The organism is Apilactobacillus waqarii, from assembly GCF_019061205.1.
GTDB lineage: Bacteria > Bacillota > Bacilli > Lactobacillales > Lactobacillaceae > Apilactobacillus > Apilactobacillus waqarii.
Window position 1 is genome coordinate 1 of record NZ_JAHQYH010000007.1, and the last position, 57,671, is coordinate 57,671.

Genomic DNA, 57,671 nt, shown 5'->3' on the forward strand with positions numbered 1-57,671 from the left:
GTCTAGGTCTGGGTTAAAGTGCTTCTTAACTAATTGAACAGTGTTTAATAGTTGGCTTAGACCTTCTAGTGCGTAGTATTCGGTTTGCACTGGAATTAAGATTGAATCACTGGCAGTAAATGCGTTCACAGTGATTAATCCTAATGAAGGTGGACAGTCAACTAGCACGTAATCGTATTGATCTGAGACTGATTTTAGGGCATTTAATAAACGTGTTTCTCTCGCCATTTGAGGAGTTAATTCAATGTCTGCCCCTGATAGTTGAATTGTTGCTGGTACAATGTCTAAACCTTCATGTTTTGAAGGAATAATGGCTTCTGAGATTGGTTCTTCATTAACCAAGATATCGTAAATATCTTTTTGGATGTCGGATTTTTGAATACCTACTCCTGAAGTTGCATTTCCTTGGGCATCAGCATCAATTAGTAATACCTTTTTACCCATTGTTGCAAGGTCTGCACCTAGGTTAACGGAAGTGGTAGTCTTACCAACTCCACCCTTTTGATTAGCTAATGATATAACGTGTCCCATTAAAACCCCTCCTCTAGTCTACTTATTACTTGAACCAATTGGTTTCTTGTTCGGTGTACCCGCTTTTCTTGGGTATTGTTTTGGTGTGTTCTTCACTTTTTCTAACACTACCATGTTACGTGGATCATTTGAGACCGGAAGATTGAACTCATCATCGGAAATCATCTTACCACCTAGAGTAGTAATCGCGCTTTTTCCATCTGATAGTTCATCCTTTGCCTTAGATGCCTTTAGTGCAATCATTCGTCCGCCAACCTTAACTAGTGGCAAACAAAATTCTGCAAGCACACTCATCCGAGCAACTGCACGTGCGGTTGCAATATCAAATGATTCACGATATTGAGATTTTTTACCACCAAATTCTTCTGCTCGGGCATGGTGTAATTCAACGTTAGTTAGTCCTAATTTAGTAATTAATTCATCCAAGAAGTTGATCCGTTTGTTCAATGAATCAATGATGGTGACCTTTAAGTTAGGAAAAACAATTTTTAACGGAATGGATGGGAAACCGGCACCGGCTCCAACATCACATAGGGTTAATTCTTCGGTTCTCAAGTCTTCTGCAAAGAATGCAGGAGTAATTGAATCAAAGAAATGCTTTAAATATACTTCATCCCTATCAACAATGGTTGTCAGGTTAACGTGTTCGTTAGTGGAAACTAACAACTTGTAGTAATCGGCAAATTGTTGCATTTGGTGGTCAGTCAATTTGATATTGTGTTTTGCTAATTGACTCTTGAATTCTTCTGGATTCATGCAAATCCTCCTATTGTGAAACATGATTGTTTCACATCTATCTATACTTTAACTGATATTAATCTTTTTTACAATCATGAAACATATACTTCTCCATTATAACCAAAATTAGGCTAATTCGTCACTAGATTATCAAAAAAATACATATAAAAAGACGATCATTCGATCGTCTTTTTATAGCATTGCTGTCATTATCAAATTGATTAAAAACAACCCACTTAAAATATAGTTAATTGTACTAATTGATTTAATTTGGCCATTGAAGATTTTCACGATTGGATAAGCAACGAATCCGAATGCTAATCCAATTGAGATGCTCCCGGTCAACGGAATCAATACAACGATTAGGAAAGCTGGGAACCATTCGGCAAAATCATCCATATTAATCGTCTTTAAGTTTGATAACATCAAAGCTCCCGTAATGATGATTACCGGAGCAATCGCAGCTTGTGGTACTAAGTCCAAAAAGCTGATGAAAAATGTTGAAAGTAAAAACATGATTCCAGCAGTAATCGACATGATTCCGGTTCTTGCCCCTAGTTGAAAACCAGCCACACTTTCGGCAGCCGATACGGTTGGACTAGTTCCTAAGATGCTGGAAATGATTCCGGTAATTGAAACACTTCTAAATGTTTTTTTAAACTTCTTCATGTCCGGTAATATTCCGGCATTTAATCCCATCGATTCAAACACCAAGATCATTGTCATTGAAAATGATGCCATGATAAATGGTGTCGTCCAGACGTTTTTAAACCTAAAGTCAAACAATGATTTGTGGTATTGCAAGATATCAATCAAGTGGGTGGTTTTAACCCCACTGTCATGAATGTGGAAGATAATTCCAACAATTGTAGTAATCACAATTCCGATGAAGAAGTTTCCCTTCACATTCTTAATGTATAGAACAATTGTTAAAATCAAACCAAAAATGGCTAGTAACAACGATGGATTCTTAAATGATCCAATCGTTAATAATGAATTCTTCCCTTGTTGAATCAAATCGGCCTTTTGAAGGCCAATCTCAACTAAAAATAAACCAATTCCGGCGGTGATTGCTGACTTCAATGAATCAGGAATACCACCCTGTAATATGTCCGTGAAGCGGCTAAATGCGATTAATGCAAACGCAATCGTCGATACCAATGAAACGGTCAACGCTTCTTGATATGACAATCCCATGTTCAACACCATCGTGTAGGTGAAGAACGCATTGACACCCATCCCCGGAGTAATCACTACTGGTGAATTCGCATAGAATCCCATGATAAAACAACCGATGACGGAACTAATAATTGTCGCAAAGACGGTCTGGTGAACATCCATCCCCGCATCCGCTAGTATCATTGGGTTAACCACCAAGATATACGAAATCGCGAAGAATCCGGTAATTCCACCTAAGACCTCTGTCTTAAAAATTTCTTTGTCCCTTAAAACGTCTAAAAGAGACAGCGCGGCTGTCTCTTTTTTTGACGTTTTGTTCAAATTATTACTCATTAAACAAAATCCTTAATCTATATATATTATGTTTCTATTTTACCATACAAATAGACCAACGATTCCTGCAGATAGTAGTGAAACTAAAATTCCTGATAGAATCATGTAACCTACACTCTTTGAAATAGCGTTGTTTACTTCACGGTTAACGATACCCTTGAATGCACCGATAATCATTCCTACTGTAGAAAGGTTAGCAAATGAAGTTAGGAAGACAGTTAATTGTGCACGGTAGTGAGGAGCGTATGAACCGATGTGTGATGATACTCTACCCATAACAACGAATTCGTTAGTTACCAGCTTAGTACCCATGTTTTGTGCAAAGTCAAAAGCAGTATGCACGTCAGAACCCATTAACCAAGCGAATGGGAACATGATGATTCCTAAGATGTGTTCTAGGGATAAACTAGGATTGATTGCACCTAAAATCTTATCGATTAATGCGGCTAAAGCAACGAATGCGATAACGTTTGCAGTAATGATTAAGATTAATTTACCAGCACCTAGGATTGAGTCACCCAAGAATGAGAAGAATGGTTCTTTCTTAGCTTCTTCTGCGTTTTCAGGATGTTCACCAACGGCAACTTCAGCAGTTTCTGAAGAACTACCTAACTTAGCGATAGTGTCTTCTTCTGGGCTAACTGAAGTTGGCATTAAAATACTAGTTACAATAACAGCATTTAAGATGTTCAATGGAACGGCAGTCAATACGTATTGACCTGGAACCATTTGAGTGTATGCGCCAAGAATTGAGGCAGTCACACATGACATTGACATCATGGCAATGACAACATTTCTTACTGCTGAGATTTGTTTTAATTGTAGAGTTGAAACCGCAAGTGCTTCAGTGTTACCTAAAAACATCATTTCAACAGCGAAGAATGATTCAAACTTAGGTTGGCCAGTTATGTATGCCAAACCTTTACCTACCCATTTGATGATCCAAGGTAGGATTCCAATGTAAGTTAAGATATCAAACACTGGAACGATTAATAAAATTGGTAGAAGTGCTGAAGTTACAAAGTCCATTGACTTAACGTGAACCCAATTAGGTAGAGCAAAAGCAATACCTTGGTAGGCTACTTCAACTAATGCTGAGAAACCATTGGCAGCGGCTTCAACAGCAGCACGACCCCATGCAAATTGTGTTAAACAGTAAGCGATTACTAGGTTTAACACTAAAACAGTAATTACTGAACGCCATTTAATTTCTTTCTTGTTCTTTGAAAAAATAAATGCAATCCCTAGGAAAACAATAATTCCTAAAATATTAACTAACAAATACATAAAATTTCTAATCCTTTCTCTGCGACAAAAAATATAGTGACAAATAGCTTATTTTAGTTGCGCAACACCCCTTTCAATTTTGATTAATTACATAACTTCATTGATAAAGTTTGGTTTAGTAATTTCCCCATCATCTAAATCGAAGAACGCGACGATTGCGTTAGCAACCGCCCCTAATGAACGCTTAATTCCTAATGACTTACCTTCATCCTTATTTGGATTAAAGACGATTAGTGGTAAGTATTCACGCGTAATTCGATTATCTCTGGTTGGATCAATGGCATATGAGGATGTGATTAGTAGTAAATCATTATCCCTTAGTCGTTCTAAGACCTTACCGATTGTTTCATCTAACACATTTAGTTGCTTAGCATACCCGACACTGTCATCCATTCTGGCGAAGTGTCTTAACTCTGGTAACTGACAGTAAATTAACCCGCTCTTTTGAATCCTCATTTTAGATGACAATTCAATAAAAGCTTTGCCATCATCAGGGACTTGGACCATTGAAATATCGTCCTGTTTTTCCCAATAATAAGCAAAGCTTGAAATAATTGAAACACTATGTTGTTTTTCTGCTAACAAGTCCATTACAGAAGCTGTACGGACACCAGCAGTGTAGTCAAACATCTCACGAAATGAGGCACTACCCCTGTTGCTGTCAACAGTGGTAACCATTTTCCCAAAGAAGCCACGAGGAGCGTCAACTTGTGGAATTGATTTAATCTCGTTGTCCCAGCGAACATTGCCAAGACCTAGGTTAATTAAATTAGAAACATTTAGCCCCTTATCAGCGATATGGCCTAATGTGTCGGCACCAATAGAATCAAAGCGATTGGCATCGGGAGCTTCGCCTAAACCAAGTGAAGCAATATCCAAAACAATCATTCTTTTGTGTGTCATTGTGTGCCCTCCTAATTTTATTTATTAACAAATGAGTATATCATAAATGGCAATTGTGTCAATAAAAAAAGACGCGGATATCCGCGTCTTTTTCGGCTTATGTGCCCCTGCCAAGGACCTTCATTATACCAAAAAAATTTATGAGTATATAAAATTAAATTTTTACTAAGTTTTTGATATCATAATAGGTAATATATACATATTAATCGGAGTTGATTAAATTGGATCTTACAAACAAAACAGTCGTGGCCTTAGGTGACTCTGTTACCCGCGGATTCGACGGAACCGTCAACCTACGCTACAACTATCCACAATACTTAGCCAAATACTACAATTGCCGTGTCTGCAACAACGGAATCAACGGTGCTACTATTTATGAAACATTGGAAAAAGAAATTGAAAAAATCAAAGATAAGCAATACGACATTATCGTTTTAATGATTGGAACCAACGACTATGGTCATCTAGATGTTCCTTTGGTGCGTGTTATTTCCAAACTAACTAGATTGGTTCGCAAACTTATTAGTGAACATCATGAAGCAAAGATTTATGCCGTGCTGCCATTAACTCGTTTTGACGAGGACAAGAACGCTGATGACGTCATTAGATATTCTAACTACACCTTCAATCAATTACTTGATGGTTTGACCGAAGTATATTCAGCATTCCAAATTCCATTCATTGATTGGCGTGAATATCACTCAGAGTTCATCACCGACTTTAATTACAAGGACATGTACCAAGATCAACACGTCCACCCTAACGCCTATACTTATCGTAAACTGGCCTTTTACATAGGTGACTTCATCAAAAATAGTTAAGATTTCCTTAAATTGGCCGAAATAATTCGCCTAAAAAATCTTCTCGTGCTAGCTTGTTAAACGCAAACCACACGAGAGGATTTTTTTATGAATGAAACAAATTTAAAAAACGAAGCGATTGAAAGTAAAGACGGCACCACCTTCATCGATGTCAACAAGCTGCCGATTAGTCTGGTCAACCACCGTTTTAATTTCAAACAAATCAACTGGCATGACCTGTTGATGCTAGTGGATGTATATGATCGCAGTAAACGCTATGCAACCATGGTGATTGAAAATGATTTTAACTTCTACTTACTGAAATCGTCGACGACCGCCTTAATTAATAAAAAGCTACAGATGGAATGCATGCTGCACAAACACTTCAATCGAAGTATCTGTGAGGAACTGCATATCAAAAACAAATTTCCAATTCTAACCACCGAGGCATCCCTGATTCCACTGCCCTCCAGTCATAAGACTCGGTCCTACTCTTGGTTTAACGCCAACCTATTGAGCTATTGTATCCCTTACTCCACTGATAAGTTCTCCTACCTATACATGCACGGCAAAGAAACCCATCTTAAGGTCAATGCTAGTGGATACTATCTGCAAAACAAGTTCAAGGATCTCATGATGATTCATAACTTCATCATTTACTACACCCAAAAGAGCATTAACTGTATTAATTTCGTCAAACAGAGTCGCTTTAATAACCCAAATTTGTCCTGTGCCAACTCGATTCTCTTCGACGACCAAATATACCACGACATCTATTTGAAAACAGCTAAGTACATGTACGAGGACTATTTAGCAAATAAAAAAGAGTAACCTTTATTGGTTACTCTTTTTGTTTTTGAATCTTCTAACGATAACATAGCCGAAGACGCCGACCCAACTAAGTGTGGTAACTAGGAAGATGACATCCATTCCTAATCCAGTACGATAAGATACTGTTAACACATTCTTACCTGGCTTAGCCTTAACGGTAACAGCACCAACTTGACTAAGGCGAGCTGGCTTAATTTTCTTACCGTTTAGAACTAACTTAGTGGCTGAATACTTAACGACAGTTACTCTGAAACGTCTAGTCTTTGAGTGATGGTTATACCATGTGACGGTCAATGATCCATCCTTGTTCACCTTCTTGGTGTAACCACCCTTAATCTTGAAGTTGTGCTTAATCAACTGACGGTGGTTGTTCAAGTATGGATGCACACTAGCATAATTATCCTCATTAACCGCTTGAGTGGTTGGTAAGTAATCAGGTGTTGTCTTTAAGATATCGTTAACTAGATACGACTTGTTTGGACTTTCCAAGTCCTGTAAGTAGGTTCGATTATATTTTTTGTTGTAGCTAAACGCATGGTTAACCGGGATTACCGAATCATTGTTTTGTTTCATTGCAATGGTTTGAGATACCCCCAGGTTAATCGCTTGAAAGTTGGCTTCCATGTTTAACGCAAAAACGAAGAATAGCATTGCATAAGTGAATGCTCGACTTGGGTAATGCAATGGTTTTAACGTCAAGGCGTGCTTGTCGTTGGTCAAAATCATCCCTAGTAATAAGAAGAATAGGATGAATGGAACCACCGCAAAACGTTTAGGGAATTGAACCAACGTGGTTAGCTTTGGAAATTCAACCTGTAAACGAGTCCATGGCACGATGTTAGTAGATAGTACCAAGAAACCAAACGCAACAGAACCTAGTGTTTTCACCACGTAGTTTAGCTTCTTCCATCTAGTAATCACGTAGTAAATCACATACAAGAAGATCAAGAGTTCCATTGGCTTCACAACGCTTTGAATTGATTCGCCGTGAAGTGAAACCGTGAATAGTTGCATGCTGGTTTCTGGGAACGTTGGAATCAAGAAGTTATGTCTAAAGATTGAAATCATGACTCCCCAAACGTTAAAGGTCAACGCCAGTGTCAATACAATTGCGATTAACCCATCCTTAATCATCTTCCACTTTTCCTTGGTTAGTATCAAAGAAACGATGATGATAGGAAGTGATGCTCCAAAGGCAATTAAACTGGAAACCACGTGGGTTTGAATTAAGACTGCCATTCCAATGGATACCCCTAGCACCGGAATTCTTAGCTTTTGTAGCATCAAAGTAATTCCAATGAAGAACACTGGCATGACTGCCGCACCGACTCCAGTGAACTGTTGATTGATCACCCATACAAATACGGATGATCCAATCATGTAAAGTGAACCCATTAAGATGGAGTAATCACGGCTAACGCCGTTAACCTTACATAACCAATACATTGAAAATGCAGCAACTAGCATTACTAGCAATGAGATCACAATTTCAAAGACAATCCAGTTGTAACTTAGTAATAGGATAAATCCAGCAATGTAAGCAACTACCGGTCCATACAAAGCATTAACAATTCTTCCCGTTTGTAAGAAACCGTAGTTCATTTGGAAGTAATTATAACTTCCATTTCTGATTTGCTCAGCAGTGTCATAAAAGCGATTAAAGTGAAAAATCGTATCGTAGCTCAAAATCAATGTGTTATTTAAAATCAAGCTGCTAAGCGCAATCAGCCCCAATAATCCAAATACGAGCAGCGGGAAAAAGCGGCTTTCATGTACTTTTTTAGCCGCATTTCTCAGTTGTTCCAAAACTATCCCTCCAGTAATCGGAAATGATTCATTTCCATATAAAACACCAAAAGGCCGCATTCGGCCTACTTGTTGCGTCTAATTTTTGTTATTGCAAAAATACCAAACAAAATCCAACTAATCCATGTTAGTACCATCATCAAACGAGTAGTGAATGATGTTACGTATTTAATGTTTACTCTGTTGTTACCCTTCTTAGCAGAAACGATAACAGCACCTAGTTTAGTTGTCTTCACATTCTTAACGGTTCCATTAACCGTTACTTCTGTTTGAGCATACTTAACCAATGGAACTTGAATTTCTTGTGCCTTCTTTAGCTTGAACTTGATACTCAATGATCCATCTTTTCTTACAACGTGTTTGAAATGAATCTTCTTATCGTGATTCTTTTCGATGTATTCCTTGTAATACAATTCGTATGGATTCAATTTTTCGTATTCATCGTGTCCCTTGATTTGTTTGTAAGCAGGAACATAGTCAGGAGTCGCCTTGATAATATCTTCTAGCAAGTTAGATAGTTTGTGGCTTTGGGTGTCCTTTTGAATTGTTCTATGGTGTTTTCTCATGTAGTAGTAAATTGAGTTATCGTTCTTGTTGTTCTTATGACGCTTAGTGTTTAAGGCCACATAGTTTACACTACGTTGGTGAATGGCATAAAAGTCCAATCCGGCACTACCAACGATTAATAATAAGATAGTTACTACCACGGCATAGTTACTCTTATGAGTATTGTTTCTAATTTCATAAGTTAAAATTCGACCGAAAGTTACCAATAAACATACAAACGAAATTACCAAGAAACGTTTTGGAAATTGGAGTGTGTATGATAACTGAGGAATAAGATATTGAAGAACTCCCCATGGGAAGTGGCTCCATGAAATAACTAAGAAGAAAAATCCAGTAAATGCTGTTGTCTTAGTTAAGATATCAACTTGTTTGAATCTTCTAATAACAAAGTATAATACAAAAATAAATAAAATAAACTCAGTCGGCTTCATAATGTTGACTAATGATTGAACATTAAAGTTGTATCCGTAGGTACGAACATGTGGAACCGGGTATACCGGAAGCAAGTGGTTGGTAGCAGAAATGTAGATTAGGTTGTACCAAACGTTAATGGTTAATAACATTGTAAGCAAAGCAGCGTAAACAGTATGTAATAGCATGCGAACGCGTTGTTTCTTATCAAGTGCTTTAATCATTCCAACTACGAAGAATGGAATAATCCCGATGGCTGTAATCATAGCACTCATCAAGTGAGTTTGTACCAATAGACTCATTACGAAGGCAAATCCTACAAATGAAACGTCATTTTTTCTGACCATTTGAGTTGCGTAAATCATAACGAATGGTACAATCATTGCCCCTACCCCAGTAAATTGTTGGGCAGTCACCCATTGCATTACCAATGATGAGTACATGTAAATGAATCCCATGAAGATTGCTGGGTATTTGTCGACGTTGTTAACTCGGCATAGCTTGTACATTCCAAGCGCTGAAACAATTAGCACGATTAAATCGGTTAAGATTTCGAACTTAAACCAGGTTCCAGCTAATAGTAGTAGAAAACCTCCCACATATGCTGCCACTGGTCCATACAATGTACTTAGCATTCTACCAGTACCTAAGAAACCGTAATTAGTTTGGAAGTAACTAATCTTGTGGGTCTTTAGTTGCATCGCAGCATCGTAGAAACGGTTAAAGTGAAATAGTGAATCTGATCCCAAAAATGTTTGTTTCTTAATTAGTGGAATCGCAACGACTAATAAGGCTAAAACTAAAAAGATAATAAATGGTGTCAACCATTTTAAAAACTGCTTTAATTTTTCCATCATTAATTCTCCTCATTATTCAGCTACGCTAGTTCCATTGGCGTAGTTAAGTTTGAATCCTTCTTGAATATTTTTAATGTAAATATTAAACGAAATTGCGTTACTACCAACTGATTTGGCACGCATAATCACACCAGACGCTAAAAGATTGTTCTTCTTAAAAACCGGTTTGATTTGATATCTAACGTAGTGGTGGTGATTACTACGTAAGTAGTATGCAACCTTGTTTTCAAACGTACTCATTGCAGGATCATTTAATGAACGCGTTCCTGTCATCAGATTACGCAAGTTATTGTTTTGACCCGTAAACTGATAGCCGATTAGATGACTCCGGTTGTATAACCATGTACCGCCATCCTTCTTGTTATGCCAACCCGTTGGATCAACATATAAAGGTTCTCTTTTAACCTTTGGCATCAATGAATAGTTTAACATTGCATTCGCAGTGGTTGAACGATTGAGCTTATCCAAGCTACCGTATCTTGCCCATGCCCCATGTTTTAGTGACATTTCGGACTTGGTAAATGCTGGATTATTACCATTAATAATCACAATTTGATTCTTGGCAATCCTAGTCTTACCACTGTGACTAACTGCTTGTTTATGTATCTTTCTGGCCTTCTTGGCAGTTACTTTGGTAACGACGGTGCGGTGAGTACCACTTTCGTCTTTTGCCAAAGTTAGGCCACGTGATTGAGCCTGACTTAAGGTGACACGATAAACTTGGCGTGCCCTTTTTAGTCCCCAATCATTTCGATTGTAGTAGTATCTTTTACCAGTTCTTGTAACATATACGTAGGTTTGTGCATTGACCGTCTGTCCAGAAACTGAAAAACACATTAAAAGTACCGTTATCAATGACAAGAAAACTAAGAACTTTTTCAACTTTTATCACTCCGTTTTAATCTTATACATTAATAATAATACATATTAGTATAATATTCACTGAAAATTAAAGAAAAGTAAAAAAGCCTCCCCTTTTGGGAAGCTTTTTTATTTATTATTTGTAGTAAAGAGTAACTGTTGGGTTGCTTGCATCAATTGCAGTTGTGTCCACACCTACGAATTGAAGTGAACCGGCACCACTAGTTGATAGTTTTGATTGATCAATACTTAATAAGTTGCGGTTAGTCAAGATTGACTTAACGGCGTCGGCATTGATGCTTTGTCCATTTAGTACTAGTTTTTGGTTTAATAAGTCTTGACCAGCTTCGTTTAGCGTAGTTACTAAATCAGATGACGGAGTCAAAAGTGCACCAGTGTCTTTTTGTTTGATAGCAATTGTTAAACGAGTTGCTGGAACAGCGTTTAAGTTGATAATGGCAGTTCCACCGTTAACGATTGGACCGTCAGTATTGATTGCATTAGCATCAGTAGTGATTTGGTAGTTACTTGGGATAAACTTAGCGATTGAATCAGGAGTTACAACAGAAGTTCCGTTTACTGATAAATCTGATAAGTTCACAATCTTAGTACTTACGAAGTTACCATTGTATTTGAATACTAGGTTGTAGGTACTTGGAGTTGGTGTGGTTGTAGTTGGGTTAGATTGAGTTTGTTTGTTGTCAGTTGGTGTCTTAGCAGGAGTCTTCTTAGTAGAATTCTTCTTGGTATCCTTCTTAGCATTACGAGCAGTAGTGCTACCGCTGTAGATCCAACCGTTAACACTCTTCTTCTTGGCATCTTGAACGTAGTAGTATAACCAACCACGAGTGTTGTAGACAGCTGATTCAACAACGAAATCATCGTTGATGTATGAAGCCTTCTTGTGGCTAACAACACGAGCGTTGTAACGACTGAACTTAGGATAAGTCCATAGCTTATCTAGGATTTTAACGTTGACGTTGCTTGGATTAGCACCATATCTTAATGTTCTAGTAGCGGAAATTCCAGTGTTTTTAGTGATGTTATCTAGGTTGTATTGGAAATCATTCTTACCAACGTAGATCCAGCCACGGTACTTGCCACCTAAAGTGACAACGTGAGCGTAGTATAAACCGGTGTTAGTCTTAGCCATTCCATATACATGAAAGACGTTTTCAGGTAGTTTTGATTTAGCTAAACGACGCATTGTTGTCTTGTTGGCAACAACCTTAGCATTACCCAGCTTACCTGGCTTATTCATGATGCTAACTACCCCATTTGATTTAGCATATGCAGCGTTTTCTGCGAAGTGAACTTTATAGTATGTGACAGTAACTTTAGTTTGTTTTTTAGTGTGCTTCCCTGTTTTTACCTTTTTCGCAACACGCTTAGTAGTGACGTGTTTCTTGGCATTAGCGGTAGTTGTGTTAACTGCGGCTAATGAACCTAATGCAAAAAGAGTTAGTCCAGCATAGACTGTCTTCTTTAAAAATGATTGCATTTTGATTCCTCCAATAATTTTATAATCTAGATTATAACACATTTTAACTTTTTAACTATTTCATTAACAAATTGTCGCGTTTTATTAAATAACTTTAAAATTAACATTATATTTTAGACATTTTATTCAAAAAATATTAAAGTAAAGTAAAAGGATTTATAGGGGGAATCGCCAATGAAAGAAACGTTTAGTTCGAATAATCCGAGTACGCACCTTTTGGCTCAACTTAGATTAAGAAACTATTTTGCTAGTTATTTAAAGCAAATTATTGCTAAAAGATTTGGCGACAACGAAAAATACCCACAGTTTGAACAACTTTTAAACGAACAAAATAACTTTGAGGTTGTTAACTATCTATTGATCTTAACAGACAAGTATCGCAATAACGCTGATTTATTGAACATACTAATTGATATCATGCAAAGAGACTGATATCGTCTCCTTCGTACTTATGTTACGAACTCTTCTACTATCTTATATAGATATTTGAAGGGAGGGATTTATTTGCGTCAGTTATATAGAGGACTTAAATTAGATGCCAAGTTTGAGCAAGCCAATCTACATCTCCGTCGCAAGCTACGTCAAAAAATCCAGAATAAGCTTATCAAATATGTCGGAGATAAACATTATTACCCCTGCAACAAGGCACTGGATAAAATATACTGTGCCAATGATATGCACTACATGCTAGCAATCATTACTAGTTCCCGGCCGAAGCCGCTGGAATATATTATCAAATGTGTAAATAACATGGATGCTCGCAGATATCATCGTTGGTCGCAAGAAGCGTTTGGTTTTTGGTATCCATAAAAAAAGACGCTATCGTTTGGATAGCGTCTTTTATTCTATTCGAATTTATTTCGATAGTTCATATAATTTTTTTCAAATGGTTGTTACATATTTTTACAAAAACATATATAATCTAAAACAATAAGTTTTTTAATTGTAGACGAGAGGATTGATGTACATGATTTCTTTTTCATACCAAGCTTTTGTAACCGTAGTTAGTGAAGAGAGCTTCCACCACGCTGCTCAAAAGCTAGAAGTAACACCTTCTGCAATTTCTCATTCAATCGATAAACTAGAAAAACAACTTGGTTTCTCACTACTTATCCGTGATAGATCAGGAGTTAAGTTAACCGAAGATGGAAAAGATGTTCTTCCAATCATTCAAGATATCTTAAATAATGAAGAACGTCTTCAACAAGAAGCCAATAAAATCAAAGGACTAACCTCTGGTACAGTTAGATTAGGTGCTTTTAGTAGTGTCTGCATCAACTGGTTGCCAACCATTATACATAATTTTCATAGTCAATTTCCAAACGTCAAAGTAGAACTGATTCAAAGTGATTTCAACGACATCACCTTACAAGCGCGCCAAGGTAAAATCGATCTTGGTTTCACCTGTCAACCAATCAATGAAAGATTAGTAAAGGCCTTATTAGTAAAGGACAAGATTTACTGCATCACGCCTAAGGACTTCGTCCCAGCCAATGGTAAATCAATTACAAAGAAGGACGTTGAAAACCAACACTTCATCCTACAAAAATCAGATTACGATGGCGATACCAAGGCGGTGTTAGATCAATACAACGTTGCCCCTAACTCAATTCAATTCAGTATCGATGACCAATCAATCATTGCGATGGTTGAATCAGGTCTTGGTATGGGAATCCTACCTAAGCTAGCATTCCAAAGAATTAACGGTGACGTTTCACTATATCCATTTGACGATGATTTCTACCGTTCAATCTTTATGGTAATGAACTCAGTTCAAATGAAGACCCCTGCCGCTCAAAAGATGGTGTCATGCATTCGTGAATTTATCGAATCAAACTATCCAGATGGATACCTAAAATAAAAAGTCGTGTTGCATAATGCAACACGACTTTTTTATTACTTAGCGGGAGTGTTAGTCTTAATTCTCTTATCGAATAAAACTTGGTTAGTGGTATCAACAATCTTGGCTGCCACTGGTTCTTGGTATAAGCTACCATCTTTATCACGGAAAAGGTTCAATTCTGCTAGACGTTGCATAGCAGGCATTACCTTATCAGCACTTAGGTCACCTTCTACATAGTTAAAGCCTAGATTTTTGTTCTTACCGTTTTCGCTCTTAAATGTTAATTCTAGTTTTTTCATTAATTTGTCCTCCAATTAAAATTAGCCAACGTACTTGTTTTCTTGTACTACTCTTGCTTCATCAACTTTACCACCGGTTAATTCGGCAACGATTGCGATTAGTTGAGCCATTTGTTCAGGTGATACTTCTTGAATTGCATTGGCAATGTTGCGTTTTCTCAAAACATTGTCGCTTCCTAAAGTATTAACTGTAATCTTTGACTTGTCCCATTGCTTTTCCATTATTATTTACCTCTTTTTCCAATTTTCATAAGTGATTAGCGCCAACCCTTACACTATTAATAACGTGTTGAAACGTAAAAGTGTTACCCCAGTTTGTAAAATTCTTCTTGGACGCCTTTCTTCCATTGATAGACCGTCTTGCGACTTACATGATACTTTCTTGCAATATCTGTTACGGTCATCGACTCGTTGTAAGCACAGCATAAAAACTTCCTTTGGTTGTTGGTGCAGTGCAACCATAGTTGGTTCAACAAATCGATGCCATCAATCTCATCGTGTGGCGAAAAACCTTCACCATCAACTTCTGTTTCCACGCTAATAACGTGGTTGTTGGTGCGTTGTTGCTTTCTTAAAATGTCTAGCAGGTGCCAATAGACCGCCTGAAATAAATATCCACAGACCCTATCGTCATCTAATTCATCATTGTATTGACTGTACTTGGTGGCTAGGTGGATAAATCCCTCCTGCTTTAGGTCATCAAATTGTGGGTTATCAACTCTAATGTTTAATCGTTTCAATACTCCATAAACAATGCCTACGTGGTTTTGTTTCATTAGAAATTCAAAACCGGCATCTAAATTATTCATCTTAATCAATCCTTTTGCGTATTGATCAAGGGCCCTTGAACGATTAAAAAGATAACAACAATTGATAAAAAAGGCACCGCGTCTTTTTTTGGTTGAATACTGCAAAATTTTACACTTTCAATATAAAAAATAGTAGAATGAAAATAATCAATCTAGGAGGTTGTGTCATGGAATGGAAAGTAAAAACATTTGATGAAATCACACGTGATGAACTATGGGCCATCTACTACGCTCGTGTTCAAACCTTTGTGGTGGAACAAAAACGTCCTTACCAAGAAGTCGACGATGTCGACAAAAAAGCACTACATATCTGGGCTGAGGAAGATGGACAACTACTAGCCTATGCCAGGGTCTTTCATGGAGAAGACCACACTTCATTTGGCAGAGTTCTTACCACCCCTGCCGCACGTGGCAAAGGATTGGGAAAGCAATTAATTGAACGCGTATTAAAGGAAATCGACGAACACTTCGATCATCCAAGAGTTGAAATCGATTCACAAGATGACAAAGAAGGCTTTTACGCCAAGTTCGGTTTCAAATCAGTTGGTGATGTCTACGAGTTCCACCAAACTCCACACATTAAAATGATTTTGAACAAATAAAAAAATGCATGCAGATAATTTTTATCTACATGCATTTTTTAGTGCATAAATTCCTTAATTTTATTCATATCAATTACGCTGGATTCTTCTAGATTCTTCAAATTAAACTCAACTGGATTCAAATGAACCCTTGGGTCGTTAACCATAAACTCGAATCCTAACTGGAAATCTTTTTTAGAAATATCGTTATGGGAAATATCATCGTGTTCATGCTTTGCAATCGAGAACGCCTCGGCAATGATGCGGTTCAATTGTTCATCATCACTACTGCGTTTGATGGAAATCGTTACGATATAGTCGTTCGAAATCGGACGCCATCTCGTCAATCCTTCCCTAAACAAATCTAGGTTCACACTGTGTGTTAACTCCTCACCGTGTAGCGTCATATAGATGCGGTTTAACTTAATGAACCCACTGGTGTTTAGCTTTTCATCTAAGAAGTAGATAAAGACTCCCTGACCGTTAACCGATGAACGATCAACTCTGATTCTCATTGGGGGCTGGCGGCGATTCAAATACAACGCAATGTACGCGGTGATAAATGTTCCAATCGCACTTGCTAGCTCGAAGATGTCGTTCCAACTTAGTGGTTCTAAATGCATTCAAGCATCCCCTTTCCTTCAAAAATTTAGTGTCTAAACTCATTTGGTTTGATTAATCAAATCATAACATTTTTTATTTATGATTGTGTTGATTAAGAAATCCTTTGTATTATAATTATCAAAAAATAAATCAACGAGGAGCACTTTTAATGAATAACGCAGAATTCAAAAAAGGCATTCTAATTTACGGTGGTGTCATGTTGGTTTTATTCACATTATTTAACACCTTCGTATTCCCAATCCTATTGGATGAGAGAATATCATTTAGTCTAGCCTCCTTATACCACGGCTTATTACCAGTCGTCATGTTTTGGCTTTACTATACAATCGCTTCGCTTTTTAAAAATAAAATCGTGAACATCATCGTTTTCACTTTTTATGTTGTATCTGCAACTAATCATTTATCTTCAACCATTTTAGGACTATTATCTGGACTATACTTGTCTGCTTTTCTTAACTTCTTAGCATTCTTGTTATACATCTGGTTAGCATTCCAATTCACAATGTCGGTCAACGACATTATTAATCACATTGATCATGAGCACTACTTTCAATCATGGCTACAAAGTATCTCAAATTTCTTTTTTGAAAACAAAATCCTCATTATAAGTATCATTATTTTCTACGTCTTTAATATTTTTACTAATAATCCATAATAAAAAAGCAGCCACATTTTGTGGTTGCTTTTTTGATTAATCGATTGGTGTGGTTGACTTCAATACTTCGGATCTCCAAAGTACGACTAGATAACCATAACCACTGCTATCGAATGATAGACTTTCAAATTCACGGTTAGTACCAAAGGTAGTGTAGTGCACGTCTTGTGGTTGAATGTTGTCGTTTTTGACCTCATCCACCGGAATGGAAATAATCATATCGTTTGATAGTAAGTACAAACGGTTGTTATTGCGGTTGTAAGTAACACCTTGGTTAAAACTTCCTGGCCACTTAACTAGTCCCTTCACTGGAGTGAATTGGATTCCGCTTTCGTTCATTGTTCCGTGGAATAGTGTGTAGGTACCTTTCATCTTCTTAGGACCACCACGAACACCAAAGTATGCATTTCCGTCATTATCGAATGTCAAAGTATGGATAGCGTAGTAATGACCATTGTTGTTTAGTTTGAAACGGTATACGTGAACTGGATTCATGTTTTCTGCATCCATTTCAGTTACTTGGTTGTAAAAGTCATCTCCAACGACCCCTAGCTTATCGTCTTGGGCTAAGTAGACGTGGTTGTTGCTTGGATTGTATGACAATGTTTGACCGTGACCAATGTTGGTAACTGGACTGATTGTTAGTAGTTTTGATAAGTCAAAGTACTTGCTAAACAAGTCATTACGTTGACCAATACGGTCGATTTCATGGTTATTGTGATCAATCTTGGCATTCCATGCATTAATCTGTTTGTTGTCCTTAGTAATCAACTTAGCTTGTGCCTTCTTGACGCGGTTGTAAGTCTTGAATGACTTCGGAGCTAGCTTACTTAAGTTCTTCTTTTTAGCATTCAACTTCTTGTAAGCCTTGTTAAGCTTTACGATTTGCTTCTTAATCGCTCTAGTCTTTACGTGTTTCTTCTTTAGTTTCTTAAAAGCCTTACGGTTAGTCTTGATGGTCTTAGCTAACTTCTTCTTAGCTTGCTTAGTGGCATTGTTAAAGGTCTTTTGATTGGTCTTAACCTTTAGGTTAGCAGCAGTAATCGCCTTTTTCATGTTGGCAATCTTAGTTTGAATATTGCTATTATCTTTTCTGTAGACATCAGTATTAATGATGAAGTCAGACAAGCTCTTGCTGTGGTCACTACCGTAAGCAGAGTTTCTATTAAAGAAGTTAAAGACCTTTGCCAAGATGTTTTGTTGAGTACTGTCATCAATGCCCAACTTATCTAATGCGTCTAGGCCAATCTTTACAATTGCACCCTTATTGGTGTTGGTTCCAGCAGATTCTACAAAGTAGATGCTATTGTTAGCGATGATTCCACCTTGGTAGTTTCCGTGTTCTTCTGGGCTAACGTGGAATCCTTCTGGTAAGAACCACTTAGTCTTAAAGGTGGTAGAACCGGTATTAATTGAATCAATTGATGTGTAGTTGCTTGGCACATCCATGTTACGAACATGAGTGTAGTTTCCCCATGTTGGTGTCATCTTTGGTAGCTTAGTGTCGATAATATGGTACTTAGTGTTGTTATCAACGTAAGCATTATCGCTGGTGGTAGTTGCAATCCCATCAGTGTTGATAGAATCACTGATGGTCTTATTATCGTTGAACTTATCACCAGTCTTTTGTGTCCCCTCGTTTGGCTTTGATGCATCCCCATCGATAGCTTCTGGATCCTTGTCATCGATGATGTTGGAACTACTGTTGGCATCTGCGGATACCTTAATCCCAAAGTCAATTGAAGGTAACGAAATTAACATTGCAACAATTGTCAAAAGTAAGAATAGATTTCTTATCTTTTTCATGTCAAAAATCGCCCCTCTCAAATTTAATCACTGCTTCTATTTAAACCCTTTACAATCTGTTTTGCAATAAAATAATCGCTAAATAATATACTGATAATTTAAAAACATTTTTAACATGATATAATGTAAATTAATATTGTATAAATGAAAAGGACGTTTTTAATGGCATACCAAAATCGCAATAATCGTTCCAACTATAACGACGTCGAAGTCGAAGTTGGTCAACAATTTAAAATGACCATCAAAAGAATGGGCATTAATGGTGAAGGAATTGGTTTTTACGAACACAAATTAGTGTTTGTTACCGGTGCTTTTACCGATGAAAAAGTCGTCGCTGAAGTAACTAAGGTCTACCCTAATTACATCAAGGCAAAGGCCGTCAAGATTAACCGTGTATCTAAAGACCGCGTTGAACCTCGTGATAGTTATGCCGGAAGTGTTGGTGGATTCGAACTTGAAGCACTATCATATCCTGCACAACTTCGTTTCAAACGTGATTTAATCAAGCAAGCACTAGAAAAGTTCCAACCACAAGGTTACAAGAACTTCAAGATTCGTTCTACTATGGGAATGGAAGATCCATACGAATACCGTAACAAAGCTCAATTCCCAGTTCGTATGAAGGATGGCAAGGTGATTGCCGGACTATTCAAGGAAGGAACTCACGACCTAGTCGACCTTCCAGAATGTTCTGTGCAATACCCTGCTACCATGAAGGTAATGAGAAAGATTGTTGAATTCATCCAAGAACTAGAAATTCCCGTTTTTGACGAATCAAACAATTCTGGAATCATAAAGACTGTAATCGTTCGTGCGGCATTAAACACCGATGATGTTCAAGTCGTCTTTGTTACCAACACTCCTAAGTTCGTTAAAAAGGGATTCATGCTAAAGAAGATCATGATGGAATTACCAGAAGTAACTTCCGTTATGCAAAACATCAATCCTGGTGACTCCCCTCTTATCTGGGGTGACAAGACAGTGCACTTAGCTGGTAAGGATACCATCGTTGAAAAGATTAAAGGACTAAGCTTCGAACTATCAGCTCGTGCTTTCCTACAATTGAATTCAATCATGCTTCCTCGTCTATACGAAGTAGCCATCTCAGCTCTTGAACTTACTGGAAACGAAAAAATCGTTGATGCTTACTCTGGTGTTGGTACCATCGGATTACCTTTAGCAAAACACGCTGAAGAAATTCGTGGAATGGATATCATTCCAGAAGCCGTTGAAGATGCTAACCACAACGCCATCATCAACAAGATTAGAAATGCATACTACGAAGTTGGTAAGGCCGAAGACCTTCTACCAGAATGGTTAGAAGAAGGTTTCAAACCGGATGCCATCATCGTCGATCCACCACGTACTGGTCTAGACGATAAATTAATTGACGCTATTTTAAAGAGTGCGCCAGAAAAATTCGTATATGTATCATGTAACCCTTCAACAATGGCTGCTGATTTAGTCCAACTAACTCGTAAGTACAAGGTGGACTTCATTCAACCAATCGACATGATGCCACAAACACCACGTTGTGAAGCGGTCGTTAAATTTACTAGAAAATAATCGATAGAAAGTAGGTATTCAAATGAATAACTTCCCTAAACCACCAGATTTCAAGCAAAACTTCGTCTTCATGATTAAGCGCGATGATCGCATCAAGTTTGGTCGTTTTGGATTTTCAATTCTATCATTCTTGTTGCATTGGATTCCTTCCATCTTGCGTTCTGATTACTACAACACGGCTTGTATCGTTGGTGTTGATACTTGTATCTACATGGCTACTCACATGTTCTTACAACTAGTTCTAAACGTTGACCCAAGCAATGCCGCTAACATTACCTACTTTGTAGGTGCTGTTATTTGGGGATTGGGTTACAACACTATGTACATCAAACGCTTGGTGAATAAAGGATTCAAGCCAATTGATGTTGATTCTCAAAACGTTTTAAAGCAACATCGCATTGACTGTGAACTAACTGACATGACTCCTGATGAAATAAATCATCAAGGACCAACACTTTAAAAGAAAAGACTCAAGAATTATTCTTGAGTCTTTTTTATTTTAGATTTTTTATTAGTATTATTTGCTAATCTTTAAGTCTAAATCGTCACCAATGTGTTCGGTGTAATTAAAGCCAGCTTCTTTGAAGTATTTCTTTAATTCATCATTCACATTCTTTAGTGGACGGCGATCTTCTTTTTGTTGAAACGCCTTGATTTCGTATGCGGAATTATCTGAGTCAACGTTTTCGAAATTGTATTCCACATCCACTGTGTTTAGAATTTGTTGAATTAATTGTCTTTCTGTCATAATTATCCTCCCAATAATACTTCACTATTTATTGTAAAACTAATTTAGACTTTTGTTAAAAAATCATGGAAGAATTTTTCTTAAGATTTTCTTTACTCAAATTTAACTCTCACTGCGTTATAATAATTATAACTACATAAAAAGGAGTATCCGATATGAATTTTTTCTTAAATTCTAGCTTTAATGCAAAAAACTCCGGGATTGAACACGCCCAGTTAAAACGCGCAAAACTATTCGAAAAATTCGGCGAAGACTACCGCCTAGTCTTTCGTGAATGGAACCCACTACTACACTTCCATTTAAACAATAACGGAATTGCGGATAAATATATCTTAAGCATTTTCGATTATTTCCAAAAAGCTACCGATGTACAAAAAAAGACAATCCGTCCAAAAGACATCAACTTTGGTGTCTCTAATCTAAGATACGAAAAAGAAAGAGATCACAACCGTGTGATTGTCTACAGCAAAAACCAAATTGTTGCTCGTATCAACCTATTCGATAAAGAAGTTACCAACGATCAAATCGTTAAGTCTGTCGAACTATTCGATGGATTTGCCAACCTTTACCGTGTTGATTTCTACGACTACCGCGGTTTTCTATCAATGGCTCAATGGTATACTCCTGACAACAAGATTGCGACTGAAACTTGGTACACCCCTGAAGGTCGTCCTGCCATCGAAGACTACTTCAGATTAAATGCCCAAGGTGAAATGGAAAAATCTGGTTTTAAGACCATCGATGAAAACGGCACTGTTCGTACTCACAACAACATTGTGGGATTACTTCAAGAATTCTTAGAAGACGTCAACGTTGAATTCATGGACCAAGACCATCCAAACATCTACGTGATGGATCGTTCTGATTACTTTGAAGAAATCCTGGAAAACTTGAGTTCTCCTACCTACACCGTCTTGCATCTACATAACTCACATGCCGGTGACGCTCAAGAACCTGATACTTCAATCATGAACAACAACTACGAATACTCACTAACAGACGCCAACAGATACGACGCCATTGTTTCTGCTACTGAGAAACAAACTAAGGATGTTAAACGTCGTTTCGCCCCAGCAGTCGATATGTTTACCATCCCCGTTGGTGTGATTAAAAACGAAGACCTACAAGGTCAACGCATCCCTATGAAGGATCGTAAGAAACACAGTATCGTAGTAACTGCCAGAGTCGCTCCTGAAAAACAAATCAACAAGATTATTGACGCAATGGGAATGGCCAAAAAGAACGTTCCTGACATCAACATGGATGTCTACGGATATGTTGACCACTCCAACGACGATATCGCAATGAAGCGCATTAACGCATCATTAGACGAATATGATTTAAAGGATGCCGTGCACCTACACAGCTACACCAATGACGTTACTGGTGTGCAAAGAAACGCTCAACTATACGCCCTAGCCTCTGTCATGGAAGGTTTTAACCTTGCTTTAATGGAAGCTCAAGCACAAGGTGACGTTGGTGTTACCTTTGATACCAACTACGGTCCAAACGAACTAATCGTCGATAACGAAAATGGTTATGTTGTTGATTACGACGACACCAAGGCCCTATCAGATAGAATGGTCAAACTATTTACCGATGATGAATTACTACAAAAAATGTCAGATCAAGCTTACGAATTATCGAATCGTTTCTCAGAAGACAGTGTTTGGGAAGATTGGAAACAACTAATCGATTCTGCTAAGAAGACTTGGCAAGACAAACTAAAGACATACCACTTCGACATCAAAAAGGGTCTAAGTGATATGGAACACACTGAGGAGGCCTAATCATGAGCAAGAAATTTTTATTCGTGAATGAAAACATTTTTACATTCAATTCGGGAACTGAATTTTCAGCCATGAACCGAATCAAACTGTTTAAACAAAATAACGTTGATGCCAAGATTGTGACCAGAAATTACAACCCTTCGTTGCATCAAGAAATTCAAAAGTACGGTATCGCAGATGACGATATCATTAACATGTACGATTACTTCCAAGGTGAAATGGGTCCTAAGAAACACCATGAATACCTAAGATACTCCAACCTAGTCGACAAGCATGAATACAAGATTAACGGTATCGATAACAACAAGTCATACATCGAAAAATTAGGTCAACGCGTGGCAAAGGTTTCCATCTTCCCGCTTACTGTTGGTGAAATTGGCAATGTCGATTACTATGACAACTTCGGTAATGTCTCCAGTCGAGATGTCTTTGACTACCGTGGTTTCAAATCCAAAACCATCTACATGCATCCGGATGGCAACATCGGACACGAACTAGTCTTAAACAACTCTGGTGATCCGGTCATGGAAATTACCCACATGAACATTGGCGAACAACTAATGCCTACCATGTACAAGCTATTGAACTACAAGGGTAAAACATTACGTTTCAACACCGAAGATGAACTATACACATTCTTCCTAAACGAAATCTCAGATAAGGATACCGTCATTATCAATGACCGTCCTTCATTAACAGTTGCCGTAGGAGAAGTTAAGGCTACCAAGCATAAGTATCAAATCATGCACAATGAACATACCGAAGACGCAGCACAGGCTGGTAATCCTAAGGCGAAGTTATTCGACAACTTAACCCCACTATTTGATAATTATCAAAACAGTTATGAAGGTGTTATCACCCCTACTGAAGCGCAAAGAAATGACTTAGCAAAACGCTATCCAAAGATGAACTTCTACAGCGTCTTTGATGCCGCCATCTTTGAAATGCACAAGCCTGCTTCAGACGTAACCAACCATGAAATCACTTATATGGGACGTGTCTTTAGAGACAAGAACGTTGCCGAATTAATCTCAATCATCCCTGCCGTTAAGCAAACCATTCCAGATGTCCACTTAACCATGATGGGATACTTTGAATCCGCTCAATTCAAGAATGAATTAGACGAAATCATCAAACAACTAGATATTGTTGACAACGTTTCAATGATTGATTACAAGACCGGTCAAGATAAGCAAAACGTCTTAGAAAAGACCCGTGTCCTAGTCCAATCATCCAAAGGTGAAGGATTAAGTATGGCACTTATCGAAGGTCTAGCTTACGGAATTCCTGAAGTTGCCTACGATGTTAACTACGGTCCAAACGAAATTATCGACAACGATAAGAATGGATCACTAATTGAATCAGGTGACCTAGGTAAGTTTGCTAGCCAAGTCATCGATATCCTAGCTAACGATGAAAAACACAAGCAACAAAGTGAACACGCCATTGAAAAAGCTGATAAGTTCAGTGCTGACAATGTCATGAAACAATGGAATCAATTCTTTGAAACCATCTAAACCAAATAAAAAAGCCCCTATCTATTCGATAGGAGCTTTTTTATTATTCTTTGTTAACCCAGGTCTTGTTAGCGGTAATGTATCTACCGTGACCAATGTATAGTCTGGTGATTCCCTTGTAATGAACAACTCTTTCGACCTTTATTCTGCTGTTAGAACTAATTTTTCCAACCGCGTGTTTCTTGTCAAAAATTGGGCTATTGTAAATTACTATTCCTCTGTGTCTTATTACACGGTAGTATTTGTCATCGTTTTGTTTATCAACGGCATAATAACCATCGGTGTAATCAGAACTATCCACGAAGTGTCCATGGATTTTCAATTGTAAACGACCGTCTACATATCTGTATCCAGAAACCTTGTGAACTGAAGAATGTTTTCTATCTTCATTTAGATTGTAAACATACTTAGGAACATTATCGAAATCATTTCTTAGCGCAACGTACTTCTTATTTGAAGTGACGTATTCACCATTACCTAGATATAGTCTAGTGATTCCATTGTATTCAACTACCTTTTCAACCTTGAATTCAGAACCATAACGCATGAAACGCTTGCGTTCGTGTTTGCTAAATTCTGTACTACCGTAAACCCAAACACCTTTGTGGTCGGAAACGATGTAGTCATTTGAAGGTTCGTTAGTTGAGTAGTACTTACTGTTGTTGGCCTTGATATCGTTCAATTGAGCATTTAGTTGATCAATTTGTTCTTTGTATTGATTAATCAACACTTCGTTACCTGCATTCTTATCGTTTAATGACTTGGTTACTTCTGCCAATTGAGCCTGATATTGGGCATTCAATGAAGCAGCTTGGCTACTTAGTTTTGATTCTTCATTATTCATGGCAGCAATGGACATTGCTTCTTGTTGTGCCTTAATAATGTTAATTGCATTTTCATACTTGTTTGCAAGTGAATCTCTAATTACTTGAGCTTGTGAGTCAGCTTGACTGGCTGCTACACTTTGCGCACTGCTCATTGCTTCCTCGTTAGCTTTAGCTTGAGAGCTTAATTCTGCGTCTCTTTGTGCATTCAATGAAGCAACTGCACTCGAGTATTCAGTACTCTTTTCTGCCATCATACTGTCCGCTTGTGAGTTAGCTTTCGCAATTGCTGATTGCTTGTCATTTTCCACTTGTGAACTAAATGATGCCATTTGACTAGCAAATGTTGAGTTAGCAGCATTTGATGAAGCATAGTATTGACTTTCTAATGAAGCCTTTTGGGCGTTCATGTCATTGTCAGCAATGCTCTTAGCAACACTAGCAGCACTTGATGCAGCACTGTCGATTGCTGATTGAGCCTTACTACGTTCATTTTCAACTAAGCTATCGTAGTTGCTCTTGATAGCTTGTTGAGCTGAAACATTTGATTGAGACAAACTATTTAGTTGAGCTTGTGCTGAACTGTTCATCGAATTTCTCACATCTTCAATTGCTTGGCTAGCAGCTGATGATTGTGAAGAAGTTTGATCATTCAATGATTGAACTTGTTTTGCATATGAGTCAGCGTATGAGTCTGCGATTGACTTAGCAACGCTTGCAGCATGACTTGAAGCTGAGTTAATTGTTGAATCCATTACGGATTGAGCAACTGATGAAGCGGCTTCACTATCAGCCTTAGCCTTTGAGTTAGCACTTGATAGCGCTAGTGAGTTCGCAATTGAGGTTGCAGTTGATTGTGAACTAGCTAGGCTTTCGGCAGATGATTTAGCTGCTGAAACTGCTGAGCTACGGATTGAATCAGCATTGTTTGAAGCGTAAACGCTGTCGTTGTATGCCTTTTGTTGGGCATTAATCAATGCTTGTGAGTTAGCAGCATTCAATGAAGCAATGTTTGAGTTAGCAATGCTTTCAGCCAATGATCTAGCAGCTGAAATCGCATCTTGGGCACTGTTAGATGCTGCAACACTGTCAGCAATTGACTTAGCTTTAGCTTCACTTTCGGCTTGTGAGTTGGCAGCATTGATTGAATCAATGGTTGCTTGGGCTTGTGATGAAGTTAAACTCTTTGCAGCTGAAATTGCGTCAGCAATATCACTTTCCGCCTTCTTTTGAGCTGCAATACTATCAGCAGTTGATTGTTGTCTTGCTGAACTCAATTCATTTTCATATTTGTCTTGTAATGAAGCAATTTGTGATGCAGCGATACTTCTTTGAGCTTCTTGAGCAGAAGCAATTGCACTTTGTGCACTTTGTAGAGCTGCTAAACTATCTTGTTGTGCCTTCTGTTGAGCGTCTGAAATAGCGGCTTGGTTGGCACTGTTTAGTGAAGAAATTAACGAGTTAGCTGAATCTTGCGCAGATTGTTTTGCAGAATCAAGTGCTGAATTCTTAACTGAATCGGCACGGCTTGATGCAGCTAAGCTATCATCAATTGCCTTTTGTTGAGCAGAACTCAATGCTAATGAGTTAGAAGCTGATTGGCTATTTAATGCTGCTTCAATTGATTGTTGAGCAGCAACACTAGCGGCACTAAGCTTAATGTTGTATAGATTATCGGCCATCAAACTATCTTGTTGTGCCTTTCTTTGAGCAGCATCTAACGCTTGTGAGTTTTCAGCAGAAATAGCAAGTGATTGTTGATTAGCGATACTTCTAGCAACTGATTGGGCTGATGATACTGCACTATTTTTTTCTACATCAGCAGCTTCACTAAAAGCAGATAAACTTGATTTATATTTATCAGCTTGTTCATTTAGCATCTTAGCATAAGAATCTTCAATTTCCTTAATTTGTGCGTCAGTTACTAATTTCGCAGCTGATTGAGCTGAAGCAATTGCCTGACTCATTAGTGAATCAGCGTAGTTAGATGCAGCAATACTATCAGATTTAGCCTTTGATTCAGCATCCGATAATGATTGAGCATTTGCCGATGATTGATTAGCAAAAACCGAGTTAGCAGAATCTTGAACAGATTTTTGAGCAGATGCAATTGCTGAATCTAAGATGGATTTAGCAAGTGATGAAGCTTGTAAACTATCTGTGTTTGCTTTCGAAATTGCTGCAGACAATGCCTGTGAATTAGCAGTTGATGTTGCTAATGATTGATCTGAAGCAATAGATTGGGCTTTAGCAGTTGCTTCCTCGACTGCTCTTTGAATAGCAGATTGTGCTGATGATGCAGCATTTTCACTATCAGCCTTTGCCTTACTGCGTGCAGCATCTAGTGCTTGTGAATTAGCAATTGATGCAGCTTGAGATTGTTGAGCTGAAATACTATTAGCAGCGTCAACAGCTTTTTGAACAGCATCCGCTTGAGCAGCTTCGTACGATTGAGCTAGTTGATTTTGTCTATCAGCATATGATGAATTTAGCGAGGAAATTGAATTAGCGTTAGCAGATGATAAGCTATTAGCATAACTTTCAAGCGAACTAATGCTATTAGCTGCGTTCACTGATCCTTTTTGGTATTTACTATTTAAGTCATTTAATTCTTGTGCATAAGAACTAGCAATACTATTTGCCTTATTGTTAGCGTCATTTATTGCTAAACTGTTCTTAAGTGCTGCAGCGGAACTATCAGCCATTAGGCTACTAATCTTATTTGAATAACTATTCATTTTAGAAGTAGCACTATCAATCTTTGCTTGCGCTTCTGTTGATCTAGCTTGTGATTCTTTTTGTAAGTTATTAATGTAATCACTATATGAAGAAGCCAATGATTGTTTTTCCGTTGCGACCGAACTTCTTGCTGATTCAGCAGCATTACTTTGTTCTTGTGAATTCTTTGATTGTTCTGCGGCAATCGATGCAGCTTTCGAAGCAGCATCAGATATAGCTGCAGAGGACTCTAATGCAGATTGATTTGCTGCGCTTTGTGCAGATGAAATAGCGTCATTAAAGCTATTCTGCAAGCTACTTAGTTGATTTTGAAAATTGATAACTTGACTGGATGCTTGATTTTTCTCAGCTTGTAAACTATCAATAATTGCTTCATATGAAGCAACAACAGAACCGTATGAACTTGCTGCTACAGAACTATCGTAAGTAGCTTGACTAGATGCTGCAGAACTAGCAGATGATAAGCTAGTGATTGCTGATGAGTTCAAACTATTTTGAGCACTTGCACTTGATTGTAAATCTGCCAATGATTGGTTAGCTTTACTAATTTCATTGCGGAGCTCATTGATAATCTTATCGTAGTCAGTATTCAAACTAGTAATTTGCGCTTGATATGAATCATTTAATGCTTGCTGTGCCGACGATACAGCACTGTTTTTATTGTTTTCGGCATTAACTGAAGCAGCAGAAGAATCTGCTTTAGACTTAGCAATCAAATCATCAATTGCCTTAGAATTAGCAATTGAAGTAGCAATAGACTGAGCATCTGCTGCAGATTGTGCCTGACTTTTTGCCTTAGCAACCGCATCATCAACAGTTGAGTTCATTAAATCAATTGATGCTTTTGAATCATCAATTGATTTTTGATTCAATGAATTAATTATTCTAGTGTTTTCATCTGCAATTGACTTAATTTGTTGGGCAGCCTGTTGTGATGCAACATCTTGAGCTGACTTAACAGCATCTGCAATTGCTGATTGGGCGCTGTTAGCAGCACTTGATAGATCTTGTTCCTTCTTCTTGTTTAAGTCATCAATAGCAACAGAATTAGCGCTACTTTGTGCGGAAAATTCTACAGAAGCTTGACTAGATGCTTCACTAGATGCCTTCGAAGCAGCATCACTTATAGCTGTATTAGCACTGCTTTGTGCTTGATTCAATTCATTGTTCTTTTGAGAGTTGATTGCATCAATTGCCTTGCTATTTTCTGCTGATAACGAAGCCATTTGGGAGTTAGCTTCGTTTTGGGCAGACGAGATAGCCGATGCAACGGCTGAGTTTAATTCGTCTTGTGCTTTTTGAGCAGCAGCTTTTGAATCTGCAATTGACTTGTTAGTTAAATCTTTAATTGCTTGTGAATTTGCAAGTGATAGTTGTGTGGCCTCACTACTTGCAGAATCTTGTGCTGACTTAATTGCACTATTCATCGCACTGTTAGCTTGTTGAGAAGCATTATTTAAATCGTTTTGAGCTTTGCTTTGTAAGTCTGAAATAGCTTGCGAGTTAGCTAAAGACACAGCTTTTGAATCATCATTAGCCTTTGCCTGAGCATCGCTTTGGGCTTGTTGAACAGCTTGAGCAATTGCTGATTGAGCACTATTAGATGCATTGATTGAATCTTGTGTAGCCTTATCTTGAAGCGCATTAATTGCACTTTGGTTTTGTTGAGCAATTGACTGAGCAACAGAACTAGCTGAGTTCTGTACTGAATTAACAGCACTATTCATCGCGTCATTAGCGGCTTTTTGTGCTGCTTGCATGCTGTTATTATATTGTTCTTGAAGATCATTAATCTTTTGTGCATTGGCTAAAGAAACTGATTTTGAATCTTCGGCAGCCTTACTCTCAGCCAATGATTTAGCGTTGTCAGCAGCTTGTGAAATTGCAATATCTGCACTGTTAGATGCATTAATTGAATCTTGTCTTGTCTTGGCTTGTAAACTATCAATCGCACTTTGGTTTTGTTGAGCAACTGACTGAGCAACAGAACTAGCTGAGTCTTGAGCAGACTTAACCGCACTATTCATTGCTGATTGGGCATTATTAGATGCTTGTAGTGAATCTGATTGGTATTTATCTTTTAATTGTTCAACAGCGGCTGAATTGGCAACTGATGTTGCTATTGATTGAGCATTGGCTGAATCAATAGCTGATTGGACTGCACTATTTATCGCAGCAGTTGCACTGTTAGATGCAGCCTTTGAATCTGATTCACTCTTTTGTTGAAGTGAACTAATTGCTGAATTGTTGGCATCTGTAATTGATTTAACCAAACTATCAGCATTTTGTTTAGCAGTAACACTAGCCGCAGATAATGCGTCTGCTAAATTCTGAGCAGCTTGTTGCGAAGCTACCTTTGAATCAGCTGTACTCTTGTTTAGTAAACTTTGCACTGCTGAAGAGTTATCTGCACTTTGTTTAGCAAAAGTATCATTTGCTGAGCTAGTAATACTTGTAATCACATTATTTATTGCAGTTTGTGCTGCTTGTGAAGCAGCAATTGAATCTGCTTGGTATTGTGATTGTTGTAATGAACTGCTTTGAGCATATTGCGTTTGTAGTGATGAAATCGTACTAGTCAATACTCCCTGAGCAGATGCACTCATTGAGTTTGCAGCAGATGTCGCTGCACTATTAATAGCAGTATTTGCAGAATCACTTAACGTTTGAAGTGCTGTTTGATAGCTTGAATTCAAGCTGTTAGTCAAGCTTTGGTTTTGACTAGTTAGTTGTGTCATTACTCCAGCAGCAGATTGTTGTACACTGGCAACCGCGCTTGATCTTAATGAATCCGCAAGTGTTTGTGCTGCTTGTGAGTCTGATATCGACTTTTGTACTAGCTCGTTAATTTTTTGTTGAATTTGCGCATTAATTTCTTCTGTCTTTTGATGATTAACAGCATTCATCGAGTCAGTTGCTGATTGAACAGCACTACTTTTATCAATTTCAGCCTGACTAGATGCAGCTGCTAAACTGTTATTATATTGAGTTTGCAACTGTGCTAATTGTTTTTCATTTTGAGTGTTCAATGAATCTTGAACTGATTGAGCTGATGATTGCAATGAACTCAATGTTTGACTAATTGCATTTGCTTTATCATTAACAGCCGAACTACTCAAGCTTTGCAATGCACTATTAGCAGAAGCAATCAATGATTGAGCATAGCTTGAAGCTTGTTGAGAAGCTTGCGCAGCCTGTTGTGCAGCCTGTAATGATTGATTTTGAATTGTAGTTAGTGATCTTTGGTAGTTGGCACTAGCGATTGCAGAATTGAATGATGCAATACTGTTTGCGATTGAATTTGCTTGACTGGATGCCGAACTAATTGCATCAGCGATTGATTGGTTAACCGCTGCTTTAGAGCTTTGAATGTATGATGCAGCTGATGAACTGTTTGCGGATGCTAATGAATCAGCAAATTCTGGTTTTGGAAGAACGTAAACATAAGCAGTTCCATTCCATAGTTGTGGCAAAACATGGCCAGTACTATTTTGGTTGTTTAGATAATAATTATTATCCAAAGATGTAATCGAAGTAATAGCTGGATTATTAGTATCACCGTTGAATACAGCTACTTGGCCTTGTCCACTTACATGACTACCATTTGAAGTAATAAATTGGATTGGGTAATTGACAACATTTACGGTTGGAGCAACACTGATTTGATATTGACCATTATTATTGATAATTTGACCTGTTGTCATGTAATAGTTATTACTATCAAAAGTTCCATTATCTACTAATCTTGGTGTGTTATTAGAATTTAAAACAATTGATCCTTTACCATGACTGCTGCCATTACTATCGATAAAATATACCGGTAAAGTTTTAGTAATTGAGTATGGGTTAACAACTACTTGGTATTGACCATTTACAGTCACTACGGAACCATTAACAACATAGTAGTTATTAATATCTAAGTTACCATTATCAACTAACTTAGGATTATTATTACTATCGAACACAATTGTTCCAGTTCCGTGAGAGATGCCATTTTTATCAACAAAGGTCGCATTAGCAGTCTTGACAAGATTATTGGGCAATACTTCCATGGTAAAGTTATCATCATTCGTGTCCTTAACTAATTGAGCATTTGGGCTGATGTGGTAATTACTGCTACCCAAATTACCATAGTCAACCAACTGAGCAATATTATTACCGTTGACATTTACTTGTCCAGTATATGGTTTACCATTGCTATCTAGAAGTACGGAACCTCTATTAGTAAATGTTACAGTCGATGTTCTAGCGTTTTTCAAAACATTAATAGTGTAGACACCTGTCGCGCTAGACTGAGCTGATGAATTATATGAAAGATGATATCCTGTTGAATTTAAGTTAGTTGTATCACCCAACGTGGTCGTCCCATCAGCATTTAAATATACAGTACCAGTAATAGGATTATTATTGCTATCAGATAAAACTTGATTATTAGGAGTAACAAAGTTAAGTGTTGCAGTTTGCTTATTTACGATAACTGCATACTGACCACTTTTTTTGGCATCACTAGTAATACTTGGATTAGATGCATTAGGAACGTAATAGTATTTGGTAGGTAGGTTACCTGTGCTATAAGTGTTAGTTATACTTCCGTCATTATTAACGTTAACAGTTCCTGTTCCAACTACATTACCGCTGGCATCATAAAAGTTTAGTGGTTTGGGCTTTGCAGCGGGTACTAATGTCACAACATAATTATAATTAGAATTCATTTTCAATTGTGATCCGACATTTGCAATATAGTTAGTACCATTCATGTTGTAAAAACTAGTTACCTTTTGTAAGGCATTATTAGAACTATTTAAAACTGCCATCCCAATTGCTGGGTTACCATCTGTTCCTGTAATCGGACTTCCATTCCCATCAACAAATGAAACTGGAGTAAGAAAAGTAGGATTAGTACCCTTTATTTCAACGGTAAGTTGAGGAGTTCCTAAATAGTTTAAAACCGGTGTTTGGTTGGCAGTTAGAACATAAGTGGTGCCGGGAGTAGTTATACTATTAGGATTATTTAATTGATTAACACCATTAGCACTTGGCGTTGCTGAATTTAGAATTTGGAAATTATTTTGATTAGTAGAATTACCAGCATATCCATATGCCGCACCACCACCAAGTTGTTGCGTTCCGTTAGAGTCATTAAAATAAACAACTTGAGAATTCGAGTAGCTATCACGATAACTGAGGCCTTGAGCTATTGCAGCTCGATAATTGGCTGTATTACTATCAATATTACTTTGAGCAGACGAGGCCATTTGATCAATAATATTTTGAGCTTCAGATAGACTGGCTCCGCTTAATGAATTATTAAAGTTATTACTGCTGGTAACATCTGAACTTGATTGAATATTTACATTACTATTTTGTACAGACGCAGATGATGAAGTTGAAGAATTAACATTTGATGAATAAGCATCAGAAGTGTTAGTATCTACCGGACTCTGAGATTCATCACTTGAAGTAGTACTTGTACTTTGATCAACAGACGACGCTGCTTGACCTGTACTTGTTTCATCAGCACTTGCACTGACTTGATTAGTCATCAATGTTAAACTAGCAGCTCCAAAAAGAGCAAAGGAAGAAATGGAAACTACAACCCAGTTTTTCTTTACTTTTTTTAAGATTTTCTTATCGTTAAGTTTTCTTATTTTTCTTTTATTATATTTCATGAAAAGGCACCTCCTCGTTAATCTAACAAGTAATAGTAAAAATCGTTTTTTTATACAATGAATATAATATATCAATAATTATATTAAATCGTGTATTAACGATTAGTTTTATAAAATCTTAAACAAATAAATGATTCCTTAATATTTTTGCCAGAAATGTGCTCTGCAAAAAGCAATTTTTAAACAAATGTATAAAAAATAAACCCGTTAGGTTTTTCCTAACGGGTTTATTTTACTTATTTGTCTTTACCCAAGTTTTATTGGATGTGATATATTCACCGTGTCCAATATAGAATCTGGTAATTCCATAGAATCTCGCTACGCTTTGTACTCGGATCAATGCGTTCTTTCTGAAATGCTTAACCGTATTTCGCTTAGTGAACTTCTTAGCGTTGTGAACTAAGATGCCCCTATTTCTGATGACACGAATTAGCTTAGTACGACGAACGTAATATGCTGGAATTGTGCCCTTAGCATTGATGTAGCCGTGCTTGATGCGGTACTTAGTACCGTTCTTAGTCTTGACTATTCTCAATACCTTGTATGCGTTAGCTTTATTTCTTGGTCTCTTGGTGAAGTACTTAACGGCATTCTTGCGAGTGAAGTGAGTATTTACGTAAACTCCACGTTTGTTTGTCCAGTAAACGTAAAGTGGTGCTCTCTTCTTCTTAGCAAGCGCAACATAGGTCTTGTTAGAAGTTACATATTGGCCATTACCAATGTATAGACGAGTAATGCTGTAATACTTAACAACCTTCTTAACGTGGATTAATGCACCATGACGAAGTCTAATTACACGTCTCTTGCCGTAATGGAACTTCTTGTCTGTGTGTACCAATACTCCAGTCTTTCTAATGACACGGAATAATGGATGGTTAGTACGGTAGTATGCATCCCTAATATTCTTGTTGAAGTAGATGTAACCACCATTAACCTTTAGGCGTGGGTACTTGTTATGATCTAGAACAACGCCTCTAACCTTGAAGACATGTGCTAATCTTCTTGGTTTCTTAGCGTAACCCTTCACACGATTCTTGATTGTGAAGTGAGTTGAACTGTGTAGGTATAGTCCCTTCACACTGTATACATATGAAGGAGCCTTTCTCTTCAATTCGGCCTTGTATGCTTTCATGTATCTAGATACATAGTCAGCATCCTTGTGCTTCAAGTTTTCAACAGGTAATAACTTAGCAGCACGGCTTCTACCTGCAGATTCAGGTGATTCACCTGCACGAGTCTTAACTGCAACTACATGCATGGCTGTTGTACCATCACCATTAACAACTACCTTAATGATTGTATTTTCATTAGCAGTGTAATTATAACCATCGCCATTATTAACAACTGACTTGTGTTGAACAATCAAGTTACCGTTGCCATCAAGCTTGGCGACCACTTTTCCAATTACATAGGTGTTATCACTGGCATCGAGGTGCGCATTGTCAATTGTAATTGTGCCGTCAGCGTTGATTGGGAATGACTCAACATGGTAGCTTCCATCTTGATTCTTGTTAACTGTTGCCCCAGCAGGTACCAAGTACTTATTATCACTTGAACGAGTTGGCTTAGTTACGATAATTGATCCATTACCGTCACCCTTAACTGGGATGTTACCAATTGATTGAGTATCTTGACCACCGTGGTTGAAATGAACATGGTTAATTTCATCATTAACAGGTGACAACACTGGATTGCTTGGTACTGTTTGACCTTCTGGAATAGTTGTTCCGGAATAACCTGGGATATTGGATTCAATTGTTTCGCTACCATCTCTATTGATATGAATAGTTGCGGCATCATCAATTGATTTAGCTTTTTCACCAGGTTGAGCAGGTTCTTGTTCATCTTGTTGAATTAAGGTTGCAGCAACATGGTATGAAACGTTGTTATTCTTATCAACTTCAATTGTAATTGGTTCACCAGCATCAGCTTGGTAAGCATGGTGCGGAATAGTTGGATCAGTTACAACGGATGTCTTAGCAACTGTTAGGTCACCGGTATTTGGATCAACCTTAGCTGTTACAGGTCCAATTACTGACTTTGTCTTATCATTCTTGTCATCGAAGAATGCATTATCAATGTTTAGAGTCCCGTCGGCGTTGGCTGGAATCTTATTACCATTTACTTGGTAAGCACCGGTATCCTTGTTCTTAGTTACTGTTGAACCAGCTGGAACCATGTAGTAGTTACCATCGTTACCCTTAATCAACTTGGTCTTGGTTGTGGCGATGTTCCCATCGTCATCAATCTTAGCAGACAAGTCAGTTTGAGCTTGTAGTTGACCATTTGCATCGACAACATTAGCGTTTTTAATATTAACATTACCGTTCTCATCGATTGATAGTGAATCACCGTGGTAAGTACCATCATCATTCTTGGTTATGACGGTTCCGGCAGGAATTACATGCTTACCATCAGTTGACTTAGTAGTCTTGGTTACAACGACGTTACCATCATCATCACCCTTAACTGGTAAGTCGGCCTTAGCACCGGTATCCTTTCCATCACTATCAAAATGAACATCAGAAGCTGTTCCTTGAGTTGGTGTTAATACTGGCTTAGTGGTATCTTGACTAGCTGGTACGTTAGTTTGACCAGTAAAACCGGGAACGTTTGAGATAACATCCTTAGTACCATCGCTATTGTAGTGAATAGTTGCGGCACCAGGTTGAACCTTACCGTTCTTACCTGGTTGTGCTGGAACCTTTTCGTCTTGGATGATTGGAGTTGCATCAATGTGGTATTCAACTCCACCCTTACCATCGGACTTAATAATAATTGGGTCACCGGCAGTGGCCTTGTAAACACGACCTGGGTCACTTGGATCAGGTACTACAGTGTCTTTGCTTACGGTTAGCTTACCAGTGTTGTCATCGATGTTTGCCACAATACTGTTAATGACACCCTTACCTGGTTCTAGTTTGTCATCATAGTGAGCATTATCAATTGTTACTTGACCATCCTTGATTGGAAGTGGACTTCCGTTTACTTGGTATTGGCCTGTTGTTTCGTTCTTAGTTACAGGCGAACATGCTGGAATGATGTAGTCATAACCATCATCACCCTTAGCAACTTCATCCTTGGCAGTTGTGATGTTACCTTGATCATCAACTTTGGCAACTAAGTCCTTATGAGCCTTAGTATCACCCTTACTATCGTTAACGTTAGCGTTATTGATAGTTACGGTACCGTCTTCGTTGACTGGTAATGAATCACCGTGGTACTTGCCATCGTCACCCTTGGTAATGTTGCTTCCCTTAGGAATCATGTACTTACCATCGGTTGACTTGGTGTTTTGAGTCACAATGATATTACCTTTATCATCACCCTTGACTTGAACGTCACCAGTGGAACCAGTGGCCTTCTTGTCAGTATCAAATGATACGTCGTGAGCAACATCGTTAACTGGAGTCAACTTAGCATGACTAGTATCAGCATCGTTTGGAAGTCCAGTTTGACCAGTGTATCCAGGGACGTTTGAAACGATATCCTTAGTACCATCACTGTTGTAATGAACCTTGGCACCATTTGGTTGAGTCTTACCATTGTCACCTAATTGAGCATCGATTGTTTTATCTTGAGCAATTGGAGTGGCATCCACATGGTATTCAACTCCACCTTTTCCGTCTGGCTTGATGGTAATTGAATCACCGGCGTTCACTTGGTAAGCCTTAGTTGGGTCGTTTGGATCAGTGACAACGGCGGTCTTATCAACTGTCATTGTACCCTTATCTGGATCGACCTTAGCGGTTACAGGGCCAATTACTGAATTAGTCTTATCGTCTTTGTCATCGTAGTGAGCATTGGCGATATTGACGATACCATCACTTGGTGAAGGCAACTTATTACCAACAGCTTCATATGAATTGTCACCTGGGTTCATGTTAACGTTTGAACCGCTTGGAATAATGTAGTAGTTGCCATCTTTACCCTTAACAATGACGTTATCACTTGTGGTGATATTACCGTTATCGTCGGTGGTTACTGGTAGTTTTTGACCGTGGTCTACTTGAACTCTACCAGCTTGGTCGTATACTGAGGCGTTATCAATTTCACCCTTGGATGGGTAAATTGGTACTTGATACAAACTCTTAGCTGGGTTTGTTGGATCAGCAACGACTTGAATTTGTCTACCAGTCGCATACTTGTAGCCATCAGGAATTGCCGAAACAGCCTTGTAAGCGTCAGCACTACCTGCATAGATAGGAGTATTATCCTTATCGTTTGCGTAGATAAAGTACTTAGTGGTATCGGCAGAAACTGGTTTATTGGTATAAATATCAATAAATTGAACGTTTTGTCTTGCTGAATATGGAGAGTTATCAGCAATTACAACTTTAGCATTTGGATCAACATTACCGTTGTTATCCATCCAATCAACAACTTGTGTTGATGGTTGATATACGTGGTAACCGTTATTTTCATATCCACCACTAGGCAAGTTAGCATCTAAGACATGACCAGTAGTCTTATCGATAACAACCTTACCGTTACCATTAGGAACACCATTGTTGTTATCAATCAATGTTGCATTATTGATTACTGCGGTATCATCCTTGGCATTCAATGAGTATGAACCATTGTCATTATTAATTTCTGTACCAGCATTAGCTTGATATGCTTGCTTGCCCTTAACAATGTGAACTCCTTGGTCATCGGCTAAAGTCATCGTTCCCTTGTTCAAGTCGATGTTGGCATGAACATCACGAACTCCGATAACGTTGCCTTTTTCGTCCTTAACGGCAACGTTTGGCAATGTTACCTGACGAGTACCTGCATCATATGGATATGATGGAACTGTCCAGTTACCATTGCTATCCTTGATGACTTCACTACCAGGTAAAATGATTCTACCGTTTGGAGTAGTTACAGGTTGAGTTACCTTAATTGTGCCATCGCTTTGACCTTGAATTGGAAGTTTATCAATGGCTGAACCAGTATCCTTACCATCGTTGTCTAGGATATGAACATTATCGATGGTACCAGTAGTTGGTTTCAATACTGGGTTAGTTGGTAGTGGTTCACCATTTGGAATGGTGTCACCGGTAAATCCAGGAACGTTGGAAATGACTGTCTTGCTACCGTCTTTATTGACATGAATAGTAGCAGCGCCATCTTGAACCGAACCGTTTTGACCAACTTGAGCGTTAACCTTCTTATCTTGTTCAATAATCGTAGCTGGAATATGGTATTCAGGTTCACCGTTAGCATCCTTAGTAATGGTAATTGGATCACCTGGATTTACTTGGTATGCCTTTGTTGAATCGGTTGGATCAGTGACAACGGTGGTCTTATTAACGGTCATAGTGCCATTTGATGGATCAACGTTGGCTGAAACATCACTGATAACGGACTTGGAAGGATCAGCCTTGTCATCTAAGTGAGCGTTATCGATGTTAACAGTTCCATCTGTGTTGGTGGTCAACTTGCTACCTTGAGCAGTGTAACTACCATCACCAGAACTGTTTGGAACAACCGATGTGTTCTTCGTAATGACGTAGTAGTTGCCATCCTTTCCCTTGGCGATAACATCCTTAGTGGTGTTAATTGAACCATCATCGTTAGTTACAACAGGTAATGATTGACTGTGGTCGACCTTAATGTCACCTTTTTGATCCAAGACACTAGCATTGGTGATTTCCCCTTGTGCTGGAACAACTGGAACAATGTAGGTACGCTTGTCTTTATCACTGTCATCATCATTATTAGTTTGTTGAACGATAATTTGCTTACCCTTGGCGTAGCTGTATCCACTTGGAATGCCAGTTACAGCTTGAGCAGCATTTGAACCACCAGCAAAAATTGGTAGTAAATCATCATCGTTAACCTTAACTGATGGGTTGTTAGTGTTATCTGTAAAGACTTGGTTGTTGTAAATGTTTATGAACTTAACGTGGTTGTTTGCGTGGTATGGTGCGTTGTCGGTAACACGGACAATTGCATTGTCGTTAACGTTGCCAGTTTCGTCACTCCATTGAACAGTTTGACCAGTTGGATCATAAACGTGGAATCCTGCATTTTGGTTACCACCAGTTGATGGTAAGTCGGCAATCAAGACGTTACCGGTAGTCTTATCGACTCTAACCATGCCGCTACCGACGTTGGCATTGTTGTTAACGTCAATCAATGTGGCGTTATGAATCACGGCAGTATCGTTGTAGGTATTTACATACAAATGATTGTTGTCTGAAACGATTGGGTTTCCAGCATCAGCTTGATATGCATCGGTGCTTGTAGTTGCGTGAACACCTTGTGGGTTGGCAACGGAAAGTGTTCCGTTTGCTAAATCCACATTGGCAACAACATCTTGATGGTCGATTACGTTCCCTTTATCATCCTTGATTGGAAGTTGTGATAAGGTTACTTGTCTGTTACCTGCATCGTATGGGTATGATTGAGCGTGCCAGTTGCCATCCTTGTCCTTGGTTACCTTGGTATTAGCAAGGATAATCTTACCGTCTGGAGTGGTGATTGACTTGGTGGTCTTAATTGAACCATCATCTTGGCCAATAACTGGTAGGTTGTCAGCAGTTTCACCGGTGTCATTTCCGTTGATGTCATCCATGTGAACACCATTAATGTTTTGGGCACTTGGTGTTAAGACAACTGGGTTTGGCACTGGTTGTCCTTCAGGAATATCGTATCCTTTAAAACCAGGAACGTTTGAAACAACGGTCTTGCTACCGTCATCGTTAACATGAATCTTGGCTGCACCATCAGTTATAGTACCGTTTTGACCAGTCTTTGCTGAAATAGATTGATTTTGAGCAACCTTTTCAGCGTTGACATGGTAAGTAACGTTACCATCTTGATCGACTGACTTAGTAATTGGTGTATTACTGTAGGCAATATATACATTCCCCTTGTCATCCTTGGTAACACTGCCTTTAGCAACGGTCATGTTCCCATTATCGTCAACCTTAGCAATTAACTTGCCGGTTTCTGATGTCTTGTCTGAAGCGTCATAACTACCATTTGGAATGTTGATAGTTCCATCTGGGTTAACTGGGAATGAATCGCCGTGGTAGTTATCATCGGATCCCTTGGTTACGGTTGAACCAGCAGGAATCATGTACTTGCCATCAGTTGACTTAGTGTTCTTAGTAACCACAATGTCACCATTTTGGTTACCCTTAACAGGCACGTCACCAGTTGAACCGGTGTCCTTGCCGTCATCGTTAAAGTGAACACCCTTAATGACATCGTTAGTTGGTGTTAAGACGACGTTTCCAGTATCTTGATCAACTGGGACATTGCTTTGTCCAGCAAATCCTGGGATGTTAGAAGCAATTGTCTTAGTACCATTATCTGGGTTGATTGTGACTGTGGCAGCATTATCGATGCGTTGACTGTTAGCACCGGCCTTGGCAGGGATATTTTGAGTTGCTGGTACAGCATGAGCGGCAACGTGATATTGAACATCACCATTTTCATACTTAGGATTTACTGCTTCACCTTCATCTACTTGGTAGATTGTGCCATCTGGAGCCTTAGTTACTGAAGCCTTAGCAATGGTAATCTTGCCTGTATCGGGATCAATATTGGCAGTAATCTTACCTGGGTATGAAGTGTTTTCATCCTTGTCGTATTGTCCATTGGTAATGTCGAAGGTCCCATCTGGATTTGCGGGGATGGTGTATCCATCAGCATGGTATGTGCCATCGGCTTCTTGACGAACGTTTGAACCCTTTGGAACAAAGTAGTAGTTAGGGTCATCATTCATCCCTTTAGCCACGTGATCCTTAGATGTTGTGATTGTACCATCTTCGTTGGTATTAACAGGCAACTTGGTGATGGCCTTTTCTTGATTATCCTTACCATCAATAATGGCTGTTGGTAGTTCAGCCTTGGTAGGAACAACCGGAATTACATATTCAAAACTGCCGTCATTATTCTTGTTAACAATGATGTTCTTGCCAGCATCGTATACATAGTTATCAGGTAATTCATTAATTGCCTTAGCAGCATCCTTTGTACCATAGTTAATTGGCATTCCATCTGAATGAGTAACCTTTAATTGGTATGTCTTGGAACCATCGGTAAAGACTTCACCAGTGTATGAATTCTTGAACTTCACATCAGAAATGAAATCATATGGATAGTTTTCAACAACCTTAACGGAGGCATTGGTGTTGACGTTACCATTACCATCGCCCCAATCAACAGTTTGAGTATCAGGATTGCTGATGTGGTATCCTTCGTGGTTACCACCTAGTGTGGCAACGTTTGATAAGTCTGAACTTGGTAGAATCTTACCAGTTGATTTATCAACATTGATTAATGCAGTACCATCAACCTTATTACCCTTTTCGTCGATCAATGTAGCGTTGGTAATTCTGGCGGTATCGTCTTCACTCTTAGCTTGGTAACCATTACCAGTCTTAATGACTGGAATACCATTGTTAGCTTGATATGCATAACCATCTTGAGTAATGGTGTGAACTCCACCATCAGATGGTTGGTTCAATGTTAGTGAACCATCGTCGTTTAACTTAGCGTAGATTGGTTGACTGTTTAGTTTCTTACCATTTTCATCGGTAATTGTTGCTTCGTTAATCATAACGTTACCATTCTTATCGATTGGAAGAGTTTGAACGTGGTAACTTCCATCAGTGTTGATTGTGACTGGTGAGTTTGCCATTGCAACGTTTGAGCCATCGTCAGTCTTGGTGTTCTTAACAACAGTAACTGAACCATCATCGTGTCCTTGAACACTCATGTTGGTAATTATCTTACCAGTATCCTTACTATTAACGTCATCAGCGTGAGTAGTTGGTAATGTGGTAATACCAGGAGTTAATACTGGAAGACTTGTGTCTGTATCGGATGAAACATTGTCGTTACCAGTGAATCCAGGAACGTTAGACTTGATTGTCTTAGTGCCGTCTGGATTGGTGTGGATGATTGCTCCACCTTGAATTGTTCCACCGTTCTTACCAGCCTTAGCAGGAACGACTTGATTTTGTTGTTGAACTTGACTAGTAATGTGATAAGTAGTTGATCCATCTGGGTTAACTACCGGAGTAATCTTGCTACCCTTCTTGGCAACATAGACATTACCCTTACCGTCTTCAACGGCAGTATCACTATTAACAGTTAGTGAACCGTCATCATTTAGATGAGCCACAACTGGTTTAACAACACTGGTACCGTTAGTACCATCATAAGAAGCATTGTGGATTGTGACAGTACCGTCTGGGTTTCTTGATAACGAGTCGGCATGGTAAGTACCATCGGCATTCTTGGTGACCTTAGCACCTGCTGGAACGACGTACTTGCCGTTTTTTGAAGAAGTATTTGAAATGACAGTCACACTACCATCATCATGACCTTGAACTTGTAGTTGATCAGTAGTTGATCCAGTGTCTTGTCCATTTTGGTCATTGTGAACGCCGTCAATTGTTTCCTTAATTGGAGTTAGTTTGAATTGACTGGTGCTGGTGTTAGCAGGAATTTCTTCACTCTTTTGACCGTTATCCAAACCAAATCCAGCAACGTTAGATGTAACTGTCTTTACACCTGTCTTAGGGTCATAAGTAACGGTTGCACCATTGTTAACTAATGGACCGTTAGCTCCGGCGATTGCTGGAACATCTTTTCTAATCTTGTGTCCAACAGTTTGAACGTGGTATTCGGTAACACCATTATTAACTGTATTTTCAACGATTGTGTTGGCCTTAGCAGTGTAGGCATCGTTATTGTTACCAATTAATGTGGTATCGTTAACAACCTTAATCTTACCGTCGGGACCGACAATTCCTTTAATGGTACCGGTCAATCCGGTGTCTTTATCCTTATGCATAAAGTGAACATTGTTGATTGTGACGGTTTGATCAGTTGGATTGTATTGTAGACCATCAACGCTTGGTTGATTTTGACCGTTGGTAGAAACGACTGAACCTGCGGGGATGATGTATGAGCCATCGGCACTAGTTGTGTTATTAGCAACAACTTGGCTACCATCAGCATCGGTATTTACAGGAAGATTACTGATAGTTGAGTTAGTCTTTTGACCGTCAGATGTAACGGCAACGTTACCCATTCCAATCAATTGACCAGTGGTGTTGTAACCACCACCAATAGTGTTTGGTGTATTTGGTTGAATGGTTTGACCTGAGTTGATTTGGTAGGTATTACCATCACTTCCGGTAACAACACCGTTGTTTGGTACCTTAGTGATTGTGGTATTACCGTTAGCATCACCACTAACAGTTACACTGACAGACTTGTTAATGACATTACCATTACCGTCAGTTACTGAAATGTTAGTTTGAGAAGTAGTTGGTGTAACAATGTATTTGTCTTGGCCGCTGTACTTCTTAGCTGTTGATGATGTGAAGCCAGGATTATCAGGGGTTACGAATGGTTTACCGTTACCGGTATTGGCGTTGTAAGTACCCTTACCAACACTTGAACCATTGGCGGTTACTAGGTCAACTGTTTGTTGGTCAACTGGAGTACCGTCTGGAAGCAATGATAGGTAGTAGTAATCTGAATCGTTACTATTTGAAGCAACGTGAACCAATACATCCTTATTTGCTGTTAGAACGTTATTGATTGTGTACTTGTTACCATCGCTATCGGTAATCTTGGCAATTGGTTTAGTAGTATCTGTATTATCAGCCACAACGCCATCTGATTGTTGATCAGATAATGCTGTAATGTCGATGTATACAGGTTTCTTATCTTGTTTTCTTGGGTCATTGTGACCAGTGATTAGAACATTTACAACCTTGTTTGTATCTTGACCGGTCAAAGCATTGTAAATGTGAACATTGACTGCTTGAGGAGTGTTATTGGTTGTAACATTAAATGTTGTATCCTTGTCGTTTTGTTGTGAATTGTATCCTGGCAAATCAGGTGTTACCACCATATGACCATCTTTGTCATAGCTAATGGTTCCTGAGAATGGAAGGATTGTACCATCTTCACGTTGGATTGGTACCTTATCACCGGTATTGTAGTTAAATTCTTTCTTAGCAACGTTAATGATTGGGGTGTAATTACCTTGACTATCCTTATTCAAGTCAATTGCACTACCAGCAGTAACAGTGTAGCTAATGTGCTTGCCGCTTGCGTCTTGCATGCCGACAAATCCGCCGTTAACAACACTGGTAATGCGAGAAGTACCATCTTCGTTACCTTGAACCATGACGGTTGCAGATCCGACTTTTTGACCAGAGTCTTGATCGATAATGTCCACGTTGGTTTGAACCGGTGCGGTCGCAGGTTCTAAGATAGCATCACCATTGCCATCGAATTGTGCGTTAGGAGATGGTGCGAAACCAGGCATGTTAGCAGTTGCTTGTTTGCCACCTGAAGCATTTGCTGAGATGGTAGCACCACCCTTGATTGAGTTGCCTGAATCAGTTACGGCATTAACTTGTTCAGTACCCACATAACTTGGGGTAACGTAAACATTGAATTCACCTTGCTTGCTCATATCAGGAGCAATTGCAGTTCCAGTTGTAACAGTGTATCCATTGTGACCATTTGTCAATGTTGCGTTACTTGGTGAATCAATAGATGTAATGTATGAATTACCATCTGAATTACCTTGAACGTGAACAGCCATAGTACCAATGTTGTCACCGGTATTAGCATCTAAAACATTAATAGTGGTTTGAACCGGACTCTTTGAAGGAGTCAAGATAGCACTACCGGTGGCATCCATATTGGCTGGTGTACTACCATCAAAACCTGGCATGTTAGATATTGATGTCTTAACCCCATCTTTGGTCTTAATCGTAGCTCCTGCAATAACATCGTTACCCTTATCAGTAACACCCTCTACAGAGTAATCTGCAACAGGTTCTGGTTTAGCAACAATTGATGCAGTGACTTTTCCGGCATTGTATTGAGGGGTTAGAACATCACCCTTCTTGACCGTGTATTTATTACCGTTACTGTCTCTGAAGTCAGATGGATTGTCCACTGAAACAACATATGAATGACCATCGTTATTACCTTGAACATCCACTTGAATGACACCCACGTGACTACCATCAACACTACTAATTACAGGAACGGTAATACGAACTGGAGAAGCTGATGGTGTAACAACGGCACTGTTTCCTTTCATTTGACCAGGGTTACTACCATCAAAACCTGGCATACCAGGTTTAATCGTCAATGTACCATCACTATTAATAACGGTTGCCCCACCATCAACAGCGACGCCATCTGGAGTAATGGCTGGAGTCTTAGTAACAACATCGTTATCAACTTGACCTTCAGCATAAACGATGACATTACCGGAATTATCAGTGTAGGCCTTAACGTTGTCACCAACGCTTACCTTATACTTATTACCATCGTCCGTCTTATAGATACCCCTACCTTTAATATCGGTAATCTTTGAAGTACCATCATTTTGGCCTTGAGCAGATGCTTCAATATAGACTGGTTTATTATTAACCATTAATTGAGTAGTGGTACCTGGTTGATATACTGGAATCTTGATACTAACCGGGTTAGCAGATGGCTTAACGACATCTTTTTGATTAGCACCTGTCCCTGTTGTTTGGGTATTGGCAGATGAATCGAAGCCTGGTAGGTAGGTAACTGTGTGAAGACTACCATCTGCATCTTGGCGTCTGTATCCACCTTGATCAACTGTGCTACCTGAAGGAGTAACAACATTTACGAACTTCTTATCACTATTACCAGTTAGTTGAACGTGATAAGTTGGATTACCCTTTGCATCAGTGACAATTCCAATCTTAGTCTTGTTATCGATGGTGTATTGCAAACCATCATTCTTACCGGATGAAACATTTACTGGTTGAACAGCATTAACTGTGCCATCACTGTTACCCTTAACTTGAACAGATGCGGTCAATCCGGTTGGGTTACCGTTAGCATCATCGATGTAAACTGTGGCGGTACCGACAGCTGGTTGAACGGTATACATTCCATAACTGTCTGTGTTTAGACCACTATTATTAGCTGAAACAGCAAAACCAGGGAGTTGTGGAGTAATTGCAATTACGTTTCCATTGGACTTATCAATCTTAGCAATTCCCTTAAACGGAATCTTAGTTCCTGAAGGAGTATCGATTGGTAATAAAGATCCATCTTGAATAAATTGAACGTCAGGAACATAAATATCATAAGTAGATTTATCGTATTGCTTCATTGGAGTTTGTGATAAATCAAGAGTGTAACCCTTGTTATTGTTGGATACATCACTAGCTAACTTGGTAAATGCGGTCTTCGCTTGGTAGTTAGAAGTATCGTATGAACCGTTATTTAAAATGGCATCGACTGGCATCTTAGTGATTCCAACTAATCTAGTCTTGTCACCGTTAGAAGCGATAACTCTGATTGTTGCAAAACTTGTTTCCTTATTGTTTGCATCTGCACCACTGTATGATGAATCGTCAAATGGTGTGATGTTTTGATTATTAATTAGGTATTCACGATATTCTGGACTTGGTAACGGATCACTTGAAGTCTTATTAGTGTAGTATTGAGCTTCGTTGGTATCACGATCGCTTAAGTGATTCAAAATCCCACTAATGTTCTTCAAGAATCCTTGTGCAGTAGGCATTGCGGCAATTGAGTGCATATCGTTATCAGAACCGTAGTTACTCTTTAGCTTAAGTTCTTGTCCATTGTCTAGACGAGTCCAAACACTGTTGAATCCTTCAACGTTAGTTTGGTAACTATTGTTACCAGGACGAAGTGAACTTGAAACACTGGCAATTGGTTGATATGCAGGTCCTTGCCAGTCTGCCAAACCAGTTTGCATGAATGTATTCAAACGAATTCCAACAGTATCGATTGGCTTAGTACCTAAATCGATATCACCGTTGAATCGAATGCTGCCATCACTTAGTGTGGTTGAATTGCTTGAATCCAATGTGATGGTTTGGGCTAATGTTTCATTATTGTTATTAGCCTTGTACATATTACGGTAAACATCACCATTATTTGACTTGGCATCAAATGAACCGGTAACGTAGTGAACTTCTACTTGATGTTCTTTAGCATCGTCACCAGGATTGTTTAATGTTGCTTCAAATTTAGCATGATAGTGACCGTTAGCATCTTGATATGTTTGAATGTTGTGGTTAAATTCAATTGATGGAGAACCAGAAAAGTCGATAGATGTATCATTTCTGGCGTTTTGTCCTGAAATAACCTTTGGTGTATTACCATTAAACGCTTCGTTAATTCTCTTAACAACGTTTTGGTTATCAGACATTCCCGCAACCGTTTGTCCTAACGCCTTAGCGATATTAATGATAATGTTTGGTAAATCGGAATCATTAATATTTTTAAGTTTATTAGCAAGTTCTCTCTTACTCATCCCTGCTAAATCAGCGAATGTACTTCCACTTAAGTAAGATTTTTGTGTATTTAATGCATTTTTATTATTAGTATCATTCAAGTAGTAAGTTGAATTGATTGCTCTGTTAACATCATTCTTCCAGACATTGGCAATCGCGGTATTAATTTCAGCTTGAGTTGGATTATCACCGTTTTTAGCCTTTTCTGGGTTATAAGCACCGCTACGGTTAGGATCTGGGTTAACAATGTTTCCATTTAAGACTTGATCACTGTAGTCTTGCTTACTTGCAATAATGTCTTCATACAATTGAACAAAGTATTGTAAGTAGTTGAATGCTTGATCGAAGCTGACACCGTTAACAGTTACACCTGTATCTGGCACTTCACCCCAGGTGTATGGATAACTGAAACTAAAACGTTTCTTACTACTATCAGAACCGGATGGCTTGTATCCGTTAGTGGTTCCGTTAATATCTTGGAAAATTTCACTACTGTTGAAACTGTCATCGTTTTCACCCAGTGCAGTACCATTACGACGGTAGTGATAGATGTATGGGTTCAATAAGTAACCACTATTAGTCTTAATACTTGCGATGTTTTCTTGATCCAAAATAGCACCGAAAACATCAATTGAAGAAAGACTTAACTTTGGACCGGCAGCTCCCATTGAAGAACCTGGAGTAACGTTTAGTGTTAAATTAAATTTCTTTGGGTTAAACGCAACGATTGGTAGGAAAGCAACACGAATTGGGTGATCCTTTGAACCAGTATTCATGTTGACATTTAGTGTCCCGTTTTGAAGAACCAAAATCTTACTGCTTGATTGATTTCTACGACCACCAGTAGTCATGGTTGAATATGGACCATAAATAAAGGCGTTGTACAAACCGGCATTGGCAGTGGTTGGAATCTTAGCATCAACGTTGAATGCACCACCACTTAGGATTTGCATTCCATGACCTAGCCAAACAACAGCATCTGCTCGCTTGTTGTTCCATCCACTAGCAACAGAAGATGTGTTATTAGGACCATTAACCAAGTTAGAGTTCAAAGCAGTTGGTGTAACACCATCTGGAACAACTAAGTTAACGGTACCTTTGATAACGATATTTCCGCTATCACCTGATCCGGTATCAGCTGGATTATTAATATTTCCAACACGAATACCATTGGTATTATTACTCAAAGTAATGTTTACCTTGGCACCCTTGTGGACGTTAATGTTGTTGTTAGCAACAATTCCATAACTAGGCATCATAGTAGAATCAATGTAGTTAGTCTTTACAGTCTTTCCCCAACTCTTTTGGTAAACGTAGTTATCAATTTCAACCGGGCTTAAGTTAACGTTGGCGTTTTCTTGGAACACGATGTAGTTAGCCATCAATGAGTTAAATGCATATTGGCCGTTTTCACCGACAACAAACTTACCACCGGATGGGTTCAAGTTCTTGTATGTTTCTGCATATGTAATCACACCATTGTTTGTGGTTGCGTCAGAGGCATAGACATTAGCACCTAATACATAGTTACCATTACCATTATTTGGATTGAATAGATTGTCAAAGGTATCGTTATATCTGACGTTATCGTATTCAACAAATCCATTTCCGTTTACAACGTATGGATTAGCTAAACTAGTAACATTTTGAATCTTAACAACAGATCCACTATCTGATTTGTTAAATGTGTATGTTCCACTTAGTGAGAATTTATTTTGACCATCAATTACTAGGTTACCTAGGTTAGTAACAGTTCCACTTGAGTTAATGTTGTTAGTTAAAACAATCTTTTGGATACTGTTGGTTCCTGAAGCGACCATGGCACTATTGAATTGATTGTTGTTATTAGCGTAAACAATTCCGTTATTGAAGTCGTTTACCATCTTGTTAAATGCTGTCTTGTATTGAGCAGCACTTGTATCAGTATTGTTTTCAGGTACATTTTTATCGTCTGGTTTGGCGTCGTATCCAGATACGTTAAACTTATCCTTTGAATCAAATTGTTGATTTAATGCGTTTCTAACACCCATGTAGGAATTATCGTACATTGATTGTAAACCGGAATCAGCACTAGGACGATTGCTTCCTTGGGTGTAATTATCTGATCCTGAAGTTGTCGCATCATTAAATGCGGCATCGGCAGTCTTTCTAAAATCAACACCATACTTGTAAGCAATATATAGCATTGATGAAGTATTGGCAGCTGCCTTCTTGATATCGTCGATTGATGAACTAGCCATGTTGTCTGAGACGCTCTTGGATTGATCAGCATTGACCCCTTCGTAAGCCGCACTGTAAAGTTCCTTGCTGTTGTTGTCTGTTATATCATCATTATCGGCTTTGCGATTACTGTAAGCATCGTTAACACCTTGATTAATTGATTGGGTGTATTGCTTGTTAGCATCATTTGAATCTTTGGCATTACCTTGTAAATGCTTTTGGTAGTTATCGGCATCATTAGCGGATTGGTTGTTAACAATGTCAGTAGTTTGATTTTGATTATTTGATTGATCGGTTGCACCTAAACGATTTGATAACTTGTTGTCGCTGTTATCATTTTGTTTTTGATTATCGTTATTATTGGTTGATTGACCATTATCCTTGTTAGCATCATTTTGATTTTGTTGATCATTATTTGATGCAGTTTGCTTATTATCATCAGATTGTTGGTTTGATGATTGCTGATTATTATTAGGTTGAACAACTTCAGTGTTGTTCTTGGTAGTATCATCAGCGTGGGCAGAAACTCCGTGTGACATTAATGCCAGTGAAGTTCCACCTAGAAAAGCAAATGAAGCTAATGAGACGACAACCCATTGTTTCTTTACTTTTCGTAGAATCTTTTTATCATTGGTTTTTTGAAATTCATTCTTATTGTATTGCAAAGAAAGCCCTCCCCTGTTATTTATTGACTCTCTAAATCCTTAATTTAGTGTTTTATACAAACAGAACATCTAAATTAACCAATTTTAAAAAATGAAGTTAGTTGTTATATAGAAGCAAAAATAATTAAACTATTTTTAGCGTCTTATCTCTATTAAATCAACATTTTAAAACCTCACAATTCAATTCTACTACTACTATAAGTTTTCGTTAATTTATAGGAACTATCCTTAAGAAAATCTTAATTTTTATGAACAATATGTACAAAAAAGACCTAGCTTTTAGCTAGGTCTTTTTCTCGACTATCTTACCTTCTTAACAAAGGTCTTGTTTGAAGTAAAGTATCTGTTGTGTCCTAGGTATAATCTTGTTAATCCATAGTACTTAACAACCTTAACAACGTGAATCAATTGTCCTTGATGAACTCTTCTGATTACATTGTGCTTGCTGTACTTCTTGCTTGTATGGATCAATGCACCGGTAGGTTTAATTACACGGAATACCATTGGCTTGTTCTTAGTCTTCTTGCTACCACTGTTCTTAGTAGTCTTAGCAGTATCACCACGGTAATATGCATCTTGGACCATTTGACCAGCAGTTACTAGACGACCACCGGATACAACGTATCTTGGTACACGGTTCTTATAGTACTTGATGCCGATAACCTTGAATACATGTGCATTGTATCTTCTTGAGTACTTGTACTTGATGATTCTTGAACCCTTGGAGAACTTAGTTCTTCTGTGGCTAAAGATAGTCTTAACGTTGTAAATATATCTTGGCATATGAGCCTTGAATTGACGTTTGTATTCTGCAATATATGCCTTAGCATATGCTGCTGAGTGGTTCTTGGTAATACTCATTGGAATTGGACTACGCTTAATTGCGCGGGCACTTCCGTACTTCTTACCAATCTTAATTTGATGAGCTGTTTCAATCTTGAATCCTTGGTTGTAAGTGTATGCGAACACTTCACCCTTAGCAGCTAATTGCTTAGCAGTTAACTTCTTGTGGGTACGAGCACTGGCTTGAGCTGCCTTAACACCTTGACGGTATCCGTTAAAGGCGTTGACGTAAGTTTGTCCACCTAAAGCTTTTAGTTCTTGGTTAGTCAACTTAGCGTTAGTCTTAGCCTTCTTCATTGCAGCGCGTGCAACTTCGGCAGCCTTGTAACCATTTACGTAGTAACCAGAATCAGGATTTTGCATTGCGATATTCTTAATTCCATCAGCGAAACCATCACCAGTTTGCTTGTATGCTTGTTCATACGAGTTCTTGTCGGTTCTGCTGTTGAAGTCTTTCTTCTTACCATTATATAGGTAATCTTCTTGAGCTGGAATATCGTTGGCAGCCTTGTTGTACCCGTTGTTATAAGCATTGACGAATGCTGGGTTATTTTGACTTGGATTCTTAGGTTGTAGTCCTGCACCAGTCTTGTAACCTTCATAAGCACCGGCAAAGACTTGACGGTATGCATCAGGATCTAGTCCATCAGGAACTGGAATATCATTTACGTTACCAAGCTTACCGTTTGCTTGAGCAAATGCTTGACCATCACGCAATGCAGCTTGAGCAGAATTGTAACCCAATACATAGTTTGGATCATCTGATTGTTGCTTATTACCACTTGTTGCGTCGATAATTCCGGCAACGACTGACTTAGCCTTTTGGTAACCAATCTTTTGTGCAGGGTTTGCATTATCAGGAAGGTTATCATCGCCGTTTACCAAGACATTTTCGTATTGTGCCTTAGCATCTTGGTAACCCTTGTTGTGGTCTAGACTGTTTGCGTCAACACCACTTGCCGAGTTTGGCTTGTTGTCATTAAATTCGTTAGCACCATCAGTGAATGAATTCATGGCTTCAGTTAATGCCTTGTCGTATGCCTTTTGATAAATTGGATTATCTTCGCTCTTAGCGTGTTGTCCAGCAGTGCCATTCTTAACATCGTTAAATGCGGAAGCCGCTCCACGGTAAGTGTCATCTAAATCATTTTGATCGATATGACTTTGAAGCATTGGATTTTGTTGTGCCAATTCGTAACCCTTCTTAGCATCGTTAAATCCAGTTGCAAATGAACTCTTTTCAGCTTGAGTGGCAAATGAATCCATCTTGTGGTCGTAGTCTTGACTATCAGTCAAGTATGTCAAAGCACCATCTTGGGTGTTTGATTGACCAGAAGTTAATGCCTTGTCGTATGCGGCAACATATGCAGGATTATTTGAGTTATTTCTGTGTTGACCAACTGTATGGTCGGAAACGTCGTTAAAGGCGTTAGCAGCACCGGAGTAGACTTCATCGTAATCACTGCCACTTCTGTGTTGGTCGACTTGACTAGCATCGCTTTGGGCTGCGGCAAATGCAGCTTGGGCATCATTGTAACCCTTGGTGTAGTCCTTAACCTTAGCGACAGAACTTGCAAATTGCTTAGTGTCATCACTTAGTGTGTGACCTAGACCAAATGCTGTAGCACCAGCATTTGCGTTAGCCTTACCTTCAGCCAATGCCTTGTTGTAAGCATTTTGGTAAACAAGATCTGCAATTGTTTGACCATGTTCACCTTGTTTGCCATCTGCGACATCATTAAATGCGGCAGCGGCACCAGCATAAGCTAGACCAGTATTGGTTGCTTGATCAGCTTTGGCCTTATCATCAGGATTACTTTGAGCTTCGCTGTATCCGTTTAAAGCATCGTTTAAACCAACTTGGTAAGCTTGCTTGTCAGCATTGATATTCAATTGACGAACTTGCTTTGGACCGTTGGCATCGATAGCACCATCATGAGCTTGAGCAAATGCTTGTTGTGATGCCCTGTTGTAGGCATCAACGAATGCCTTATTAGAATCAGCCTTAGCATTTTGACCAGGTTGATGATTAATAATATCACCAAATCCAAGTGCGGCACCACGGTAGACACGATCATAATTACTATCGCTAGTATGGTCGTTTGCCTTGCTGTGGTCGCTTTCAGCATCCGCATATGCCTTTGTTGCATCAACGTATCCAGCATTGTAAGCATCGGCTAATGCCTTCTTGCCAGTGTATTGAGCAACGTTAGTAGATTGTGATACGCCCTTAACTGAATCATCAGCACCATTGTTTGCAATGTTGAATGCTTCATTGAAAGCCTTGTTATAAGCAGAGCCAGCAACGTCATTTGCGACATTGTCCTTAGCTTGACCAGTTCTGTCGGAAACATCCTTAAATGCCTTAGCAGCATTGGTGTAGACTTGATCAGCGTAAGAATTAGTGTCGTGATGAGCTGCATCCAAGTAATTAATTTCGGCAGCAGTGAAGCCACTTTGTGCTTGGTTGTAACCAACATTGAATGCATCCCTATCACTTGTCTTAGCTTCCTTAGCCAATTCAGCATCATGATCATCGTTGTTGAATGCCAATACACCGTTTAGAGCAGATTGCTTAGCTTCTGCCAACGCCTTATTGTAAGTCAAGGTTGCTAAATCATTTCCACTCTTAGCAGGTGCTAATGGGTTGTTGATAGCATCATTGAAACCAGCAACCGCGTTGGTGTAGACAACATCAAAGTTACTATCTGTTGAATGAGCTGAGCTTTGAGTTCTATCGTTTTGAGCTAATTCGTAGGCAGATTGTGCATCGTTTACACCCTTATCGTATGCCTTCAACTTACCAGCAGCAGTTGGTGCATTACCAGATGCATTTGGTGATACAAAATCATTTGCACCATTCAAAGCGTCTTGAGTGGCTTCGACTTGTGCCTTAGCGTAAGCACTAGTGTAAACATCACTTGTGTTTTGCTTTTCAGAAACAGCCACACTATCTGTTGAAGCGTTAGCTCCAGGAGTGCCATTGATGACATCTGTAAATGCGTTCATTGCACCACGGTATTGTTCATCGTTAACACTATCTGATGTGTGCTTACCATCGTTTTCTCCTGAGTCTTGGACGCTCTTGTAAACGTCACTAGCATTGTTGTAACCAGTTACGTATGCATCCTTGTCAGACCCAAAACTGATTTGTTGAGCTTGAGTATCTCTATTCAAACCATTGTTGAAATCAAGTGTTGCTTGATGGATTTGTGCTTTGGCTTCCTTAACGGCACGAGTGTAAGCATTTTGATAAGTTGGTGTTTGATTATCGTTTTGATGCTTACCAACTTCACCATTGATGGTATCGGTAAATCCAGCAGCAGCTCCGTTGTATGATACATCAGAGTTACTGTCTGAAGTGTGGTTAGCTTGATCATTTCTGTTTTGTTGAGCAAGCTTGTAACCATCGCCTGAATCTTTGTAACCACGGTCGTATACGTCAATCAAACCTTGGTAGCCACTCAATGAGTTGATACCAGTTTGTTCATCAATGTTGTTGACAGCATCAGCAGCACCCTTGTTTTGGTATTGCAAGCCAAGAGCATATGCCTTGTCGTATGCAGTTGTGTATACAGAATCTGCACTAATTGAACGACTGGCCTTACCGTTATTTCCAGCAATATCGTTAAATGCTGCGGCAGCACCGTTGTATGATTTATCGATATTACTGTTTGAAGTATGGTTGAAGTTCTTACTTGGATCTTGGATGGCTGCAACATATCCGGTGTAAGCATCGTTGTATCCAGAAGTTACAGCGTTGATTACAGCTTGATCAGTTGAACCATTCAAACCGTCAGTGATTTGCTTACCAGTATTACCTAGAATTGCACCTTGAGTTGCATAAGCAGTTGCTTCATTTGCAGCCTTAGTGTAAGCGTTTTGGTATACAGGGTTTGTATCGTTAGCAAATTGACTATTGAATTGGTCACTTGCGACATCATTGAATCCAGCTGCAGCACCCTTGTATGCTTCATCGTAATCACTTGTAGTGTTGTGATCGATAGTGTTGTTAGGGTTAGTTCTTGCAGCAGCGTAAGCAGCGTTAGCGTTTGTTACACCAGTGTTGAACATCTTTTGAGCCGCTTGGTTATTCTTGTAGACTGCAAGTGCTTGGTTGACTGCGTCATTACCAAGTGGTGCAGTTTGAGCACCCTTACTTGCGATTGCCTTACCTTCGTTTAATGCACGAGCATAAGTTGATGCGTAAACTGGGTTGCCATTTGTAGCATTCTTACCAGCTTGGTTGTTAGCAACATCGTTAAATGCTGCGGCAGCACCATTATATGCTTCATCGGCGTTGCTTTGACTTGTGTAATTACCTTGATCACTAGGGTTATTTTGTGCCTTAGCATAACTTACCTTAGCGTCATTGTATCCTGTGGTGTAAACAGTCTTTGCAGCTTGATTGTTACCAAATTGGGTACGACCAAGGGTTGCATCGACGCTCTTACCGAAGTCAATTGCACCGGTTTGAGCAAAGTTAGTAGCTTCTTCAAATGCCTTGTTGTATGCAGCGGTGTAAGCCTTGTTAGTATCTGAAGCCTTACCAGCATCGAATGTCTTATGACTTGCTACAGCTTTGTATGCGTCTGCAGTACCACGGAATGTTTCATCAAAGTTGCTTTGACTATTATGAGTGGTATCTGCTGGGTTAGCAGTTGCAGCTGCATAAGCATTCTTAGCATCATTAAATCCAGTTGTGAATGCACTTTTGGCTGAATTGTTTGGTAGGTTCTTCAAGCTATCAGCTAATGATTGACCATTAGAGAATGTTTGAGCACCATCATTAGCATGAGCAACAGCTTCAGCTAACGCTAAGTTATATGAATTTTGATATACAGAGCTACTGTCGGCATTCTTACCGGCATTGATGGTGTTGTTTACAACATCATTGAATGCGGCTGCGGCACCACGGTATGTGCTATCAAGGTTGCTGGTTGTACCATGCGCACTTGATTGAGTCTTATCGTTTTGAGCAGCTTTATAACCATTATCAGCATCGTTGAATCCAGTTGTAAATGCATTCTTAGCTGCGGTGTTGGCCATGTTCTTAACACCGTCGCTTAGCGATACGTTAGTTAATCTAGCGTTTGCACCAGCAGTGGCGTTTTGTTGAGCTTCGGCCAATGCCTTGTCGTAGACAGCCTTGTAAACAGCACTATCGTTATCACGGTGAGCACCTGGAGTATCGTTTGTCACATCGTTAAATGCGGCTGCGGCACCCTTATACGCATTGTCACTGTTGGTATCGTTAGTGTGTTGGTTAACTTGGCTTGGGTCATTTTGAGCAACTGTGTAAGCAGCTTGAGCATCACTATAACCCTTGTTGTACATCTTTGCATTAGTATCCTTAGCATTTGATTGGTTCTTGTTATTGGCAAATGCAACTGCACCCTTCTTAGATTGAGCAATTCCATGACTTAAAGCTCTATCATATAGTGCCTTGAATACGTCAGACTTATTGTTCTTAACACTGGAGTCAGATTCTTGACCGTTAATAACATTGTTAAATGCGGCGACTGCCCCATTATAAGATTGATCATATGCATCAGAAGATGAAGCCTGTTCAGT

General features: G+C 38.8%; 29 protein-coding genes (1 of these 29 running past the window's edge). 11 read left to right on the forward strand and 18 right to left on the reverse strand.

All coding sequences use genetic code 11. The annotated features are described in order from the left end of the window. The 5 genes from KTJ72_RS05280 to KTJ72_RS05300 all read right to left on the reverse strand — a co-directional run. On the reverse strand, nt 1-531 hold a 531-nt coding region (locus tag KTJ72_RS05280; protein WP_217304304.1), incomplete at its 3' end, for a ParA family protein. 18 nt (nt 532-549) lie between these two features. After that, a complete protein-coding gene (gene rsmG / locus KTJ72_RS05285; RefSeq protein ID WP_217304305.1) occupies nt 550-1,287 on the reverse strand; it encodes a 16S rRNA (guanine(527)-N(7))-methyltransferase RsmG in 738 nt (245 codons plus the stop codon). Between the two features lie 174 nt (nt 1,288-1,461). Then, nucleotides 1,462-2,769, reverse strand: a complete 1,308-nt coding sequence (locus KTJ72_RS05290) for an NCS2 family permease (protein WP_249419567.1) — start codon at nt 2,767-2,769, stop codon at nt 1,462-1,464. Nucleotides 2,770-2,820: 51 nt separating this feature from the next. Then, complete coding sequence (locus KTJ72_RS05295; protein ID WP_057197454.1) at nt 2,821-4,068, reverse strand: NupC/NupG family nucleoside CNT transporter; 1,248 nt, start codon at nt 4,066-4,068, stop codon at nt 2,821-2,823. An 87-nt stretch (nt 4,069-4,155) separates the two neighbouring features. After that, nucleotides 4,156-4,971, reverse strand: a complete 816-nt coding sequence (locus KTJ72_RS05300; RefSeq protein WP_217304309.1) for an alkaline phosphatase family protein — start codon at nt 4,969-4,971, stop codon at nt 4,156-4,158. Between the two features lie 221 nt (nt 4,972-5,192). On the opposite strand from KTJ72_RS05300, the gene KTJ72_RS05305 reads away from it, so the two are divergent. Together KTJ72_RS05305 and KTJ72_RS05310 are read left to right on the forward strand one after the other, a co-directional pair. Continuing rightward, complete coding sequence (locus tag KTJ72_RS05305) at nt 5,193-5,792, forward strand: SGNH/GDSL hydrolase family protein (protein ID WP_217304310.1); 600 nt, start codon at nt 5,193-5,195, stop codon at nt 5,790-5,792. An 87-nt stretch (nt 5,793-5,879) separates the two neighbouring features. Beyond that, nucleotides 5,880-6,602: a hypothetical protein gene (locus tag KTJ72_RS05310; RefSeq protein ID WP_041152782.1), complete on the forward strand. Its 723-nt coding sequence runs from the start codon at nt 5,880-5,882 to the stop codon at nt 6,600-6,602. Between the two features lie 3 nt (nt 6,603-6,605). On the opposite strand, the gene KTJ72_RS05315 is transcribed toward KTJ72_RS05310, so the two are convergent. The 4 genes from KTJ72_RS05315 to KTJ72_RS05330 form a co-directional block, all read right to left on the reverse strand. Next, the gene (locus KTJ72_RS05315) at nt 6,606-8,408 is read right to left on the reverse strand and encodes a glycosyltransferase family protein (protein ID WP_143441332.1); all 1,803 of its coding nucleotides are present in this window, start codon (nt 8,406-8,408) and stop codon (nt 6,606-6,608) included. A 65-nt stretch (nt 8,409-8,473) separates the two neighbouring features. Continuing rightward, nucleotides 8,474-10,240 (reverse strand): hypothetical protein, encoded by a 1,767-nt coding sequence (locus tag KTJ72_RS05320; protein ID WP_217304311.1) that lies wholly within the window; start codon nt 10,238-10,240, stop codon nt 8,474-8,476. Between the two features lie 15 nt (nt 10,241-10,255). Continuing rightward, the gene (locus tag KTJ72_RS05325) at nt 10,256-11,125 is read right to left on the reverse strand and encodes a DNA/RNA non-specific endonuclease (protein ID WP_249419568.1); all 870 of its coding nucleotides are present in this window, start codon (nt 11,123-11,125) and stop codon (nt 10,256-10,258) included. Nucleotides 11,126-11,240: 115 nt separating this feature from the next. Continuing rightward, on the reverse strand, nt 11,241-12,605 hold the full coding sequence (locus tag KTJ72_RS05330; RefSeq protein WP_217304312.1) for a hypothetical protein: 1,365 nt from the start codon (nt 12,603-12,605) through the stop codon (nt 11,241-11,243). A 174-nt stretch (nt 12,606-12,779) separates the two neighbouring features. Between KTJ72_RS05330 and KTJ72_RS05335 the strand changes: the two genes are divergently transcribed. The 3 genes from KTJ72_RS05335 (at nt 12,780) to KTJ72_RS05345 (ending at nt 14,466) form a co-directional block, all read left to right on the forward strand. Further along, the gene (locus KTJ72_RS05335) at nt 12,780-13,037 is read left to right on the forward strand and encodes a hypothetical protein (RefSeq protein WP_217304313.1); all 258 of its coding nucleotides are present in this window, start codon (nt 12,780-12,782) and stop codon (nt 13,035-13,037) included. Between the two features lie 72 nt (nt 13,038-13,109). Then, the gene (locus KTJ72_RS05340) at nt 13,110-13,415 is read left to right on the forward strand and encodes a hypothetical protein (protein ID WP_160184627.1); all 306 of its coding nucleotides are present in this window, start codon (nt 13,110-13,112) and stop codon (nt 13,413-13,415) included. A gap of 157 nt (nt 13,416-13,572) precedes the next feature. After that, nucleotides 13,573-14,466 (forward strand): LysR family transcriptional regulator, encoded by an 894-nt coding sequence (locus tag KTJ72_RS05345; protein WP_034531417.1) that lies wholly within the window; start codon nt 13,573-13,575, stop codon nt 14,464-14,466. A gap of 35 nt (nt 14,467-14,501) precedes the next feature. Here KTJ72_RS05345 and KTJ72_RS05350 read toward each other — a convergent pair whose 3' ends face one another. The 3 genes from KTJ72_RS05350 to KTJ72_RS05360 form a co-directional block, all read right to left on the reverse strand. Further along, a complete protein-coding gene (locus KTJ72_RS05350) occupies nt 14,502-14,747 on the reverse strand; it encodes a DUF2922 domain-containing protein (protein WP_198178096.1) in 246 nt (81 codons plus the stop codon). A gap of 21 nt (nt 14,748-14,768) precedes the next feature. Continuing rightward, nucleotides 14,769-14,969 (reverse strand): hypothetical protein, encoded by a 201-nt coding sequence (locus KTJ72_RS05355; protein WP_198178097.1) that lies wholly within the window; start codon nt 14,967-14,969, stop codon nt 14,769-14,771. Nucleotides 14,970-15,052: 83 nt separating this feature from the next. After that, complete coding sequence (locus tag KTJ72_RS05360; protein ID WP_217304314.1) at nt 15,053-15,556, reverse strand: sigma-70 family RNA polymerase sigma factor; 504 nt, start codon at nt 15,554-15,556, stop codon at nt 15,053-15,055. 167 nt (nt 15,557-15,723) lie between these two features. Between KTJ72_RS05360 and KTJ72_RS05365 the strand changes: the two genes are divergently transcribed. Further along, nucleotides 15,724-16,158 carry a GNAT family N-acetyltransferase gene (locus KTJ72_RS05365; RefSeq protein WP_034531399.1) on the forward strand — a complete coding sequence of 145 codons (435 nt, stop codon included), beginning with the start codon at nt 15,724-15,726 and terminating at the stop codon, nt 16,156-16,158. A gap of 38 nt (nt 16,159-16,196) precedes the next feature. On the opposite strand, the gene KTJ72_RS05370 is transcribed toward KTJ72_RS05365, so the two are convergent. Further along, the gene (locus KTJ72_RS05370; protein WP_057197432.1) at nt 16,197-16,760 is read right to left on the reverse strand and encodes a hypothetical protein; all 564 of its coding nucleotides are present in this window, start codon (nt 16,758-16,760) and stop codon (nt 16,197-16,199) included. A gap of 149 nt (nt 16,761-16,909) precedes the next feature. Here KTJ72_RS05370 and KTJ72_RS05375 point away from each other — a divergent pair, with 149 nt between their 5' ends. Then, entirely contained in the window at nt 16,910-17,416 is a 507-nt protein-coding gene (locus tag KTJ72_RS05375; protein ID WP_217304316.1) for a hypothetical protein, read from the forward strand. 36 nt (nt 17,417-17,452) lie between these two features. Here the strand turns inward: KTJ72_RS05375 and KTJ72_RS05380 are convergent, their stop codons facing one another. Next, nucleotides 17,453-19,222, reverse strand: coding sequence for a hypothetical protein (locus KTJ72_RS05380; RefSeq protein ID WP_217304317.1), 1,770 nt, complete (start codon nt 19,220-19,222; stop codon nt 17,453-17,455). Between the two features lie 162 nt (nt 19,223-19,384). Here KTJ72_RS05380 and rlmD point away from each other — a divergent pair, with 162 nt between their 5' ends. Both rlmD and KTJ72_RS05390 read left to right on the forward strand, forming a co-directional pair. Continuing rightward, the gene (gene rlmD, locus KTJ72_RS05385; RefSeq protein WP_143444120.1) at nt 19,385-20,788 is read left to right on the forward strand and encodes a 23S rRNA (uracil(1939)-C(5))-methyltransferase RlmD; all 1,404 of its coding nucleotides are present in this window, start codon (nt 19,385-19,387) and stop codon (nt 20,786-20,788) included. Nucleotides 20,789-20,810: 22 nt separating this feature from the next. After that, nucleotides 20,811-21,248, forward strand: coding sequence for a hypothetical protein (locus KTJ72_RS05390; RefSeq protein ID WP_217304318.1), 438 nt, complete (start codon nt 20,811-20,813; stop codon nt 21,246-21,248). A gap of 57 nt (nt 21,249-21,305) precedes the next feature. On the opposite strand, the gene KTJ72_RS05395 is transcribed toward KTJ72_RS05390, so the two are convergent. Further along, on the reverse strand, nt 21,306-21,536 hold the full coding sequence (locus tag KTJ72_RS05395; RefSeq protein ID WP_041152796.1) for a hypothetical protein: 231 nt from the start codon (nt 21,534-21,536) through the stop codon (nt 21,306-21,308). 155 nt (nt 21,537-21,691) lie between these two features. Between KTJ72_RS05395 and KTJ72_RS05400 the strand changes: the two genes are divergently transcribed. Next, the gene (locus tag KTJ72_RS05400) at nt 21,692-23,326 is read left to right on the forward strand and encodes a glycosyltransferase (protein WP_217304319.1); all 1,635 of its coding nucleotides are present in this window, start codon (nt 21,692-21,694) and stop codon (nt 23,324-23,326) included. Nucleotides 23,327-23,328: 2 nt separating this feature from the next. Next, nucleotides 23,329-24,843, forward strand: a complete 1,515-nt coding sequence (locus KTJ72_RS05405; RefSeq protein WP_217304320.1) for a glycosyltransferase — start codon at nt 23,329-23,331, stop codon at nt 24,841-24,843. Between the two features lie 43 nt (nt 24,844-24,886). Here the strand turns inward: KTJ72_RS05405 and KTJ72_RS05410 are convergent, their stop codons facing one another. The 3 genes from KTJ72_RS05410 to KTJ72_RS05420 form a co-directional block, all read right to left on the reverse strand. After that, nucleotides 24,887-34,075 (reverse strand): DUF5776 domain-containing protein, encoded by a 9,189-nt coding sequence (locus tag KTJ72_RS05410; protein ID WP_217304321.1) that lies wholly within the window; start codon nt 34,073-34,075, stop codon nt 24,887-24,889. A gap of 232 nt (nt 34,076-34,307) precedes the next feature. Next, on the reverse strand, nt 34,308-51,254 hold the full coding sequence (locus KTJ72_RS05415) for a DUF5776 domain-containing protein (protein WP_217304323.1): 16,947 nt from the start codon (nt 51,252-51,254) through the stop codon (nt 34,308-34,310). Nucleotides 51,255-51,554: 300 nt separating this feature from the next. Continuing rightward, nucleotides 51,555-57,671 carry the 3' end of a DUF5776 domain-containing protein gene (locus tag KTJ72_RS05420; RefSeq protein WP_217304324.1) on the reverse strand. 18,900 nt of this gene lie beyond the right edge of the window, so only the last 6,117 of its 25,017 coding nucleotides appear in the window; its start codon lies off the right edge, out of view — the gene reads right to left on this strand; the stop codon is at nt 51,555-51,557.

Coding starts and splice junctions, on each gene's coding strand:
- rsmG (WP_217304305.1), bottom strand. CDS start 1,287: ATGAATCCAGAAGAATTCAAGAGTCAATTAGCAAAACACAATATCAAA.
- KTJ72_RS05295 (WP_057197454.1), bottom strand. CDS start 4,068: ATGTATTTGTTAGTTAATATTTTAGGAATTATTGTTTTCCTAGGGATT.
- KTJ72_RS05300 (WP_217304309.1), bottom strand. CDS start 4,971: ATGACACACAAAAGAATGATTGTTTTGGATATTGCTTCACTTGGTTTA.
- KTJ72_RS05310 (WP_041152782.1), top strand. CDS start 5,880: ATGAATGAAACAAATTTAAAAAACGAAGCGATTGAAAGTAAAGACGGC.
- KTJ72_RS05320 (WP_217304311.1), bottom strand. CDS start 10,240: ATGGAAAAATTAAAGCAGTTTTTAAAATGGTTGACACCATTTATTATC.
- KTJ72_RS05330 (WP_217304312.1), bottom strand. CDS start 12,605: ATGCAATCATTTTTAAAGAAGACAGTCTATGCTGGACTAACTCTTTTT.
- KTJ72_RS05335 (WP_217304313.1), top strand. CDS start 12,780: ATGAAAGAAACGTTTAGTTCGAATAATCCGAGTACGCACCTTTTGGCT.
- KTJ72_RS05345 (WP_034531417.1), top strand. CDS start 13,573: ATGATTTCTTTTTCATACCAAGCTTTTGTAACCGTAGTTAGTGAAGAG.
- KTJ72_RS05350 (WP_198178096.1), bottom strand. CDS start 14,747: ATGAAAAAACTAGAATTAACATTTAAGAGCGAAAACGGTAAGAACAAA.
- KTJ72_RS05355 (WP_198178097.1), bottom strand. CDS start 14,969: ATGGAAAAGCAATGGGACAAGTCAAAGATTACAGTTAATACTTTAGGA.
- KTJ72_RS05360 (WP_217304314.1), bottom strand. CDS start 15,556: ATGAATAATTTAGATGCCGGTTTTGAATTTCTAATGAAACAAAACCAC.
- KTJ72_RS05365 (WP_034531399.1), top strand. CDS start 15,724: ATGGAATGGAAAGTAAAAACATTTGATGAAATCACACGTGATGAACTA.
- KTJ72_RS05370 (WP_057197432.1), bottom strand. CDS start 16,760: ATGCATTTAGAACCACTAAGTTGGAACGACATCTTCGAGCTAGCAAGT.
- KTJ72_RS05375 (WP_217304316.1), top strand. CDS start 16,910: ATGAATAACGCAGAATTCAAAAAAGGCATTCTAATTTACGGTGGTGTC.
- KTJ72_RS05380 (WP_217304317.1), bottom strand. CDS start 19,222: ATGAAAAAGATAAGAAATCTATTCTTACTTTTGACAATTGTTGCAATG.
- rlmD (WP_143444120.1), top strand. CDS start 19,385: ATGGCATACCAAAATCGCAATAATCGTTCCAACTATAACGACGTCGAA.
- KTJ72_RS05390 (WP_217304318.1), top strand. CDS start 20,811: ATGAATAACTTCCCTAAACCACCAGATTTCAAGCAAAACTTCGTCTTC.
- KTJ72_RS05395 (WP_041152796.1), bottom strand. CDS start 21,536: ATGACAGAAAGACAATTAATTCAACAAATTCTAAACACAGTGGATGTG.
- KTJ72_RS05400 (WP_217304319.1), top strand. CDS start 21,692: ATGAATTTTTTCTTAAATTCTAGCTTTAATGCAAAAAACTCCGGGATT.
- KTJ72_RS05405 (WP_217304320.1), top strand. CDS start 23,329: ATGAGCAAGAAATTTTTATTCGTGAATGAAAACATTTTTACATTCAAT.
- KTJ72_RS05410 (WP_217304321.1), bottom strand. CDS start 34,075: ATGAAATATAATAAAAGAAAAATAAGAAAACTTAACGATAAGAAAATC.